We start from the raw sequence: 57,112 nt of genomic DNA, 5'->3' as shown, positions 1-57,112 counted from the left end.
GCAGCTGGTGATGGCGTTCCTCCCGACCTCGGTCACCTGCTTCCGCTGGCTGCCGACGGGCCCGGACACCCATGACGCGCTGGCCACCGTGCTCGTCCCGGCCGCCGCGAAGGAGTCGGCGGGGTTCGAGGAGTTCGTCGAGGTGTCGCGGGCGCAGCTGGAGCTGGTCCAGGAGGAGGACCTGTGCGCCATCCGCGGGGTGCAGCGCGGACTGGCCACCGACCCGGGCCCGTCGGGGGGCCGTTTCTCTCATCTGGAGCGCCCGCTCTGGCAGTTCCAGCGCTATCTGGCCGGGCGGTTGCTCGCGGAGCCCACCGAGCCCGCCGACGCCGCCGCCTGACCGCCGGTCCCGGCTCCCTCAGGACGAGGCCCGGCGCGAGGCAACATCCGTGATGCGACAGCCCTGAGCAACGGCACGGAGGCAACAGCCCGCCCGTGCACGGGAGTTCAGCGCTCCGTCACGCGTCCTCCCGCGACCTCCACCCGGCGAGTGACCTGCACCGCGCTCAGCATGCGGCGGTCGTGGGTGACGAGCAGCAGGGTGCCCTCGTACGAGGCGAGGGCCGATTCCAGCTGCTCGATCGCCGGGAGGTCGAGGTGGTTCGTGGGCTCGTCCAGCACCAGGAGGTTCACGCCGCGGCCCTGGAGCAACGCCAGGGCCGCGCGCGTGCGTTCGCCCGGGGAGAGGGTGGACGCGGGCCGCAGCACGTGCGCCGCCTTGAGGCCGAACTTGGCGAGCAGGGTGCGGACGTCCGCCGGGCTCGTGTCCGGGACGGCCGCGGCGAAAGCGTCCATCAGCGGTTCGTCGCCGAAGAACAGGCCGCGGGCCTGGTCGACCTCGCCCACGACCACGCCGGGCCCGAGCGTCGCCTGCCCCGTGTCCAGGGGCAGGCGGCCGAGCAGGGCCGCGAGCAGCGTGGACTTGCCGGAGCCGTTGGCGCCCGTGATGGCCACGCGGTCGGCCCAGTCGACCTGGAGATCCACCGGCCCGAAGGCGAACGAGCCGCGCTTGGCCTCCGCCCCGGTCAGCGTCGCCACGACGGCGCCGGACCGCGGTGCGGCCGCGATCTCCATCCGCAGCTCCCACTCCTCGCGCGGCTCCTCGACGACGTCGAGCCGTTCGATCAGCCGCTCCGTCTGACGGGCCTTGGACGCCTGCTTCTCGCTCGCGTCCGAACGGAACTTGCGGCCGAGCTTGTCGTTGTCCCCTGCCTTGCGGCGGGCGTTCTTCACGCCCTTGGCCATCCAGTTGCGCTGCATCCTGGCGCGCGACTCCAGGCCGGCGCGGGTGTCGGCGTACTCCTCGTACTCCTGGCGGGCGTGGCGCCGGGCCACGTCGCGCTCCTCCAGGTACGCCGCGTAGCCGCCGCCGTAAAGGTTCACCTGCTGCTGGTGCAGGTCGAGTTCGAGGACCTTGGTCACGGTCCGGGTGAGGAACTCGCGGTCGTGGCTGACGACGACCGTCCCGGCGCGCAGGCCCGTCACGAACGCCTCCAGGCGCTCAAGCCCGTCCAGGTCCAGGTCGTTGGTCGGCTCGTCGAGGAGGAACACGTCGTAGCGGCTGAGGAGGAGGGAGGCCAGGCCCGCGCGGGCGGCCTGGCCGCCGGATAGGGTCGTCATGGGCCGGTCCAGTCCCACGGCGAGGCCGAGGCTGCCGGCGGTCTCCTCGGCCCGCTCCTCCAGGTCGGCGCCGCCGAGGGCGAGCCAGCGCTCCAGACCGTCGGCGTACGCGTCGTCGGCGCCCGGCAGGCCGTCGGCCAGCGCCTGGGTGGCCTCGTCGAGGGCGTGCTGGGCCGCGGCCACGCCCGTACGGCGGGCCAGGAACTCCCGTACGCTCTCGCCCTGCCGGCGCTCGGGCTCCTGGGGCAGGTGCCCGACGACGGCCGTGGGCGGGCTGAGGTGGAGGGAGCCGTGCTCGGGCGCGTCGAGGCCGGCGAGCATGCGCAGCAGGGTGGATTTGCCCGCGCCGTTGACGCCGACGAGGCCGATCACGTCGCCGGGGGCGACGACCAGGTCGAGACCGGAGAACAGGGAGCGTTCGCCGTGGCCGGCGGCGAGATCCTTGGTGACGAGGGTGGCAGTCATCAGAGCGCCGATCCTAGTGCCACGTCAGTCACGGTTCGTCCGGTGGCGAGGCGTCCTGGTGCGTGCGATCGCAAGGCGGCCGGAAACCCTCGTAGTGGGCCTACTCGGGTTTTCGGCCAACGCGGCGGGCGTGTGCACCAGGGCGGCGAGCGGGTCGAACCGTGGCTGACCCGGCACTGGCGGCGTGGGGTGCGGATCAGGGACGTCCGGCGAGCGGGGTGGGTCACACGTCAGCCGCGGTGACGGGGTGCGGCGGCCCGACGCGAAGGTCCCCCGGGCCCCGCGCCCCACCGCCGGGCGGTGGAGGGGGGCCGGGGGACCTCGGCCGGTCTTCCGGCGGGCCGGCGTCAGCCGAGCGTCGCCAGCGCCTCGTTGAGGCTCTTCGACGGGCGCATCACGGCGTCCGCCTTGGACGTCGACGGCTGGTAGTAGCCGCCGATGTCGGCCGGCGAGCCCTGGACGGCGAGCAGTTCGCCGACGATGGCCTGCTCCTGCTGCGTCAGCGTCTCGGCCAGGGCCTTGAACGCCTCCGCGAGCTGCGCGTCGTCGGTCTGCTTGGCCAGCTCCTGCGCCCAGTACAGGGCGAGGTAGAAGTGGCTTCCGCGGTTGTCGATGCCGCCCAGCTTGCGGCTCGGCGACTTGTTCTCGTTGAGGAAGGTCGCCGTGGCCCGGTCGAGGGTGTCGGCCAGGATCTGGGCGCGCGCGTTGTCCGTCGTCTGCGCGAGGTGCTCGAAGCTGACGGCCAGGGCCAGGAACTCGCCCAGGCTGTCCCAGCGCAGGTAGTTCTCCTTGACGAGCTGCTGGACGTGCTTCGGGGCGGAGCCGCCGGCGCCCGTCTCGAACAGGCCGCCGCCGTTCATCAGCGGGACGACGGAGAGCATCTTGGCGCTGGTGCCCAGCTCCAGGATCGGGAACAGGTCGGTCAGGTAGTCACGCAGGACGTTGCCGGTGACCGAGATCGTGTTCTCGCCGCGGCGGATCCGCTCCAGCGAGAACGCGATGGCGTCGACGGGACGCATGATCTCGAGCCGCAGGCCCTCGGTGTCGTGCTCGGGGAGGTACTGCTTCACCTTGGCGATGAGGTTGGCGTCGTGCGCCCGGCCCTCGTCCAGCCAGAACACGGCCGGGTCGCCGGTGGCGCGGGCACGGGTCACGGCGAGCTTGACCCAGTCCTTGATCGGCGCGTCCTTGGTCTGGCACATGCGGAAGATGTCGCCCGCGCTGACCGTCTGCTCCAGGACGACGCCGCCCTTGCCGTCGAGGACGCGCACCGTGCCGGTGTGCTGGATCTCGAAGGTCTTGTCGTGGCTGCCGTACTCCTCGGCCTTCTGCGCCATCAGGCCGACGTTGGGCACCGAGCCCATCGTGGACGGGTCGAAGGCGCCGTTGGCGCGGCAGTCGTCGATGACGACCTGGTAGATGCCGGCGTAGCTGCTGTCGGGGATGACGGCGAGGGTGTCGGCCTCGTTGCCGTCCGGGCCCCACATGTGGCCGGAGGTACGGATCATGGCCGGCATGGAGGCGTCCACGATCACGTCGCTCGGCACGTGCAGGTTGGTGATGCCGCGGTCGGAGTCGACCATCGCCAGCTCGGGGCCCTCGGCCAGCTCGGCCTCGAAGGACTCCTTGATCTTCGCGCCGCCCTCCACGGACTCCAGGCCCTTGAGGATGCCGCCGAGACCGTCGTTCGGGGTGAGGCCCGCGGCGGCCAGCGTCTCGCCGTGCTCGGCGAAGGTCTTCGGGAAGAAGGCCCGGACGACGTGGCCGAAGATGATCGGGTCGGAGACCTTCATCATCGTGGCCTTCAGGTGCACGGAGAACAGCACACCCTCGGCCTTGGCGCGGGCGACCTGCTGGGTGAGGAACTCGCGCAGCACGGCCACGCGCATCACGGAGGCGTCCACGACCTCGCCCGCACGCACCGGCACCGACTCGCGCAGCACGGTCGTGGTGCCGTCGTCACCGGCCAGCTCGATACGGAACGAGCCGTCCTCGGACACGACCGCGGACTTCTCGGTGGAGCGGAAGTCGTCGCCGGTCATGTGCACGACGTTGGTCTTCGAGTCGGCCGTCCAGGCGCCCATGCGGTGCGGGTGGGCCTTGGCGTAGTTCTTGACCGAGGCGGGGGCGCGGCGGTCGGAGTTGCCCTCGCGCAGAACCGGGTTGACGGCGCTGCCCTTGACCTTGTCGTAGCGGGCGCGGATGTCGCGCTCCTCGTCGGTCTTCGGGTCGTCCGGGTAGTCCGGGAGCGCGTAGCCCTGCTCCTGCAGCTCGGCGACCGCGGCCTTCAGCTGCGGGATCGACGCCGAGATGTTCGGCAGCTTGATGATGTTGGCGCCCGGCGTCTTGGCGAGCTCGCCCAGCTCGGCGAGCGCGTCGTCGATGCGCTGGCCCTCTTCCAGGCGCTCGGGGAAGCTCGCGATGATCCGCCCCGCCAGGGAGATGTCGCGGCTCTCGACGCTGACGCCGGCGGTTGAGGCATACGCCCGGATCACAGGCAGGAACGAGTACGTGGCCAGGGCCGGGGCCTCGTCGGTGTGCGTGTAGATGATCGTCGAGTCAGTCACCGATACTCCGCTTCACGTTTCTCCATCGTCTCGATATCAAGATATCTCGTACTCACCCCTCCCCGACACCGCCCCCCGCCTCGCGCCGTGGTGAGCCGCGCCACCCCCGTCACCTGCGGATACGTGCCGGACGAGGAGCAGGCACATGCCGTTTCCGGTCAGGTTAACCGTCGTCGCGAAGCGTGCGAAGAGCTGAACGCGGGCCGTGAGCCTGGCGGCACGGGCTCGCGGGGCGGGTGCCGCCCTCGCGTGCCGCGGTGGGCAGCGGATAGCGTCCCGGCATGGACAGTGACGTGATCGTCGTCGGCGGCGGGGTGATCGGGCTGACCACCGCGGTCACGCTCGCCGAGAGCGGCCGGCGTGTGACGGTGTGGAGCCGGGACCCGTACACGGACACCACGTCCGCCGTGGCCGGCGGGCTGTGCTGGCCGTACCGCGTCGAGCCCGAGGAGCGCGCCGCCGCGTGGTCCCTGCGCTCCTTCCACGTGCTGAGCGCGCTGGCCGGGCGTCCCGGGGAGACCGGGGTGCGCCTGGTCGACGGGACGATGGCCGACACCCGCGCCGAGGACCTGGGCACGTGGGCCGACGGCGTGCCCGGTCTGCGCGCGGCGCACCGCGACGAACTGCCCGACGGCCACGAGGCGGGGGTCAGGGCCCGCGTGCCGCTGGTCGACATGCGGACCCATCTGGCGTATCTGGAACGGCGGTTGGCGTCCGCGGGCGCTGTGCTGGAGCGCCGCGCGGTGACCTCGCTCGACGAGGCGGGCCGGGCCGCGCCCGTCGTCGTCAACTGCACCGGGCTCGGCGCCCGCGAGCTGGTGCCGGACGCGGAGGTCCGGCCCGTGCAGGGCCGGATCGTGATCGTGGAGAACCCCGGGGTCGACACCTGGTTCGTGGCGACGAAGGGCAGCGCCGAGGAGACGACGTACCTCCTGCCGCACCCGTACGGGCTGGTGCTCGGCGGGACGGCCCGCGAGGACGTCTGGGACACGGGCCCCGACCCGGCGGCCGCCGAGGCGATCGTCCGCCGCTGCTCCCCCTTCCACCCCGGACTGGCGAAGGCCCGCGTGCTGGAACAGCGCGTGGGACTGAGGCCGTTCCGGTCGAGCGTCCGGATCGAGGCGGAGCGGCTGCCCGGCGGCGCGCTGTGCGTGCACAACTACGGCCACGGCGGCGGGGGCGTGACGGTGTCGTGGGGGTGCGCGGAGGAGGCGGCGCGCCTGGTGGCCACCGGCGATCAGGCGGCGCGGACAGACCGCTGACGGAGCGGACAGGCCACTGACGGATGGGTGGCGTACAGGCCGCGTACGGTGGGATCCCCGGCTCAGTGCCGCCAGGTGTAGCGGCGCTCGGGGCGGCCCGTCGTCCCGTACTTCAGGTGCACTTCGGCCCGCCCGGCCTCCGCGAAGTGCTCCAGATACCGCCGGGCGCTGACCCGCGACAGCCCGGTATCGGCCGCGCACTCACTCGCGGACAGATCCTCCGGGGCCCGTGCCCGCAGCGCCGTCTCCACCAGGGCCGCCGTGGGAGCGCTGAGCCCCTTGGGCAGCGGCGCGGCGCCCCGGCCGCGCTCGGGCGCGGGGAACAGACGGTCCACGTCCGACTGCGCGGTGTCCGGCGCCCCGGCCATGGCGACGTGGGCGGCGCGGTAGTGCCGGAGCCTGGCCCGCAGTTCCGCCTGTTCGAACGGCTTGATGAGGTAGTTCACCACGCCGGCGCGCTGCGCCTCGCGCACCGTCTCCGCGTCCGTGGCCGCGCTGATCACGAGGAAATCGGTCCGCGGACGGGCTTCCCGGATCCGGCGGAGCACGTCGAGTCCGGGGGCGTCGGGGAGATAGAGGTCCAGCAGGACGAGGTCGGGGTTCAGCTCCGCGGCCCTGGCCACCGCCTCGGCACCGGTGTGCGCCACTCCGGCCGTACGGAAGCCCGGCGCCCGGTCGACGCACACGCTGTGCAGCCTGGCGACCATGAAATCGTCGTCGACGACCAGAACTCTGAGCTCCATGGGGACCACAAGTTACTCAACGACCACTGTTTTGCGAATAGTGACCGGGAGCACATGCCCTGGGATCGTCTGGCCCATTCGGTAGGCACCCAGGAAATGAGAGCCGCATGGACAGACGCACGCTGTTGCGCGCCGCCGCCGCGGGCCTGCTCGTACCCGCCTCGTACGCCACCGCGTCCGGATGCGGGGTGACCCGGGACAGCGACAGCGGCGCGTCAGGGCCGCTCGGCCGGCTGCGCATGATCGTCGGCAACAGCCCGGGCAGCGGCTTCGACATCACGGCCCGCACGGCGGGCAAGGCCCTCACCTCCGCCGAGGCGGCCCGCGGCATGGAGGTCGTGAACATCTCCGGCGCGGGCGGCACCATCGGGCTCTCCCGGCTGGTCAACTCCCGCGGCAGCAACGAGACGCTGATGATGATGGGCCTCGGCGTCGTCGGCGCGGTCTTCACCAACAAGTCGCGGGCGGGCCTGGAGGACACGACCCCGCTGGCCCGCCTGATCGAGGACCCGAGCGCCGTCGTCGTCCCCAAGGACTCCGAACTGCGCAGTCTGGACGACTTCCTGGAAGCCTGGCGGAGCGACCCGGACCGCCTGTCGGTCGGCGGCGGCTCCTCCCCCGGCGGTCCGGACCACCTGCTGCCGATGCAGGTGGCGGAGGCCGCCGGGATCGACCCGACGAAGACCCGGTACATCGGTTACGACGGCGGCGGCGAACTGCTCACCGCGCTCCTCGGCAGCAAGATCGACGTGGCCGCCACGGGCATCGGCGAGATGGTCGACCAGATCGCCACAGGGGACGTACGGATCCTGGCGACGACCGGCAGGACGACGGTCGAGGGCGTGGACGCGCCGACCCTGGCGGAGAAGGGCATCGAGATCTCCGCCGTCAACTGGCGCGGTGTGGTCGCCGCCCCCGGCATCTCCCGGGCCCGGCGCGACCGGCTGGTCGACGCGCTGCGGACGATGCGCGACTCGGACGAGTGGAAGGAGGGCGTACGGCGCAACGGCTGGACCGACGCCTTCCAGGAGGGCGAGAAGTTCGAGGACTTTCTCGCGGACCAGAACACCAGGGTCGCGAAGACCCTCCGGCGGCTGGGGCTGACGCGATGAGCGAGACGACGGACACGACGGCGGATGCCGCGCGCGGCGCGGTGGGACCGGGCGAACGCCCAGCGAACCGGGCGGAGTTGCTGGTCTGCGGGCTCCTCGCGCTGCTCGGCGCGGTGGTCCTGGTCGACGCGGCGACGATGGCGGATCTGCCCGCAGCCGAGACCGGCCCCATCGGCCCCAAGGCCGTACCGTTCGCGATCGGCATCGGCCTGCTGGTGTGCGCGGCGGTCCTCACCGTCGACGTACTGCGCGGCGGGCGGGGCGAGGCCGAGAGCGGCGAGGACATCGACCTCGACGCACCGGTGGACTGGCGCGCCGTGCTGCTGGTGATCGCGTTCTTCCTGGCCAACGCGGTCCTCATCGAGCCGCTGGGCTGGGCGATCTCGGGCGCGATCCTCTTCTGGGGCACGGCGTTCGCCCTGGGCAGCCGGAGCTGGCTGCGCGACGCGGCCGTCTCCGCCGGCCTGTCGGTCGGCTCGTTCTACGCGTTCGCCTACGGGCTCGGGATCATCCTGCCGCCCGGCGTGCTGAAGGGAATCCTGTGATGGGCGCGCTCTCCGATCTGCTCGGCGGCTTCGCGACGGTCCTCTCGCCCGCCAACCTGCTGTACGCCTTCATCGGGGTGCTGATCGGCTCGGCCGTCGGGGTGCTGCCCGGCATCGGCCCGGCCATGACGGTGGCGCTGCTGCTGCCCGTCACCTTCGGCATGGAGCCGACGGCGGCCTTCGTGATGTTCGGCGGCATCTACTACGGCGGGATGTTCGGCGGCGCGATCACCTCGATCCTGCTCAACACCCCCGGCGAATCGGCCTCGGTGGTCACCGCCGTCGAGGGCAACCTCATGGCCAAACGCGGGCTCGCGGCCCAGGCGCTGGCCACCGCCGTGATCGGGTCGTTCATCGCGTCCACGATCGGTACGGCGATGCTCGCCTTCCTCGCCCCGCTCGTCGTGGACTTCGCGGTGACGCTCGGCGCGCCCGCGTACTTCGCGATCATGGTCGTCGCGCTGACCACGGTGACGGCGGTCATCGGCTCCTCGCGGGTGCGCGGCTTCTCCTCCCTGGCACTGGGGCTGACCATCGGCCTCATCGGGATCGACTCGATCTCGGGCCAGCAGCGGCTGACGTTCGACGTGCCCCAACTCGCCGACGGCATCGACATCGTGGTCGTCGCGGTCGCCGTCTTCGCGGTCGGCGAGGCGCTGTGGGTGGCCGCGCACCTGCGGCGCACCCCGCCCAAGCCGGTACCGGTCGGACGGCCGTGGATGGGCCGCGAGGACTTCCGGCGCTCGTGGAAGCCGTGGCTGCGCGGACTGTTCATCGGCTTCCCGATGGGCGCGCTACCCGCGGGCGGCGCCGAGATCCCGACCGTCATCTCGTACGCCACGGAGAAGCGGCTCGCGGGCCCGGACGGGGAGTTCGGGCGCGGCGCGATCGAGGGCGTGGCCGGCCCGGAGGCCACGAACAAAGGCGCGGCGGCGGGATCGTTCGTGCCGATGCTGTCCCTGGGCCTTCCGGCAAACGCGACGGGCGCGGTGATGCTGGCCGCGTTCACGCAGTACGGGATCCAGCCGGGACCGCTGCTCTTCGAGCGCGAGAGCGACCTGGTGTGGGCGTTGATCGCCAGCCTCTTCGTCGGAAATGTCCTGCTGCTCCTGCTGAACCTGCCGCTGGCGCCGGTGTGGGCGAAGCTGCTGCAGGTGCCGCGCGCGTACCTCTACGCGGGGATCCTGTTCTTCTCCGCGCTGGGCGCGTTCGCCGTCAACTTCCAGGCCGTCGACCTGGTGGTGCTGCTCGTACTCGGCCTGCTGGGCTTCATGATGCGGCGGTTCGGGCTGCCGGTGCTGCCGCTGATCCTGGGCGTGATCCTGGGCCCGCTGGCGGAGGAGCAGCTGCGCCGCACGTTCCAGCTCAGCAACGGCGCGGTGAGCGGGCTGTGGAGCGAGCCGGTGGCGGTGGTGCTGTACGCGGTGGCGGCGCTGGTGATCGTCTGGCCGCTGCTGGCGAAGTGGCGGGAGCGTTCGCGCCGCGGCGGCGAGAAGGAGAAGGCCGCCTGACCCTTCTCGCGCAGCTCACCTCGTAGCGCGTCGTCACCCGGGTCCGGGTTCTCTCCCGCAGCCGTCGGCCGAATCATCGGCAGGCGGCTGTCCCCTGCCCGCTCCGGCCCGGCCTCTGGACCCCGCTCGCTGCTCGTCGCTCGTCGCTCCGGTCCGGTCCGGGCTCCGGGCTCCGGGCTCCGGGCGGAAGCAACCCCGGGGGGCGCCAAGGCGTCCTGGTGGGAGGGGAACCTCGGTCCCACCGCGTGAATGAACAGGGTCCACGCCTTGAGGACATCAGGGGCGTAGCCCACCTGCACCACCTCGCCCCGGCGGCTGCCGACCAAGGCCGCCGGGCGAGTCACAGCACGGACTGCGGAGGAACTACGCCCATGGATGAGGAGGATGCGCCCCTGCCGGGCCCCCGCACCGCTCGATAGGATGATCGAACTGCGATGAGCCCTCTCATCGCCCGTCCTTCGGCGGAAAACCATGTTATCCGGCGCGAAAAGTGACCTATTCGGCTAGCACCTAACAAAACGACCAAAAAATTGATACCTATAGCAACGCGGGTGTTCTCGCGAATAACGGGACAAAACAACAACGAACCGACGTCCGCCGCGTGGCGTCGACCACGGGTGTGGTTGTGGGCCGCGGCCGGAGCGGTGGCCCTCGGGTTCCTCATAGCCCTGGAGATCGCCGCACGTCACTACGGGCAACCCGGACCGATCACCAACCAGGCGCGCGAGGTCTTCTTCCTCCCGAAGTCCGGGCCTCTGCTGTACGCCGGTATGGCGTTGATGATGGTGGTGCTCAGCTGGCGGGAGCGGTTCATCGCGGCCGGTGTCGCGATCGGCATCGACCTCGTCTTCCTGGCGGTGCGGTGGCCGGTCGACGCACCGGAGACCCACGGCCACCCGTTCGGCAACGGTGCGTTGTGGGTGCTTCTGGGGTACGCGGTCATCGCCGTCACGCGCCGCACGGGCAAGGAACGTGCCCTGCTGCTGAAGGGCGTCGGCCTGGGCCTGCTGCTGGTGGCCGGGCGTAAGACCGGCGACACCTGGCTGCTCATCACGTCGAAGACCCAGCCGACGGTGCTCGACCAGTACGTGGCGACCGCCGATCAGGCGCTGGGCAACCCGTCGTGGCTGGTGGGCCGGATCGTCCGCGCCACCGGGCCCGTCGGCGAGCATGTTCTCGACTACGTCTACATCCAGCTCGCGGTGGCCGCGGTCGTCATCGCGCTGTACCAGATGCGTCATGTGGCGGCCGAACGCGCCTTTCCGCGCCACCATCTGGTGCGCACGTTCCTGGTCATCGGCCTTCTCGGGCCAGGCATCTACATGCTCTTCCCGGTGGTCGGGCCGATCTTCGCCTACGGCGTCAACGGCGGGCAGTTCGCGGTGACCGACGTGTGGCCGGACACGCCGCCGCCGATCGACGTCCCGCACGGGATGCCCTTCAACGACTTCACCCCGCGCAACTGCATGCCCAGCCTGCACACGGCATGGGCCACGGCGATCTTCATCCATTCCCGTCAGGGCCCGCGCCTCATGCGCTTCGCGGGCACGTTCTGGCTCATCACCACGCTCGGGGCGACCCTGGGATTCGGCTACCACTACGGCGTGGATCTCGTGGCCGGCGTGGTGTTCACGCTGACGATCGAGGCGGCGATGCGCGCGTTCGCCCGCGGTTGGGACCGGTCGGCCATCCAGCTGGTCGCCTACGGCACTTCGGTCTTCGGGGCGCTCCTGTTGTCGTACCGCTTTCTGCCGCTGGAGATGAGCAAGCATCCGTGGGTGGCCGGCCCGCTGCTCATTCTGGCGATGTGCTCGGTGATCCTCGGTTACGTGCGGACCACCAAACAGTGGGAACCGAAGGCCGTACCCATGCTGAAGCCGGAACCGGAACCGCAGCCCCAACTGGTCTGATTCCGGCCGTACGCAACGGCGTCATACGCAGCAATACGGAGCAGGGCAATACCGAACGGCGGTGCCGAACCCACGCGTTGTGGGTTCGGCACCGCCGTTCTCCGTGTTCTCCCGGCTCGACCGACGCGGCGTGAGAGGGCCGCCGCGGACATTGCGCCGGGTGAGAGCGTCAGCTCTTGGGCGCGTCGCTCTCCACCGGCGCCTTGTCGCCGCCTTCTCCGTTCGTGGCAGGGCCGATGCGGAGTTCGAAGTCGCCTCCGAACTTCTCATGGCCCGCGATGACCGCCTCTTCGACAGCCACCTCGCCCTTCTCGCCGCGCACGATCAGCGGGTCACGGCGCAGGTCGCGCATGAGCGCCCAGCACAGGCCGACCATGACCAGGACGAACGGCGCCGCGACCAGGATCGTCAGATTCTGCAAGCCGGTGAGCGCATCGCCCGCACCGCCTCCGATCAACAGCATCACCGCGGCCACCGCTCCGGTGAGGACACCCCAGAAGATGACCACCGGCTTGCCCGGCTCGATGGAGCCGCGCTGGGAGAGGGTTCCCATGACGATGGAGGCCGCGTCCGCGCCGGAGACGAAGAAGATCGCGACGAGGATCATCACGAGCAGGCTCATCAGCGTGGCGACGGGGTACTGCTGGAGCACCGCGAAGAGCTGGCCCTCGGGCGTGGCCTCGTCGCCGAGGCGGCCCTGGTCCTGGAGCGTCATCGCCGAACCGCCGAAGATCGCGAACCACAGCAGGCTCACCGAGCTCGGGACGAGGATCACGCCGCCGACGAACTGACGGATCGTCCGGCCGCGGCTGATGCGGGCGATGAACATGCCGACGAAGGGCGTCCAGGAGATCCACCACGCCCAGTAGAAGACCGTCCAGCTCGAGAGCCAGTCGTCGACGCCCTTGCCGCTGGACGCCTCGGTACGGCCCGCGAGTTGCGGCAGGTCGCCCAGGTAGGCGCTGATGGAGGTGGGCAGCAGGTCGAGGATGACGATCGTGGGCCCGGCGACGAAGACGAAGAGCGCCAGGATCAGCGCCAGGACCATGTTGATGTTGGACAGCCACTGGATGCCCTTGGCGACACCCGACACCGCGGAGGCCACGAACGCGACGGTGAGGACCGCGATGATCGCGACCAGCAGCCCGGTGCCGACGCTGCCCATCCAGCCGAGCTCCTCGATGCCGCTGCGGATCTGGAGCGTGCCGAGACCCAGGGACGCGGCGGAGCCGAAGAGCGTCGCGAAGATCGCGAGGATGTCGATGACCCGGCCGCCCCAGCCGTTCGCGTGCCGCTTGCCGAGCAGCGGCTCGAAGACGGAGCTGATCAACTGCCGCCTGCCGCGCCGGAAGGTGCTGTACGCGATGGCGAGACCCACGACGGCGTAGATGGCCCAGGGGTGCAGTGTCCAGTGGAAGAGCGTGGTGGCCATGGCGGTCTCCATGGCCTGGGCCGCGTCGGCCGGATCGGTGCCGGGCGGCGGTTCCTTGAAGTGGGAGAGCGGCTCGCTCACGCCGTAGAACATCAGGCCGATGCCCATACCGGCGCTGAACATCATCGCGACCCACGAGACCGTCTTGAATTCCGGCTCCTCGCCCTCGCTGCCGAGGGTGATCTTCCCGTAGCGGCTGACCGCCAGCCACAGCGCGAAGACCACGAATCCGGAGGCGGCGAGGACGAAGGCCCAGCCGCCGTTGTGCATGAGGCCGCCCAGCATGGAGCTGGAGACGGATTCCAGTGCGTCCGTGAAGACGGAGCCCCAGACGACGAAGAGCAGCGTCGCCGCCGCGGTGACGCCGAATACGACTTTGTCGGTCTGCGGGTGACGCGTCCCGTGCGGACTTCCGGGTAGATGTCTGACCACTACCTCGTCTGCCCCGCTATGCGAGTCATGTTCTTTGTCCGGCACGTCACGACCCTTTCATGGCTGAATTCATATTGCCCGTACGCCTTACCACGAGGTCGTGTTCTCATTCCGGCGTCATGCAGGGCATTCAGCGGTCAGCAGTCGTTCACGGACCGTCCTGACGTGAGGTGATAGGCGGCCCGCTCGTCGAGAAGGAGCGGTACGAGGGCGCGCAGTGGCTGCCGGAGAGGCACCAGCACGCCGTTCCGGCCCGGTTTCGACCGGATTCCGTGCAGCGCCAGCTCGTCCGAGACGTCGCCGTACTGCTCCGGGGTGAGACGGTAACCACACGGAGGGTTCTCGATCACCTCGTCCGGTGTGGCCGGATCGTTATCCGCGCCACCGAGGTGAACGGGTCCGCGATCGGCGTATCCGGACAGCCGGGCCAGTGTCGTGGCGGCCTCGATCCGGGTGCGCCGCTCACCCACAAAATCCACCAAACCGCGCAAAGCGGACAGTTGTGAGCCGACGCGTCGCCGGTTGTTCAGGGCCGGGTCCGCCGCCTCCTCGTCGGTCAGGGGATCGGTCCGGGTCTCCACCAGCAGACCGACGGAGTGCTTGATCCCGGCCGTGTTCCGCAGGATGCGTTCCTGGCCGTCGCCGGCGACCTGCTTGACCGGCTCGCCGGTCTCCGGATCGGTCCAGATCCCGTAGATCCCGGTGCTGAAGCCCGCCGCCCCGGCCGCCGGGCGGACGTACGCCTCGGAGAGGGTGTGCGCCTCGTCGTGCACCCGTTCGTCGGTGTTGAGGTTGCGCGGCCAGAGCGACAGCAGGTCCTTGACGTAGTACGGCTCGGTGGGGCCGTACTCGTGCAGGTCGTACACGAGGTCGGGGCGGTAGTCGCGGAGGAGGGCCGCCACGGTTCTGCCCTCGGTGGTCTTCAACTCGATGTGGTCCCGGTTGATGTCGACGCCGTCGGCGTTGCCCCGGGTGTCGGCCGCCCGTCCGTCCGGATTGGCGGTCGGGACGACGAGAACGCTGGTCCGCTCCAGGAAGCGCCGGGTCCCGGCGTCCCGGGCGTAGGCGAGGTCGCGGACCGTGGACAGGCACGCGTCGCGTCCTGACGGTTCGTCACCGTGCTGGCTGCACAGGAGCAGCAGCGCGTTGCCCCGGGCGGTCTGCGCGGCGGTGGGCGGGGCGCTCCCACCGATCCGTACGAGCTGCAGGGGCCGCCCTTGCCGCGTGGTGCCGATCCGGTCGACGGCGACCCGGTCGTTGTCGCGGTCCAGCCGCGCCAGCAGGTCCTGTTCCTCGGGCTGCGTGGTCCAGCGGGCGCCGTTGCTGCGCTCGAAGCCGGTACGCGGGGGCGGGGCGGCGGTGGTGCCCGCGCCGGTGCGCGCGGTGGCCGCGTCCGCCAAGGCCGCCGGGCCGGCCGGGCCCGCCGCTCCGGACGCGTGCGCGGGCGCGACGAGCAGCGGGGCGGCGAACACGGCGCCCAGAGCGCCGAGGAGCAGTGCACGGGGTCTCACGGGGCGTTGCCTCCCTGGTGGTTCCGGCGGGGTCGGTGGTCTCCGGGGTTCGGTCAGCGGCCGGTCCCGGACGGGACCCGGGCGGCGCGAGGATCGCCGACGGCCGTCCGCGGGAGGTCCGTGGGCGCGGCCGCCCGGGGCGGGCTCCCGGCCGTGGCGCGGACGAAGGCCCCGGCGCCGCCGACGAGCGGAAGGCGCGCGGACGTCCGGGGCAGGTCGAGGGTGAGCCGGGGCGTGGAGGCGGGCGGTTCGATGAGCCCCGCGTCCGTGCCGGCGACGAGGAGCGCGAGCCGGTGCCCGGCCGGTACGACGTGGTCGCTCGCGTGCAGGTCGAGCGTGATCGTGTACTTCTTGCCCGGCGTCAGCGGCCGGCCGGTGTGCTCCGAGGCGTAGTTGCCGAGGTCGGCCCAGCCGCGGCTGAAGACGGTGTGCCCGACCGCGGCCGTCCTGGGCTCGGTCTCCTTGAAGCAGGCGCTGTCCCCGCCGGTACTGCTCCCCCAGCAGGTGCGCTCGGGCAGCGTGGTGATGCCTTCGCCCGCGTCGCCGTAGTCGCGGATCGTGGCGGGCCCGAGGTCGACGAGGACGGCGGACAGATGGGCGCCGGCGGTCGACGGTGTCGCGGTGACCGTCACCGATCCGGATCCGGACAGCCGCAGGTCCTTGCGCAGCACCGGGGTGAGGAAGGCCGCCTTGGCGGGTGACGGCGTGCCGGCCGCGGCGGCCCAGTCGGTCTCGCTCAGCTTCGGATCGTCGGTGAAGGTCTCCGCCGCTCCCGGCCGGGCGGGGAGCAGGCCGAGGCGTCCGACGCCGGGCTGCGCTCCCGTACGCGGCCGCAGGGTGGTGGCCCGTGTGCCGTCCGCGGGCCAGACGCGGTCGGTGGACCACCGGCCGGGGGCCCGCTCGATGTCGGCCATCGGCTCGCGGTCGATGCCGTTGTCATGGCCCAGCAGATAGTGGTCGAACCAGCGGTGCAGGGTCTTCACCCACTCCGCGCGGCGGAAGTCGAACGGGTCGACGTGCCCGGTCTGGGAGAGCCAGATCTTGCGCTCCACGCCCGCGTCGGCGAGCGCGTCCCACCACCGGCCGACGTGCCGGGTACGGACGTTGAGGTCCTGCATGCCGTGGACGGCGAAGACGCTGGCGCGTACGCGGCCGGCGTCGGGCACGTGGTCGCGCTCGCTCCACAGCGGCGTCCAGTCGCCGCTGCGCGGGGCGCCGTCGACGAGTTGCTGCTGCACGGCCTTGCAGCGGGCGCGCGCCTCGGGGCTCTCCACGTAGTCCGACAGCCAGTCCGGGCCGCTGTCGTAGAGCGGGGCGCCCTTGGCGAAGTAGTAGTCGTACCAGGAGCTGATGGCGCCGATCGGGACGACGGTCTTCAGCCCTCTGACGCCGGTGGCCGCCACACCGTTCGCGACCGTGCCGTCGTAGCTCTTCCCGATCATGCCGACGGCGCCGGTGGACCAGCGCGCGCTGACGGATGTTCCGCCGGTACGGGAGCCGTAGGCGCGGGCGCGGCCGTTCAGCCAGTCGACGACGGCCTTCGCGGACTGCACGTCGGAGCGGCCTCCGACGTCGACGCAGCCGTCTGAGCGGTTGGTGCCGGCGAGGTCGACGAGGACGGCCGCATAGCCGCGCGGCACGAAGTAGTTGTCGTAGAAGAGCGGGAACTGCACGGGCCGGCCGTCCGCGTCGTACGTCTTCTTCTGGCTCTCGTTGCCGCGCCCGCAGCACGAGTAGTACGGACTGGCGTCCATGATCACGGGGATGCGGCGGCCCTGCTGGGCCGGTTCGCGCGGCCGGACGATGTCGGCGGCGACCCGGTCGTTCCTGCCGTCCCCGTCGCCGTCGATTCCGGTGTCCACCCACACCGACTCGCGGATCGCGTCGGCGTAGTCGTACGTGGGCCGGCTCTCGGCGGGGGCGGCCGCGGCGGCGGTCGGCACCCCGGAGGGCTGGACGAGGACGGCCAGGAGGGCGGCCAGGACCGCCGGCACGAGCGTTCTCCACTGGATGCGGGTACCCCGCGCGCGTATCGCCACCGGCCGGAGGGTACACGGGTCAACTCCCGTGCGACAGAGGGCGGGTCGGGGGCGGACGGGGGTCGGTGCCGGAGCCGCGTTCGCTGCTTTCCGGGGCAGTCCCTGCCGCACACGCGGGCGCCGCGCGTGCCCCCGCGCGCCCCTCCGCGCACGTCCACTCCCGTCCCTCCGCGCATGCCCCCGCACACCTCCCCGCCACCCGTCCCTCCGGGCGATCAGGCATGTCGTCCGGATGCCGATCTTGTGACGCCACGGCCGGATCTCGTGACGGTGCGACAGATGTCCGAATAGGGTCGCGGCTGATCCTTCTCCCCGACCAGTTGGAGGACTGACCGTGCACCGCAGACTCCTCGCCCCGAGCGCGCTGACCGCGTGCGTCCTGCTGGCGATCCCCGTCGCCGCGGCAACAGCCGCACCCCAGGCGGGCACGCCCGGCGCCCCGGGTATCGGCGACCCGTACTACCCCGAGAACGGCAACGGCGGGTACGACGTCAAGCACTACGACCTGCGGCTGAAGTACCAGCCGAAGACCGACCGCCTCGAGGGCACCGCGACCCTCCTCGCCACCACGCAGCAGGACCTCTCCCGCTTCAATCTCGACTTCGCCCTCGACGTGAGCGAGGTGCGGGTGAACGGGAAGAAGGCCGAGTTCCGCAGGTCCGGCGCGCACGAACTGGAGATCACCCCGCAGGCGCCGCCGGCGAAGAACCGCGAGATCAGCGTCGTCGTCCGCTACTCCGGCACGCCGTCGGAGGTGAAGGTCGGCGGCTACTCCGCCTGGCTGCGGACGAAGGACGGCGGAGTGATCGCGAGCGAGCCCGAGGCCGCCTGGTGGTGGTTCCCGAGCAACGACCACCCGCTGGACAAGGCCACGTACGACATCTCCGTCTCCGTACCCGAGGGCACCCAGGCGATCAGCAACGGCGTGCTGCTGTCGGAGAGTTCACGGCTCGGCTGGACGCGCACCAACTGGCGCTCCGACAAGCCGCAGGCCACCTACCTCGCGACCCTGGCCGTGGGGAAGTTCGACGTCACGACGGACAAGACCGCCGACGGGCTGCCCGTGCTCAACGCGTACAGCAAGGACCTGGGCGGCAACGCGGGCGCGGCGCGGGCGAGCGTGGAGCGGAGCGTCGAGGTCGCCGAGTGGCTCACCGAGGTCTTCGGCCCGTACCCCTTCAACGCGCTGGGCGGCTACGTCCCGAACGTGACGACGGGGTACGCGCTGGAGACCCAGACCCGGCCGTTCTACAGCCCCCGGCAGTTCTCCGCCGGTGCCAACGTGTCGGTGGTCGTCCACGAGCTGGCCCACCAGTGGTACGGCGACAGCGTCTCGGTCAAGGGCTGGAACGACATCTGGGTCAACGAGGGCTTCGCGCGCTACTCGCAGTGGCTGTGGTCGGAGAAGGAGGGCGAGGGGACGGCGCAGGAGCTGGCCGACTACGCCTACGCCTCGTACAAGGCCGACGACGCGTTCTGGAAGGTGAAGCCGGGCGACCCGGGGCCGGACAACCAGTTCCACCAGGCGGTGTACGACCGGGGCGCGATGACGCTGCAGGCGCTGCGGAACGAGATCGGCGACGACGCGTTCTTCGCGATCCTCAAGGGCTGGACGCAGGAGAACGCCTACGGCAACGCATCGGTGCGGGACTTCGTCCGGTACGCCGAGAAGGTGTCGGGCAAGCCGCTCGCGGACCTCTTCGAGACATGGCTGTTCACGCCCTCGAAGCCTGACGCACCGGCGGCGGCGCGCGCGGAGATCGGCGCTCGGGCCGACGCGGGGACCGGCGGACGCGCCGAGGACGTGAAGGGGACACCGGCGCAGCCGAAGTCCTGGAAGAAGATCGCCGCCACGAACTCCGTCCACGCGCACGGCCACGACCACGAGGAGCGGCGCGGCGCGAAGTAGGCGACGCGCCGGGCGGGTCGGGGCGCTGCACGCGCCCGCACGCCTGTCCTTCCGTCCCCGGTCGGGGACGGAAGGACTTGGCGAACAGCCCTACCGGGGCGGGGCGTTGACGGAGCGAGGTGCTGACGGTGCGCGATCGGTCAGCCGATCGCGGCGCGGCGGCGGGCGTCACGCGCGTACGGGAGGTACCGCAGCCGTTCCGGCAGCATCGGCACCAGCACCCGTACGGCCCGCCCGAACCACCGCAGCCTGCGCTCGTCCGCCGCGCTCCACTCCAGGCCGATGGCGCGGCGCGCATCCGGCGGCATCAGCCCGACGGTGAGGAAGCGCCGCACCTTCAGCAGCGGGGGCAGCAGCACCGGCCAGGCCCACCCCAGGACCGGCCGAAGCCACCGGGGACCGCGCGCGGGCGGCGGCACGTACACCTCGGTGGAGACCAACTCCCGTACGACCACGGTCGGTTCGAGTTCGTGTTCCAGCACGCCGTGGTAGTACGGCCAGAAGTCCTCGAGCGTCTGCGGCATGTCGCGGTCGGCGATGCCCAGCACCCGGCCCACACGCAGCCACTCGCCGTAGAGCTGCCGCTCCTCGGCGGGGGTGAACGGGCGGCGGCCCATCACGCGCTGGGCGTGCCGGTGGACGGGGAAGCCGGTGGCGTGCACCCAGGCGTAGGTGGCGGGGGCGAGCGCGCGGTACGGGCGGCCGTGCGCGTCGGTGCCCCGGACCGGCTCGTGCAGCCTCCGCAGCCGGCGGCCCTCTGCGGCCGCGGCCTCGCCGCCGTACACCCAGAGCAGGGTGGAAGCGAGCGACCGTTCGGCGCGGCCCCAGGGGTCGGCGCGGAAGACGGAGTGATCGTCGACGCCCGCTCCGACGGCGGGGTGGGCGACCTGCATCGTCAGCGCGGCGGGGAGAGCCAGCACGGCCCGCACCTCCCCGGCGAGGCTCCACAGCATCCCGCCGACGGGAGGCGGCCGGGGTTCCCGGGCCCGGTGCTCCCGGGCCGCCGCCTCGTGCGCGGTCACGCCTCCATCATCCCTCGCCCGCGCGCGAGCCGCGCCCCCGTCGGCTCGGAGTGGTCCGCCCGGCGTGGTTCGGGAGCGTTTCCGTGAGTGGCACGCACGCCGCGGGACTCGTCATCCGATGAGGGCGCCGCAATGATCCCGCGGTCGCACGGGGGCATCCACGGGGGCGCTTTCCCGGCGTACTCCGGCGGCGGCCGAACGTTTTCCGCTCGCACGCCCGATCCTTTTCCCGGATGAATTCCGCGACAACTCGGCGCCGCGCTCCACCCGTTCGAGTGGTTTGACGCTGTCGACGCGCATGAAATACGGGTGATGCGTCTCGAACTGGCGCCCAGCCAGGGCGAATTGGTTACTTGACCTTCATACAGGGCGATATTCGACTGGCACGTGCCCGGCCAACCAACGGAGGTACGCCATGACATCACCCTGTCCCCCGCCCGTCGACGCCCGAAAGGCCCTGGACTTCCTGAGGACAAGCGGTCTCGTCGACCTCAACGTCCCCCTGGAGCGCGTCGTCACCCAGGTCAGTCAGCTCGACGACGTCGCCGGATACGTACTCGCCTGGGAGCGGTACGTCCTCGTCGTCGCGAATGAAGTGGCCGACAGCGCCGAGTCCGGCGCCGAAGGCTGAATCCCGTAGGTAACCGATGATCGCCGGGAGGCATTCCATGACAACCGTGCAACCCGGCCGCCGATCATCCCAAGGGCGCGCAGTGGAGGAACGGGCGGTGGCCTGGCTCGCTGCGCGCCGTGCCCTGATCGACCCGATCACCGCCGGCGAGGACGAAGTCCTGTTCGTCCGCAAGGCGTTGATCGAGACGGCCTTTCTCGTCGGGCTGCGCGCCCGTCTCGTGCCGGAGCCCCTGGAGGACGACTACGCCGCGCTTCTCCGCCGGGTCCGGGACATCACCGACCGCCCCTCCTACCGGGAACTCGTCGCCCGGGACGAGACCGCTCTTCTCCTCTACGCCGGGACGTACGCGGCGCTGCGACTGTGCGGCCACGACGCCCCGGAATTCCTGCGGATCGTCCGGCAAGCGGCATCCGGAGGGTATTCCACGGCATTCGAGCGGGTGCCGTATCGTCAGCTCGACCTGCTCCACACACTCGCGCTGTGCGGCATCGAGGACGAGCACGGAATGCCGTCCATGGACGATGTGCTGCCGTTCTCGCTCCTCTGCCGCCGCCCGAATGTCGTCAAGCTGACCGACCGCGACATCTACGCCGTCACGCACACCGTCTTCTACGTCACGGATTTCGGTCTGCGCGAACCCCGCTGGCCCGACGGATTCCATGCGGGAGAAGCGGTCGAACTCGTCGAAACGCTGCTGACCATCTCCCAGGCACGCGAAAACGCCGACCTCGTCGGAGAATTGCTGTGCTGTCTGCTGTGCTTCGGGATCAGGGATTCCGAACCGGCCGTCCGCGCACGGGAGTTCCTGGCGGCGGTTCAGGAACCGGACGGGCGGGTGGCCGGCCCGAGTGGCATCGTGCACCCGGCCTTCGCGGAGAAGGACGACGGCTACCGCGTCTGGGCCGAGGGCTACCACACCACCATCGTCGCGGCGCTGGCCGGACTGCTCGACCGGAGCCCGCGTACGCGCGTCGCGCCACGCCCGCCCCTCCCCGTACCGGCGGCGCCGGACGCGGAGGTGACCGGGCCGCTGCGGCAGGCCGTCGCATGGCTGGCCGAGCACGGCGTACGCCACCCCGTCCGTACGGGGCTGCCCGCCGTGGCGGCCGCGGCGTGCGGTGCCGCCGCCCTCGGCGAGCCGGAGCTCGCCGGTCCGGCGCTGCGGCACCTCTCGACCCTGCTGGCCGAGGCGGAGGACCGGGTCTGGCAGGGTCACGGCATGGAGGTCACCGGGGAGTTCGCCGTGGGGCTACGGGCGAACGGGATCTCCTGCCCGTCCCTGGAGCGGTTCCTCCGCGCCACCGCGGACGCCGTCCGCACCCTGGACTCGGTCCCGCCCGAAGCGGTGGGCAATGTGCACCGCCTCGCCGGTCTCGGGCTGATCGACGCCCGTAGCGCGGCAGACCTGACGGCGTGCGCGGACAGGGAGGGCACCACGGACCCGGCGAGCGCCGCGCCCGCCCTGCAGGAGGCGGTGAAGACGTACCACCTGGGCAGGGTCGCGGACATCCTCCGGGGGGCGGCCGGGGCCGGATGGGCGGATCACCGCATCGCGCGCGACGCCGTGCGGTTCCTCCTCGCCCAGCAGCACGGCGACGGGGCCTTCGGCTACCCGGCCTGCGACGATCCCGGGGAGCGCGAACAGGCCCGGCTGTCCTGGACGCGGAGCGTCGTGACGGCACTCGCCGCGGTACGGGTCCGGGTCCGGGAGGCGGACGCCTGACGGTGAAGCGGGCGCGTGAGGTCCGGCACGGTCGCGTGGGCGAGCGCGTGAGGTCCGGCGCCCTCAGGTTCCGGCCCCGCCCTCCGCATCTCCCCGCGCCGTCTCCGCCTTGAGCGCCGCCCGCAGCGTGGCGGCGCTGCCGTAGCCGACCATGGGCGCGATGCGGTCCAGGCTCAGACCGGTGGTCCGGCGCAGATGGTCCGCGCGCTCCGCACGCAGCCGCCGGATCAGGGCGTACGGGGAAAGGCCCAGACGGTCGCGGACCCGGCGTTCCAGCGTGCGCCGTGTCGTACCGATGGCCGCGGCCGCGTCGGCGACGCCGATGTCGCGCTCGACGTTGGCGCGGATCCACGCCTCGAACGCGGTCACCAGCTCGTCCGCCGTGGAGAGGTAGCCGGACACGGCGTTCACGCTGCGCGCCGGGCGCTCGTCGATGAGGAGCGTCGCAGCGGTGAACTCCGCGAGCTGCGGGCTGACACGGCCGACCAGGCTCATCGCGAGATCGATGTGGGCGAACGCGGCTCCGGCCGTGGCGATCGTCCCGTCGCGGACCACCATGCGCGACATGTCGAGCCCGACCTTCGGATAGCGCTGCCGGAAGACATCGCTCAGCCACCAGCTCGTGGTGGCCTGCCGGTGGTCCAGCAGCCCGGCCTCCGCCAGGACGAAGGTGCCGGTGCAGGCGGCGGCGAGGTCCCGCCCGCCGAGCGCCCACGCGCGCAGCGCCCCGCGCAGCCCCTGCACCTCCTCGCGCGCGAGCGCGGTGACGATGCCGGTGGGGGTGTTGGCCGCCATCGCGGGGATCACGAGCACGTCCAGCTCGCTCTCGTACGCCGCGTCGCCCAGCACGACGTCGGAGGGGACGAGCAGGCCGCCGGCCGTCGGTACGGGCGCCCCGTCCGCGGTGACCGTGACGACCGAGACATCGGGAATGTCCCGGTCCACCTGGCGACGGGCCGCGTCGGCGGTGCGCAGGACGTCCAGGACCGTGGTCAGTCCGGAGTCCCAGCAACCGGGCAGGGCGATCACTCCGACCTTCATGTCGCGAACGCTACGCCGGATGTCGCGATCGCCGACAGCCGGGTTCCTAGCGTTGCCGCCATGGTTCTCACCGAGACAGTCCCGTCACAGGCGGTGCCCGTATGAGCCCCACGGTCCAGGTCCACCAGGACGGCCCGCTGCTGATGATCGCCGTCGACCGGCAGGAGAAGGCGAACGCGTACGACGCCGAGGTCATCGAAGGGCTGGCGATGGCGTACGCACGGCTCTCCGACGACGACGCGCTGCGCGTGGGCGTCCTGTACGCCCACGGCCGCCACTTCACCGGCGGACTCGACCTCGCCTCGCTCGCCCCGCGGCTGGCCGCCGGCGACACGGGCATCGTCCCCGCGGAGGGCCGCGACCCGTGGGGCCTGTGGGGCGAGCCCGCCTCCAAGCCCGTGGTCGTGGCGGTCCAGGGCCGCTGCTTCACCGCGGGGCTGGAGCTCGTCCTCAACGCCGACCTCTGCGTCGCGGCGGACGACGCTGTCTTCGGCCAGCAGGAGGTCGGCCGCGGCATCATCGCCCTCGGCGGGGCGACGGCCCGCCTCCCGCAGCGCGCCGGCTGGGGGCGCGCGATGCGCTATCTGCTGACCGGCGACCTGTTCGACGCGGACGAGGCCCTGCGCATGGGCATCGTCCAGGAGGTCGTTCCCGCGGGGAACGAACGGGAGCGGGCCGTGGAGCTGGCACGACGTATCGCCGAGCAGGCCCCGCTGGCCGTGCGGGCCACCCTGGCGGAGGCCCGCGCCGCGGTCGCCCAGCCGGACGGGGACGCCGCGGCCCGACTGCGCGAGGCGGGCACGCGGCTGCTGGCGAGCGCCGACGCGCACGAGGGGATCTCCGCGCTGATCGAGAAGCGCGCGCCCGTCTTCACCGGCACCTGACCCCGGCCGCACGCAGGGCACCGGACGCACCGCAAGCGGCAGGGGCACCGGACGCACCGCACGCAGCAGGGGCACCGGACGCACCGGACCGAAAGACCACCGGACACACCGCAACGGGGACGACAACAGAAGGAGACGGCCCATGCACGCCGTGATCGGCACCCGGCCCGAGCACTACGAACGACTCGGCATCACTCCTGGGGTGATCCAGCCCTGGGAGGACGGCCTCCGCACGGACGCGGCGGACGGAACCTTCGAGTGGTGGTACTGCGACGCGCACCTCGAGGACGGATCGACCCTCACGGTCGAGTTCCACACCAAGCCGCCGTTCGTCTCCCCGAAGTCCCCCCTCACTCCGTTCGTGCTGGTGTCCCTGACGCTGCCCGACGGCACCAGGGTCGACGAGACGTGCACGGAGGCGCCCGAGGACTTCACCGCGTCGAAGGAGGGCTGCGACGTGACGATCGGCGCCAACACCTTCCGTGGGAGCATCGAGGACGGCTACACCGTCCACGTCGAACTCCCGGAATTCCAGGCGGACATCAGGCTCACCCCCGAGGTGCCGCCGTGGCGCCCCGAGACGGGGCACGTCTTCTTCGGCGAGGACGAGGACCTGTACATCGCCTGGCTGCCGGTGTGCGCGCGGGCCGCCGCCGAGGTGACCCTGGTCCGCGAGGGAGGGACCCAGCGGCTGACGGGCGTGGGCTACCACGACCACAACTGGGGCAATGTCGCGCCGCGCAAGGTCCTGGACCACTGGTACTGGGGCCGGGCGTGCGTCGGTGACTACACCGTGGTCACGCTGATGTTCGTCAGCGACGAGATCTACGGCAAGAAGCGGATGCCCGCCTTCCTGGTCGCCCGGTCGGAGAAGGTCCTGGCCTCGGCCGTGGGCGAGGAGAGCCTGACGTTCTCGGCCGAGGACGTCGTCGTCAACGCGGAGAGCGGAGTACCGGTCGCCAAACGGCTCCGGTACGGCACCGAGTCCGGCGGGGCGTCCTACGCGGTGACGTTCGAGCACCGCGAGGACTCCTTCATGCTCGACTTCGGCAACGCCGGCGCCTATCACCGCTTCCTCGGCGAGGTCACCGTGGAGGCCGCACGGGGCGACCGGACCGAGACCGTGCAGGACCGCACCCTCTGGGAGTTGCTGTACTTCGGGCCCCGCCCGGAGAAGAAGGGCTCGGACGACGGCGAGCAGGGGGACCCCATACCGCTGGTCGGCCACCAGGCCTGACCGGGGCCGGCCTCGGGTCGCCCACCCGCCCGGCCCTCCGCCCCTCCTGTCCGGTCCGCACCCGGCTGCCCGGCCACCGATACCGGATGCGGACCGTCCCAGGCGTTTCACAGGACTGGTGAGACAGCAATACTGTTGAACCGGAACGGCGCACGGACAGGAGGGGCGCAGCCGATGACCGAGCAGACGACTCCGGAGGCCGAGGCGTCCGCGGAGGACGAACTCGCCCTCACCGTCGACGAGCTGGCCGCACGGGCCGGGGTCACGGTCCGCACCGTCCGCTTCTACGGCACGCGCGGCCTGCTGCCCCCGCCCGCGATAGGCCCCCGCCGGGTCGGCCGCTACGGCGAGGAGCACCTGTCCCGGCTCGCACTCATCGAGGAGCTGCAGAGCCACGGTATGACCCTGGCGGCGATCGAGCGCTACCTCAGCCATCTCCCGCCGGACCTGACCGCGCAGGACCTCGCCATCCACCGCGCGCTGGTCGCCTCCTGGGTGCCGGACAGCGCCGAGGAGGCGACGCGCGATCAGCTCGAACGGCGGGTGGGGCGGGAGCTGGCGGAGACGGACCTCGACCGGCTCGCGGCGATGGGCGTCCTCGTGCGGACCGGGGATCCGGACGTCCTGCGGATCGACCCGGGTCTGCTGCACCTCGGGGCACGGCTGCTGGACGTACCGATCTCGCTGGAGGCGATCCTCGCGGCGCGCACCGTGGTGGTCGAGCACACCCGCTCGGCGGCGCGTGAGCTGAGCCGGCTCTTCCGCGAGGAGGTCTGGGACTCCTCCGGCGAGGACGAACCGGGGCCGGAGCGGCTGGCACGGACGAGGTCGCTGTCCGCCCATATGCAGCCGCTGGTGGTACAGGCCCTGGTCACGGCGTTCCAGCGGTCGATGAAGGAGGAGCTGGGGAGCTGGCTCGGCGAGGACGGCGAGCGGGACCGCCGGAACGGGCAGGGCGGCAAGGGAAACGCGTGACGGCCCCGGCGGCTGCGGGCGTGACGGCCTGACCGCACCGCCCCGTTCGCGCTCCGGGCTCCCGTAGCGCCTTGGGGCCGGACCCGCGCGGACGCGGATCCGGCCCGGAGGCAACGGCAGGGCCGGCCGGTGACCGGCCGTCAGGCGGCGGGCGTCACGCGTCCGTGAACGTCTCGCCCCGCTCCGCCTTCCCCAGCAGCAGCTCCGGCGGCGCGAACCGGTCCCCGTACGCGGCCTGCAGCTCACGGGCGCGCGCTACGAAGCCGGGCAGCCCGCCCGCGTAGCCGTTGATGTACTGCAGGACGCCGCCGGTCCAGCCGGGGAAGCCGATCCCGAGGATGGAGCCGATGTTGGCGTCCGCGACCGAGGTGAGCACGCCCTCCTCCAGGCAGCGGACGGTGTCCAGCGCCTCGGAGAACAGCATCCGCTCCTTCACGTCCTCGAACGGGATGACCGCGTCCGGCTTCGCGAAGTGCTCGCGCAGGCCCGGCCACAGGCCGGCCCGCTTGCCGTCCGGGTAGTAGTCGTAGAAGCCCGCTCCCCCGCTGCGGCCCGGGCGGCCGAACTCGTCGACCATGCGGTCGATGACCGTGTCGGCGGGGTGCGCGTCCCACGAGCGGCCCGCCGCCTCGGCAGCGCGCCGCGTCTCGTCGCGGATCTTGCGCGGCAGGGTGAGGGTCAGCTCGTCCATCAGCGAGAGGACCTTGGCCGGGTAGCCCGCCTGGGCGGCGGCCTGCTCGACGGAGGACGGGTCGACGCCCTCGCCGACCATGGCCACGCCCTCATTGATGAACTGGCCGATGACGCGGGAGGTGAAGAAGCCGCGCGAGTCGTTGACGACGATCGGCGTCTTCCTGATCTGGCGCACCAGGTCGAAGGCGCGGGCGAGCGCCTCCTCCCCCGTCTTCTCCCCCTTGATGATCTCGACCAGCGGCATCTTGTCGACCGGCGAGAAGAAGTGCAGCCCGATGAAGTCCTGGCTGCGCTGGACCCCTTCGGAGAGCAGCGTGATGGGGAGGGTGGAGGTGTTGGAGCACAGCAGCGCGTCGGGCGCCACGACCGACTCGATCTCCTGGAACACCTTGTGCTTGAGCGCCGGGTCCTCGAAGACCGCCTCGATCACGGCGTCGCAGCCGGCCAGGTCCTGCACGTCGCCGGTCGGGGTGATGCGGGCCAGCACCTCGTCCCGCTTCTCCGGGGTCGTACGGCCCTTGGCGAGCGCCTTGTCCAGCAGCGCCTCGGAGTACGCCTTGCCCTTGGCGGCCGCCTCCGTCGAGACGTCCTTGAGCACGACCTCGATCCCGGCCCGCGCACAGGAGTACGCGATCCCGGCGCCCATCATGCCCGCGCCGAGGACGGCCACCTTGCGGACGGTGCGCGGCTCGACGCCGGAGGGGCGGTTGGCCCCGGAGTTGACGGCCTGGATGTCGAAGAAGAACGCCTGGATCATGTTCTTCGCGATCGGGCCCGTGACCAGCTCGGTGAAGTAGCGGGACTCGATGACCTGGGCGGTCTCGAAGTCGACCTGGGCGCCCTCGACGGCCGCGGCGAGGATGTTCCGTGGGGCCGGGTAGGGCGCGCCGCCGGTCTGCTTGCGCAGATTGGCCGGGAAGGCGGGCAGGTTGGCCGCGAACTTGGGGTGGGACGGGGTCCCGCCGGGGATCTTGTAGCCCTTGACGTCCCACGGCTGCACCGACTCGGGGTGGCTGTCGATGAAGGCGCGCGCCTTGGCGAGCATGTCCTCGGGCGTCGTCGCGACCTCGTGGACCAGCCCCGCCTCCTGGGCGCGGCGCGGGTTGTACTGGTTGCCCTGCAGCAGGACCTTCAGCAGCGCGTCGGTGATGCCCAGCAGCCGTACGGTGCGGACGACACCGCCGCCGCCCGGCAGCAGGCCAAGGGTGACCTCGGGACAGCCGATCTTGGAGCCGGGGGCGTCGAGCGCGACGCGGTGGTGGCAGGCGAGCGCGATCTCGAAACCGCCGCCGAGAGCGGCGCCGTTGATGGCGGCGACGACGGGCTTGCCGAGCGTCTCGATGCGCCGCAGGTCGCGCTTGATGCCCATGCCCATCTCGAACGCCTGCTGGGCGTGCTCGGGGCCGAGCTTGCTCATGTCCTTCAGGTCGCCGCCCGCGAAGAAGGTCTTCTTGGCGGAGGTGACGATGATGCCGCGGACGGAGTCACGCTCCGCCTCCAGGCGGTCGGCGATCACGGTCAGGGAGGCCTTGAAGGCCCGGTTCATGGTGTTGGCGGACTGGTCGGGGTCGTCGAGGACGAGCGTGACGATGCCGTCCTCGCTCTGCTCCCAGCGGATGGTGGTGCTCTCGGTCATGGCGAAGTCTCCGTGGTGTTCCGGCGTGGGCGTGACGGGGGTGCGGCTGCGTGTCAGAGGCGTTCGACGACGGTGGCGATGCCCATACCGCCGCCCACGCAGAGCGTCACCAGCCCGTACCGCTGGTCGCGCCGCTCCAGTTCGTCGATGACCGTGCCGAGGATCATCGCCCCGGTGGCACCGAGCGGGTGGCCCATCGCGATGGCGCCGCCGTTGACGTTGACCTGGTCCATCGAGAAGCCCATCTCGCGGACGAAACGCAGCACGACGGCCGCGAACGCCTCGTTGATCTCGACCAGGTCGATGTCGCCGGCGGTCAGGCCCGCCTTGGCCAGCGCCTTGCGGGAGGCAGGGGCGGGGCCGGTCAGCATGATCGTGGGGTCGGCGCCGGAGACGGCGGCCGAGAGGATCCGGGCGCGCGGCGTCAGGCCGTAGCGCTCGCCGACCTCGCGGTTGCCGATCGCGACCAGGGCCGCGCCGTCGACGATCCCGGAGGAGTTGCCCGCGTGGTGGACGTGATCGATCTTCTCGACCCAGTGGTACTTCTGCAGCGCCACCGCGTCGAAGCCGCCCGCGTCGCCGATGGTGGCGAAGGACGGCTTGAGGGAGGCGAGGGTGTCCGCGGTGGTGCCGGGACGGATGTGCTCGTCGCGGTCGAGGACGACCAGTCCGTTGCGGTCGAGGACGGGGACGACGGACCGGTCGAAGCGGCCGTCCTTCCACGCCTCGGTGGCCCGCTCCTGCGACTGGGCGGCGAAGGTGTCCACGTCGTGGCGGGTGAAGCCCTCGACGGTGGCGATGAGGTCGGCGCCGATGCCCTGCGGGACGAAGCCGGTCTCGTAGCTGGTCATCGGGTCCATGGCCCAGGCGCCGCCGTCCGAGCCCATCGGGACGCGGGACATCGATTCGACGCCGCCCGCCAGGACCAGGTCCTCCCAGCCGGAACGGACCTTGGCCGCCGCCATGTTGACCGCTTCCAGGCCGGACGCACAGAAGCGGTTCTCCTGGACGCCCGCGACGGTGTCGGGGAGTCCGGCCGCAAGGGCCGCGGTCTTGGCGATGACGGAGCCCTGGTCGCCGAGGGGGCTGACGACGCCGAGCACGACGTCGTCCACGGCGGCCGGGTCCAGTCCGGGGAAGCGGCGGCGGATCTCGTGGATGAGCCCGACGACGAGGTCGATGGGCTTGGTGCCGTGCAGGGCGCCATTGGCCTTGCCGCGCCCGCGCGGGGTGCGGATGGCGTCGTACACGTACGCTTCGGTGCTCACGTCAGCAGCCTTTCGAGGGTGGGCCGGGTGGGGCTCGGGGTGCGGGTCAGGAGAGCAGGGAACGGCCGATGATCTCCTTCATGATCTCGGTCGTGCCGCCGTAGATCGTCTGGATACGGCCGTCGGTGTAGGCCCGGGCGACCGGGTATTCGGCCATGTAGCCGTATCCGCCGTGGAGTTGCAGGCACCGGTCGGCGACCCGCTTCTGGAGCTCGGTGGCCCACCACTTGGCCATCGAGGCGTGCACCGCGTCGAGCTCGCCGCCGGTGTGGTCCTCGATGCAGCGGTCGAGGAAGGTACGCGCGACCGCGCACTCGGTGGCGATCTCGGCGATCTCGAAGCGGATGTGCTGGAGCCTGGCGAGCGGACGGCCGAACGCCTCGCGCCCCTTGACGTAGTCGGTGGTGATCTCCAGGAGGTGCTCGGCGCTTGCGACCCCGGCGACGGCGATGGCCATCCGCTCCTGCGCGAGGTTGGTCATCAGGTGGACGAAGCCGCCGTTCAGCTCGCCGAGCAGATTCTCCTTGGGCACCTTCACGTCGTTGAAGAACAGCTCGGCGGTGTCCTGGGCCTTCTGCCCGATCTTGTCGAGGTTGCGGCCGCGCTCGAAGCCCTCGGCGCCGCGCTCGACGACGAGCAGGCTGAGCCCGTGCGCCCCGCCCTCGGGCGACGTCCTGGCGACGACGATCACCAGGTCGGCGAGGATGCCGTTGGAGATGAAGGTCTTGGAGCCGTTGAGCACCCAGTGGTCGCCGCGGTCGTCCGCCGTCGTCCTGATGCCCTGGAGGTCGGAGCCCGCGCCCGGCTCGGTCATGGCTATCGCGGTGATGATCTCGCCGGTGCAGAAGCCGGGCAGCCAGCGCCGCTTCTGCTCGTCGGTGGCGAGCGAGGTCAGATACGGGCCGATGATGTCGTTGTGCAGCCCGATCGCGAGGCCGGTGGCGCCCGCGCGGGCGAACTCCTCGTGCATGACGGCGGCGTAGCGGAAGTCGTCGTTCCCGCCGCCGCCGTACTCCTCGGGCACGGCGAGGCCGAGGAGCCCCTGGCGGCCCGCGGCGCGCCAGGCGGCGCGGTCGACGATGCCGTCCTTCTCCCACTGCGCGTGGTGCGGCAGCACCTCCTTGGCGAGGAAGGTGCGCACGGTCTCGCGGAACGCGTCGTGCTCTGGGGTGAAGATCCGGCGCTTCAACGGTCCTCCTGGAGGGGCTGGTCGGCGAGGTGCGGCACATCCCAGTCACGGGCCACCTCCGCGGTGTCCGCACCGGGTTGCGCGGGCGGCCGGGTCACGGCGCCGGGGGTGACGGAGAAACGCGGGGCGGGCGAGGGCTGGGTGATGCCGCCGTGGTCGGTGAAGGTGGCGCGGGCGGCGAGGTGCGGGTGGGTGGGGGCCTCGCGGAGCGAGAGGACGGGAGCGACGCAGGCGTCCGAGTCCTGGAAGACGGCCGTCCATGCGTCGCGGGTGCGCTCTTTGAAGCGGGCGGCCACGGTGGCGCGCAGCTCGCCCCAGCGCTCGAAGTCCTTGCGGGCGGGCGCGGCGTCGGCGATGCCGAGGAGGCGGACGAACTCGTCGTAGAACCGCTGCTCCAGGGGGCCCACGGCCATATGGCCGCCGTCGGCGGTCTCATAGGTGCCGTAGAAGGGGCAGCCGCCGTCGAGGAGGTTGGAGCCGCGGCGGTCCTGCCAGCCGCCGGCCGCCATCATTCCGTGGATCATGGCGGTCAGATGCGCGGTGCCGTCGACGATCGCCGCGTCCACGACCTGGCCGCGGCCCGCCGTACGAGCGTGCTGGAGGGCGGCGAGGACGCCGATGACGAGGTAGAGCGAGCCGCCGGCGTAGTCGCCGAGCAGGTTGGCGGGGATCGCGGGCGGCTCGTCGGGCCGGCCGATCATGCCGAGTGCGCCGGTGATGGCGATGTACGCGATGTCGTGTCCGGCGCGGTCGGCGAGCGGGCCTTCCTGGCCCCAGCCGGTCATGCGCCCGTAGACCAGCCGCGGGTTGCGCGCGAAGCAGTCGTCGGGGCCGATGCCGAGGCGCTCGGCGACACCGGGGCGGTAGCCCTCGATGAGGACGTCGGCGCGGCCGACGAGGTCGAGCACGGCGGCCGGGCCCGCGGGGGACTTGAGGTCCAGCAGGACGGAGCGCTTGTTGCGGTTGGTGACGTCGTACGCGGGGTCGATGTTGAGCCCGGCGCCGCCGGGACGGTCCACGCGGACGACGTCGGCGCCGAGGTCGGCGAGGAGCATGGCGGCGAACGGCCCGGGGCCGATTCCCGCCAGCTCGACGACCCGCACACCGGCGAGCGGGCCTTTCCCTGCGGCTGCCATCAAGCCCCCAAGAGCTTTGACACTATTGATGTAACATCAGTGATGCTAAGAACACGTTCCACTGCGCACAAGCCCCGGCGAATGTGAAACACACGGATGGCGCGCCCGGACGGCCCGAAGACCCCGAACTCCCGCGACGAGCAGGGAAGTCGGCGCGTGTGGCTCGCGTCACGCGCACGGTCGGCGGTACGGCGAAATCAGGACGGACCGGACCTCGGTGGCGGCACGCTCGCCTTACGGCCGCGGCGCTCGCACGGGGACATGACCGGTCCGCGCGTCCAGGTGGTCAGTCCGCGTCCACGTGCCCGGTCCGCGTGTCCCGGTGGTCAGTCCGCGTGTCCCGGTGGTCAGTCCGCGTGTCCCGGTGGTCAGTCCGCGTGTCCCGGTGGTCAGTCCGCGTGTCCCGGTGGTCAGTCCGCGCGTCCCGGTGGTCAGTCCGCGTCCAGCTCCGCGATCAGCCGCTTGGGAGCGATGACGCGGTAGCTCTCCTCCACCCAGTCGCAGAGGAGATCGGCCGCGGGCGCGCCCCGTTCGGCCAGCGGGATGCTCACCCACCCGGCCTTGCCCAGTCCGTAGCCCGCCGGCTCAGCGCCGGGGCAGGACATCGCGTGCTCGTGGACCGCCTCGTCCTTCAGCTTCAGCGTGACGCCCGGCGGGTAGCTGCCGTCGCTGACGCCGAGGAAGACGAACACCTTCTTGTTGACCTTGATGACGCTCTCGCCCCACGGGAACTCCTCGACCGCCCCGGGCAGCCCCAGGGCGAACGCGCGCACCGTGTCGCGCACCTTCAGCGGCCCCTTCAGAGCCTTCGCGGGGTCCTGGTCCTTCGCCGCCGCCATCGCTTCCCTCGCTTCACCCCGTACGCCCGCCCGGCTCGCCCCGGCCTGCGTGGTCCACGCTAGCCGGGGTGACCGACACCGGCCCGTGCACCAGCCGGTCGGCGTCCGCCGTACGGTCGAGTCGCCGGTGGAGGCGGTGCGGAACGTTGCCCCCGACGAGCAGGATCACCACGGCCGTGAGCCCGAAGGCCAGGACGGCCAGCGCCTGCCCGAGCGGCATACCCTCGGCCAGCCGCGCGCCGAGCACCGGCGCCACGGCCCCGCCCAGCGCGCCGACGTTGTAGACGAAGCCGAGCGAGGCGGCGCGCGTCGCGGTCGGGAAGTGCCCCGCGATGTACTTGGGCAGGATGCCGGAGATGCCCTGACTCAGCGCCAGCAGGCAGAAGAGCAGGACGCCGAGGCCCACCAGGCTGTCCTGGACGGCGAAGACCGGGAAGACGAACGCCAGCGACGCGGTGAGGGTGAGGGCGTACGCGCGGCGCGTGCCGAGGCGGTCCCCGGCGAAGCCCGCGAGCCAGCAGCCGAGCATCGTGCCGAACCCTGCGTAGTACATGACGTCCGCGACCTGCCCTGGCGCGTAGCCCAGTTCGGTCTTGAGATACGTCGGCAGCAGCGCCTGGATCGGCCAGCTGTACAGGAACGCGCAGAAGACGGTGACCATCAGCGCCACGTACAGCACCCAGCCGCGCCGCCCGCCGAGCTGCACCGCGAAGGCGATGAGGCAGGCCGCCGCGACCGCCGACAGGACCGGGACCCGTCCGGCACCGGCGGGCGTGAAGACGAAGAACAAGGCGGCGCTCGCGGCGGCGGTGAGCGCGGCGTTCACCACCGCACGCCCTCGCGTGGCGAACAGCGGCCGGAACGGATCCGGCCGGGCCTTCGCCCCGGCCACCTCGGCGCTCCAGTCGTCGGCCTCGGGGAGCGCCCGCCGCACCCACAGCGCGACCAGTACGGGCAGCACGCCGATCCAGAACATCCAGCGCCAGCCGAGGGCGGGCACCACCCACTGGTAGAGCTCGGCCGCCAGCACGGTACCGAAGGCGTAGCCGGAGATGAGGAAGCCGGAGGCGCGGTTGCGCAGCCGGACCGGCCAGCTCTCCAGGACGTACGTGGCACTGGCGCTGTACTCGCCCGCCATCCCCATGCCGATGGCCAGCCGCGCGACGAACAGGCTGGTCCAGTTCCACGCGAAGCCGCAGGCGAACGTACCCAGCGAATAGAGCAGGATACTGGCGATCATCGCGGCCTTGCGGCCGTGGCGGTCCCCCATCGCACCGAGCAGCGCGCCGCCCAGCCAGCGGGTGATGAAGGCCCCCGAGACCAGACTCGCGGCCTCCACCGTGGTGAGCCCGAAGTCGTCGGCGATCTCGGTGAGGACGAGGGTGATGAGCACGAAGTCGAAGCCGTCCAGGACGTAGCCGACCCAGGCGGCGAACATCGACGTCCACTGGCGGCGGGAGACCTCCCGGTACCAGCGGGTGGGTATGCCTCCCGGCGCGGCCCCGGGTGCGCTCACAGCAGCCCTCCCTCTTCCAGCAGACGGCGTACGGACTTCACCGCGGTGTCGCCCAGCGGGATCTGCGGGGCGGCGGTGGCCGGGCAGTCGATGACGCCCAGCAGGTGGAGCGCGGCCTTGAAGGCGCCGAGTGCGGAGGAGCTACGGCCCATGGCGGCCTCGTCACCGACATCGGTGAGGGCGAACAGCGCGGCGAGACGGTCCTGCTCGGCCGCCGCCTCCGCCCAGCGGCCGGCGCGGGCGTGCGCGTACAGCCGGACGTACCCGGCCGGATCGACGTTGCCAAGACCCGGTACGACACCGTGCGCCCCGGCCAGCAGGCCGCCGTCGACGGCGAGTTCGGAGCCGGTGAGGACGGAGAAGGTTCGGTCGAGGCCGCGCCGGCGCATCTCGACGAGGAGCCGGCGGAGTGCGCCGTCGTCACCGCTGCTGTCCTTCAGACCGGCCAGGGTGCCGTCGGCGGCGAGGTCCAGGATGACGGCGGCCGGGAGCTTGGTGTGCACGGCCACGGGGATGTCGTACGCCAGGAGCGGTACGTCCACGCCCCCGCGGATGCGCCGGAGATGGTCGGCGACCTCGGCGGGGTGCGTGCGGGTGTAGAAGGGCGCGGTGGCCACGAGGGCGTCGGCGCCGAGTTCTGCCGCGGCGCGGGCGTGGTCCAGGACGCGGGCCGTGGTCATGTCGATCACCCCGGCGAGGACGGGCACCCGGCCGCCCGCGGCGTCGACCGCCGTCTCCAGGACCGTACGGCGCTGGGCATCGCTCAGATAGGCGGTCTCACCGCTGGAGCCGAGCGCGAAGAGACCGTCCACGCCCGCACCGACGAGGCGTTCGACGAGGGCGCGCAGGGAGCGGGTGTCGATGTCGCCGCCGGGGGTGAGGGGGGTGCACAGCGGCGGCACGACACCGGTGAGGGGGGTGGGGAGGGGCATGGCGGCTCCACAATGTCGGGCCATCGGGCAGAAGTTCGGCCACACCGGACGTGGGACGTCCTATGTCCTGGAGCTGACAGTGCCTCAGCGGCAGGGCCGCGTCAAGGCTCGCCGGACCTGCATGACCCGGCAGGACGACACGGGACGACGACACGGGACGACGGCGGGTGCGGAGGCGCACGCGTCGGCAGGGCCGGCGGACGCGCGGCCGGTGAGGCTTTGTTGACCAGGGTGGCGACGCTCCCTACCGTGGCGTAACTCGGCCGGGAGCCGACGGGCCGACCGGCCCCCGAGGGGAGCGTGAGGGTGCAGCGGACCTACGACATCGTGCTGTTCGGCGCGACCGGATTCACCGGCCGCCTCACCGCCGCCTATCTGGCGCGGAACGCCCCCGACGACTGCCGCTGGGCACTCGCCGGGCGCAGCCCGGACAAGCTGGAGCGCACCCGCGAACGGCTGGCCGAGACCGACCCCCGCTGGGCCGCGCTGCCGCTCCTCACCGCGGACGCCGGCGACCCCGCGTCCCTGCGCCGCATCGCCGCCGACACGCGCGTGGTGGCGACGACCGTGGGTCCGTACACCCACCATGGCGAGGGGCTGGTCGCCGCGTGCGCGGAGGCCGGGACCGACTACGTGGATCTGTGCGGCGAGCCGGAGTTCGTCGACCGGATGTACCTGCGGTACGACACGCGTGCCCGGGAAACCGGTGCCCGGCTGGTGCACGCCTGCGGATTCGACTCCGTCCCGCACGACTTGGGTGTGCGTTTCACCGTCGAGCAGCTCCCGGAGGACGTACCGCTGCGCATCGACGGCTACGTCCGCACCAACGCCACCTTCTCCGGCGGCACGCTGGCGTCGGTTCTGACCGCGCTGTCCCGGCCGGTGGACATGCGGCGGACCGCGCGTGAACGCGAGCGCAGCGAACCGTGGCCGGGTGCGGCCGAGGGGCGCACCGTGCGGACGGGGCCGGCGATCCCGCGCGGAGCACGGGGGATGACGGTCCTTCCGCGGCGCAGCCGCGAGGCGGGTGTCTGGGCGCTGCCGCTGCCCGGCATCGACGCGCAGATCGTGGGCCGCTCGGCCGCCGCGCTCGACCGGTACGGGCCCGACTTCCGCTACCGCCACCAGGCGGCGGTGAAGCGGCTGCCGGTCGCGGTCGGCGGCATGGCCACGGTCGGTGCGGTGTTCGCGCTGGCCCAGGTCCCGTACGCGCGGCGGCGGTTGTCCGCGCGCCTGTCGCCGGGCGAGGGACCGGGCGCCGAGCGGAGGGCACGGAGCTGGTTCTCGGTCCGCTTCATCGGCGAGGGCGGCGGCCGGCGCGTGGTGACGGAGGTCGCGGGCGGGGACCCGGGGTACGACGAGACCGCGAAGATGCTCGCCGAGTCAGCTCTGTGCCTCGCCCATGACGACCTGCCGAAGAGGGCGGGACAGCTGACGACGGCGGTGGCGATGGGCCCGCAGCTGACGGGCCGTCTGACGGCGGCGGGCCTGAAGTTCCGCGTCCTGAGCGGCGGATAGGGCCCTCGGCGGGCGCCGCGCTCCGCCCGCGACGGTCCGACGGGCGCGGTCGGACGACCCCGAGGGGCGCATGGCGGAATTCCGCGTCGACGCGCCTGCCCCCGCGCCCGTCGTTCACAGGACGCGCGGGCACAGTCGCCCGCGCACGCCCCAACGGCGACGGCCGCGCGTCCCGCCCGGCGCGACGACCGCGCGTCACGCACGCGACCGCCGGGCAGCTCCGCCTCGCCGACGACGGCCGGTGGGCGGAGGAGCGCCGCCGCGAGCCGGCGCTCCTCCGCCTCCGGTGAGAAGGACGTCGGCGAGACCGGAACCGCCCGCGCCGGGGCCCGGCTGCTGCGGGCCCCGGACGCGGCGCGTGTCAGCCGCGGGTCAGGCGCGCTGCGCGGCCCTTCTCGCCCGAGGCCCAGCACGCCCCCTCGCGCGTGCAGTCCACCGTGTCGTACGAGCCGGAGTCGAACGTCCGCCACGTACGCCCCGCGTCCAGCGACAGGTCACTGCCCGCCGGGCCCACCGCGATCGCCGCGGGCCAGGGCGTCGGGAGCCACGCCACGCCCGAGCGGTAGGCCGGTGGCGGGGTCTGCGCCTGCCGCCATGTGCGGCCGCCGTTCCCACTGACCGCCGCCGCCTGCGGGGACGCCTGGTCGGGGCGGTAGTCGCCGCCGACCGCAACGCCGAGCCCGCGGCCGCGGAACGCCACCGCGAACACGCCCTTCGCCGGATCGCCCGCCGGGATCGTCGATTCCGCGGCCGTCCACGTACGGCCGCGGTCGCGGGAGTGGAGGATCCGCGCCGTGGCGGCGCCACCGGTCGCCATCCACACATCGCGCGGGCCAAAGGACACCAGGCACTGGCCGCTCGCCGCGAAGCCCGCCTCGCCGGTCTGCGCGGACGGCATGCCGTCCGAGGGCAGCACCTCCCAGTTCCGGCCGCCGTCGTCCGTGGCGAGGATGCGGAACTTCCCGTCCACCGGATCGCTCATCGCCAGGCCGTGGCGCCGGTCGAAGAAGGTCATGCAGTCGTAGAACGCCTTGGGGTCGGTGTTGCGGAAGCTCTCCTTCCAGGTTGCCCCGCCGTCCTCCGTGCGGAAGACGCGGGACGCCTCGCCCTCGCCGATGGCGAGGACGACCGCGCGCCGGGCGTCGAACGCCTCGACATCCCGGAACTCCGACTCCCCCGCGCCGGGCGGCGATACGTTCCGCCACGCCCGTCCGCCGTCCACGGTGCGCAGGACCGTACCCTTCGATCCCGCCAGCCAGGCCGTGCTGCCGCTGACCGCGGCGAGCCCGCGGAACCGCGCGTCACTGCCGGTGGGGGTGGATTGCCAGCCGATGCCGGACCGGTCGTGGTCCGCCGCACCCGCCGGGGTGGCGACGGTCGCAAGCGCCGCCGCGCACAGGCCGAATGAAACCGAACGCCTCAGGAGCCTCGTGAGCCTCATGGCGCGCGAAACTAGCCGACCTCGGGCACCAGGACCAGACCCTCGCCAGTGCCGCACGGTGGAGGCAGGGCGTACGGCAAGGCCGGGACAAGGGTTGCGGCACCGCGGCTGAACGAGAGAAGCGGAAGCCCGCCCGTCGCCGCGCGCCCTCGTACGGCGGGCGAGCGGGCCGGCGAGCGGGCGGGCGGACGGACGAGCGGACGAGCGGACGGGCGGACGGGCGGCGTCAGCCGACCGGCTGCTGGCGGAACTCCTCCAGCCCCGGCGCCGTCCGACTCATCCTGAACTGCGTGACCCGGTACCCGCAGACCTCCTCCTGCACGAACGGGTCGCTGGCCACCACGGCCTCGATGCGGTCGCGGTCGTCCCCCACCGCCAGGATCACCCCGCCGTCGGGAGGGGTCTTGCGCCCCGAGGCGACGAACACCCCGGCCTCGAACTGCTCGTCCACCCACTCCATGTGGGCTTCACGGAGGGCGTCGACCTCGTCGGCGGGCGCGGTGTAGGTCAGCTCAAGAACGAACATGATCCGAGCCTACGTGGCGGTGCCGCGCCGCCGCTCCCGGGCTCGCCCAGGACCGGCCCCCGGCACTCCCGCCGCCCCCGCGCCACCCCGTACGACCTGCGGCGTCACAGGCCCCGCCGCCCCCGGACGCGTACGCCCCCCGGAACCGGCCCGCTGAGCGCTCAGCCCTCCGCGAGCGCCAGGGCCAGCGCCCGGCGGCACTGGCTGTCGGCGTGGCGCGTGGTCTCCGGCAGCCTGTAGCGCGGGGTCAGCCGCAGCGTGTGCGCGCACGCCTCCTCCAGACCGACCGCGTGCCCGACGGAGACGAAGACCGGCTTGACCCCTTCACGCGTGCGCAGCGCCCGGCCCACCACGTCCCCGCCGTCGATCAGCGGGGTCCGGTCGCCGCGTTCCGGGCCCGGCGGCTCGTACGCGAACGTAAACGGCGTCTTGGCGACCCCGAACGCCGGGAGCCCGGTCAGCACCCCGAGGTGGCTGGCGAGTCCGAGGCGGCGCGGGTGCGCGATGCCGTAGCCGTCGCACACGACCAGATCGGGCGGGGCGACCAGCTGCTCCAGCGCCCGCAGCACGGACGGGAGTTCGCGGAAGGCCAGCAGACCGGGCACATAGGGGAACGTGGCCGTGGTGACCGCGGTCGACCGCTCCGTGACCTCCAGGCTCTCCATGTCCAGGACGACCGCGGCGGCCGCCACCCGGCCCGAGTCCTCGTCGTACGCCACGTCCACGCCGGCGATGCGGCCGGCCGCGCCCGGAGGCGGACCGGGGCTCTCCAGATCGACGAGCCCGCGCAGGCGTTCCTGTTCCGCCACGGCCTCGGCCTCGGTGTCCGGCCAGGACAATTCCGCCCATCCCATAATTCAGTCCTATCACTCACGAGCCGGGTGACAGACGTCACCCTGCTTCGCAGTGCACGGATCCGGCCACACGCTCGTCATAAGAAGTGGAACCCATGTCGCAGTCCATACCTCAGTACCGGTAACGGTCCCCGAGGATCCCTACGAGCGCGAGGAGGCAGGCGTGTCCCCTGTCATCGACCAAGCTGTCCGTGCCGGCCTCATCACGTCCGACGCCCAGGTGCAGGACATGACCGCCGTACTGAGCTACCGGCGGGACGACCCGCTGGCCATCCGTATCTGTTTCCCGCCGCGGGCCTCGCTCGCCGGCTCGGACGTGGCCTGGGTCTTCGGCCGCGATCTGCTGGCCGCGGGCCTCGACGGCCCGGCGGGCGAGGGCGACGTGCACGTGCGCCCGTTCGGCGACGACCTGACGGTGCTGGAGTTCCACGCCACGGTCGGTACGGCCATGGTGCGCATGGAGACCGCCGATCTGCGCCGGTTCCTCCAGCGTTCGTACCTGCTGGTGCCCGCGGGCAGCGAGGGCTCGCACTGGGACGTGGACGGCGAGCTCGCGGCGCTGCTGAGACAGGCCTGACCCGACCGTACGAAATCAGCCAGTTCGCACCCTGTGGATACACAACCCCCGGGACCGTCCCGGGGGTTCGGTCTTGTCCGGAGCGATGCACGGGCGCGCCGGGCTTTCCAGGACTCGTACGCGCCGGGCTTTCCAGGACTCGTAGGGCGGATCGGGCAGCTGAGCCCGGCTCAGCTGCCGCCGGACGTGATCGTCGGTACCAGCACCGCCGTGGTGACCGCGGCGATCAGCGCCGCCTGCACCTCGCCCATTACCTTCTTCAACGCGGGTGCCGCCAGGCCACCGCGCTCCCCCAGCGCCGCGATCCGCTCCTGGTAGGCCTCGGCGTCGCCCGCCGACACCACCGTGCGCAGTTCGCCCGCCGCCGCGAGGGCGATGAGCGCGGCGTCGCGGTCGGAGACCTCGGCGACGCCGCCGGGACCGTGCAGCACGCGCAGCGCACGCTCCCGCAACCCCTCGGCCTCGGCGGTGCTCTCCAGGACGTGGTCCTTGACCGGGAACACCCCGAGGACGCGCCGGTGCCGCGTCCCCACCCGGCCCGTGTCCCGGAGCTGGGCGCGGACCGCGCGCAGGGTCGGCCCGGTGTCGTGGCCGACCCAGGTCTTCCAGGTGCGCGGCCGCGACTCCTCGATGAGTTCGAGCAGCCCGTCCAGCACCGGGTCCCCGGTCTCGGCATCGGGGACGGGCGTGGCGGTCCCGTCGTCGTCGAGCAGCATCCCGCGCAGGGCGAGCTCCGTGAGGGCGCCCGCGCGGACGAGGTAGGGCAGGGACGCGGGGGCGGCGGGCTTGCCGGTCCGGGTGTCCCAGGTGAGAAGGCACAGCTCGGCGGGGAGGGTGAGCGGACCGTCAGGCACGGGCACCTCCGGTGGGGGCGGACGGGAGGCCGACGATACGTGGGGCGGGGCCAGCCGCCCATCCCCGACGTGTCGGTGGCGACGCCCCGCCGAACCGGCCCTCCGCGCGTCTCCCGGCCGGCGCCGGACATAAATGCGTTGCCGCCCGGCACCACCCCCCGTAGCTTCTTCCACGGCCCTGTTGTCGCCGATCGGAGAAAGCCGTTGCTCGTCTGAGGTCCTCAAGACACCGTGCTCCGCAGTGAGGCAGTCGACCTGCTCCTGCGTCGAGCCGTGTGCGACCTCGGCACCGAGCCGCTCTCCCGCGACCAGGGCCCTCCGCGTAGCCGAACGCGTCCGGCCCTTCGTCGACCTCCGCTCTCATCGCCGCTGCCGCACCCGTCCCCGGTGTCTCCACGTGGTGCCCCTCGCTCAGCGCAACCTCTGGAGGCCTGCATGACTCATTCCGCCACCCCGTCCGTCACCTGCTCCGGACTCGCTTTCGCCTGGCCCGACGGAACCCCCGTCTTCGAGGACTTCGACCTGTCGGTGGGGCCGGGCCGTACGGGACTCATCGGGCTGAACGGCTCCGGAAAGTCCACCCTGCTGCGGCTGATGGCCGGGGAACTGACCCCTGCGGCGGGCCGCATCCGTACGTCCGGCGACGTCGGACATCTGCCGCAGAACCTCGTCCTCGACACCGGACTCCGGGTCGACGACGCCCTCGGTATCGCGGCCACGCGGGTGGCGCTGCACGCCATCGAGGCGGGCGACGCGAGCGAGGAGAACTTCGCCGTGGTCGGCGACGACTGGGACGTCGAGGAACGCGCCCGCGCGACCCTGGACGGCCTGGGGCTCGGCCGGATCGGACTCGATCGCACCATCGGCGAGGTCTCGGGCGGCGAGTCCGTCCTGCTCCGCCTGGCCGCCCTGCTGCTGCGGCGGCCGGACGTCCTGCTGCTCGACGAGCCGACCAACAACCTGGACCTGGCGGCGCGGCGGCGGCTCTACGACGCGGTGGCGTCCTGGCCGGGCCTGATGATCGTGGTCAGCCACGACCGCGAACTGCTCGAACGGGTCGACCAGATCGCCGATCTGCGCGGCGGCGAGGTGACCTGGTACGGCGGGAACTTCGACGCGTACGAGGAGGCGCTCGCCGTCGAGCAGGAGGCGGCCGAACGCATGGTCCGGGTGGCCGAGGCCGATGTGAAGCGGCAGAAACGCGAACTGGCGGACGCCCACGTCAAGTTGGCCCGGCGCGTGCGCTACGGCCAGAAGATGTACGAGATCAAGCGCGAGCCGCGGTCCGTGATGAAGCTGCGCAAGCGGTCGGCCCAGGAGTCCGCGGGCAAGCACCGCATCATGCACACGGAGAAGCTGGAGGAGGCGAAGGAACGGCTCGACGAGGCGGCGGAAGCCGTACGCGACGACGACGAGATCCGTGTCGATCTCCCGCACACGGCGGTCCCCGCGGGCAGGACCGTGCTGACCGTGCGCGATCTGGAACTCCGTCACGGCGTCGCCCGCGTGCCCGCCTTCGAGATCCGCGGCCCCGAACGGATCGCCCTGGTGGGGCGGAACGGCGCCGGGAAGTCGACCCTGCTGCGGACGATCGCGGGCGAGATCGGACCGGTGCGCGGCGAGGCGGACGCGCAGGTGCCGGTGCGGTATCTGCCGCAGCGGCTGGACATCCTCGACGACACGCTGACGGTCGCCGAGAACGTGGCCCGCTTCGCGCCGGAGGCGACCAACAACCGCATCCGCGCGCGCCTCGCCCGCTTCCTCTTCCGCGGCGCGCGTGCTGACCGAACCGCGGGCACCCTGTCGGGCGGCGAGCGCTTCCGCGCGTCCCTCGCCTCCCTGATGCTCGCGGAGCCCGCCCCGCAGCTCCTCATGCTGGACGAGCCCACCAACAACCTCGACATGGCGTCGGTGCGCAAGCTGACGGCGGCTCTGGAGTCGTACGAGGGCGCGCTGCTCGTGGCGAGCCACGACGTGCCGTTCCTGGAGGAGATCGGGATCACGCGGTGGATGCGGATGGACGGGGAGTTGACCCAGGTGGAGGCGGACGAGGTGTGACGCGGCGTCATATGGCGTCCGCGGCGGGAGGGCGGACGGCGAGGGACCTCCGCCCCGAGTGCTCCCTGATCGCTCGCCCCCCGGCGCGTGACCACGCGCCGGGGGGCGACGTCGTAGGAATCTCCGGGCCCGTCGAGTAGCGTCCGCTCGCGAAGATCATCGTTGGCGACGGCAGTCAAGCCGCCCCTGTCACCTGCCGCGACGGAGCTCCGCACATGACGACCCTCACCTTCGACCTCTACATCCGCGCCACCCCCGAGCAGGTCTGGCAGGCCCTCACGGATCCGGAACTGGTGCCGCGCTGGCGCTTCGGGATGTCGTTCGACACCGACTGGCGCACAGGCTCCCCGCTCACCAGCCGCGCCCCGGACGGGTCCGGCACCGTGACGCAGTGCCTCCCCGGGCGCCGGCTCGCCTACGACTGGATCCAGACCGACCAGCCCGAGTCCAACGGCGGTCACTCGTCGACCGTGATGTACGAGCTGGGGGCGATGGGCGCCATCACGCAACTCAGCGTCGTGCACAGCAACTTGGACCCGGAGGGGCTGTTCCTCAAGGTCGTGCAGCCGGGCTGGCCGATGCTGCTGTCCAGCCTCAAGACCCTCCTGGAGACGGGCGAACCCCTGCCCTTCCGCACGGGCGGCGCCTGACCGCTGCCGTTCGACAACGCGGCCCTCCGCGCTCAGCGGTCGACGCCCCTGCTCCGGGCGGCGCGCAACCCGCAGGATAGGAAGGCCGTATGACACACCTTCCCGTCTGCGGCCCGGAGGGCCCGCTGCGCGCCACGTCCGGCAGCCCCTCCCCCGCACCCGTACGAGCCGTGCTGTTCGACTTCTCCGGCACGCTGTTCCAGATACGGTCCTACGCCGACCGCATCCGCGCGGCCCTGCCCCGGCCGCCCGGGGAGAGCGAGATGGACGCCCTCCTCGACGGTCTGGAGGCAGGACTGTCCGACCCCGGCGTGGTGGCCGCCCAGCGGGGGCGCGACGTCTCCTCCGAGGCGCACCGCCACGCGTTCACCACCTGGTACGCGTCCGTGCCCGCCCTGGCCCCCTACGCCGAGGCGCTGTACGGGCAGTTGCGTACGCCGGAGCACTGGCTCCCGTACTCCGACGCGGAGGAGACCCTCGAACGGCTCGCCCGTCTCGGCATCGCGATGGGGGTGGTGAGCGACGTCGGCTGGGACCTGCGGCCGACGTTCGCCCACCACGGCCTCGACCGCTTCATCGGGTCCTGGATCCACTCCTACGAACACGACACCGAGAAGCCGGACCCGCGGCTCTTCCACCGTGCCTGCGGGCAGCTCGGCGCCGAGCCGGCGGAGACCCTGATGGTCGGCGACCACCCGGCGAAGGACGGCGGCGCGGCCGGAGCCGGTCTCCGGTCCTACGTGCTACCCGCCGGAGCGGCACCGGGCAGCCGACGAGGGCTGGACGCGGTGCTCCGTCTTGTCGCCCGGGGCGCGTGACCGCGGGCGGACGAACGGGGTGCCTGAGGGCGGCCCATGAACGCGGACCGATGTGCGCGGCCGCGCGGGGCCGGTCACCTGACCTCGGGCACGGTACGCAGGCTGCGCAGCGGCGACAGGAAGTTCGGGAGGAAGCTCGCTGTCATGCCGGCGGTGCCGAGCCACAGGGTGGCCGTCGCGCCCAAGGCAGAGCCGGACAGGCCGCCCAGGACTCCCCCCAGAGGAAGGCAGCCCCAGGACACGAATCGGACGGTCGCACTCATCCGGCCCAGGAGCCGATGGGGCGTGAGCGCCTGCTGGAGGCTGGACTGAGCCACAACGCGGACAACTCCGCCCAGCGAAAGGGCCGCAAGTCCGGCCGTCGCCACGTACACGCTCCACCCGGTTCGCGCCAACGGCATCAGCGCGGTCAGCGGACAGGTGACCAGGGGCGCAAGCCAGATGACCGGCCCTTGTCCGACCTTTTCCGAGACCGTGGCGGCCAGCAGTGCGCCCACCAGCGCCCCGCATCCCATTACCGACAGAGTGAGGCCCATTCCCAAGGAACCGAGGCCCGTTTCCCTCTCCAGGTGGACCAGCAACATGGTCTGATACATGACCAGGAAGAGGTTGAAGAGCGCGTCCCCCAGCATGGTTGCGCGGAGGACGGGCTGCCGCAGAACGAACGTCAGCCCCTCACTGATCTCTCGGCGCAATCGAGGACCGGCAACACGCGGCTCCGCCTTCTGTTCGCGGGCACGGATCCTCATCGCGAGCACACCCGATACGGCCATCCCCGCCGAACTCACCAGGAGTGTCGCGGGAGCTCCGGCCCAGCCGACCAGCGGTCCCGCCACCGCCGGGCCACTGATACTCGTCACCGAACGGATGGCAGAGAGTCGTGAGTTTCCCTCGACCAGGCGTCCGCGTCCCACCAGGTGCGGCAGAAAGCTGACGTAGGCGACATCGAAGAAGACGGTCAGCACTCCATGAGCCAAAGCGACTGCGTAGAGCCACCAGATGGTCAGCAGGTCCGCCCACCACGTCATCGGTATCGCCAGGAGGACGAGCGCTCTCACAAGGTCGGTGCAGATCATCACCGATCGCTTCCGCATGCGGTCCACCCAGGCACCTGCTGGCAGTCCGATCAGGAGTGACCCCGCGGTGGTCATCGCCGTCAGCAGTCCGACGTGGAACTCGTCAGCGTTCAGCCCCACGATGGCGACCAGGGGCAAGGCCAGGAAAATGATGCGATCGCCCAACTGGCCGAGGGCGGTGGCGGCGAACAGATGCCGGAAATCCGGATCGCGGAGGAGTCCGGGCCGGGAAGGTGATGACATGCGAGGCAGCTCCACTCTTCGGCTGTGCTGTTTCGCGTGACGGATTCGACGGCTACGGCTGGTCGACGCCGAACTCGTAGGCCACTTCCCGGCGCACGTCCGGAATGACGATGTCGGCGGTTTCCACCGGACGCCCGCCGGTGTCGTGGATGGTCCGCTCGATGTGGAGCACCAGGTCCCCGACGCTGATTCCCAGCAGGTTGGCCTGTGCACGGGTGGCGCGGGCCGGGCGCGGCAGCTCCACGACGGTGCCGATGTCCACCCCGATGGAGCGCATGCGCACGACGACGCCCTTTCCCGCGAGGGGACCCATCTCGGGCAGGACGATCGGCGTTTCGTCCGTGACGGCCATCGGCTCCCATGATTCGGAGAGCTGGACGGGCTGGCCGTCGGCGAGGAACTCGTAGTGCGTGTTGACGCAGAGGTCTCCGGGACGGATTGCGAGCCGCTCTGCGATCCCCTCAGGGGCGGGGACACGCACCTGGCTATGGGTGTCCCAGGCGCCCGCCCTGCCCCGCTCCTTCACCCTGTCGAGGGAGGAGGGGCCGCCTCCGACGTCGCGGTGCCGCGAACGGATCATCCGCAGACGCTCGCGCGGCGCGCGGACGTAGGTGCCCGAGCCCGCCCGCCCTTCGAGGAGGCCCGCGATGATCAAGCCGTCCACGGCCCTCTGCATCACGTTGCGCCCGACCCCGTACTCCCCGGCGAGCTTCGCCCGGGACGGCAGGCGCTCCCCGATCTCCCATTCTCCGGCGAGAATCCGTGCGCGCAGCCGGTCGGCCACGGCACGGTACGGCGCCTCTCGGGGCATGGGAACTCTCCAATGGTGCTACTGCACGCAGCTCGTGATTCCAGGCGGTACGGGCAAGCTACGACACCGGGTGAAAGCTACTGGAGCAGGACTACGCCCCGTACTCGAGCGGCCGCGACGGTCCATGCGACATGCATCGGCGGGAACTGCGGGCCGTCGTAAATGGTTCGACGGCGAGAGTTCGGTTCGGCAGGGTTTCGTCATGGCAGCGCATATCTGGCCCCTCTACGGGCTTCGCATCACGACCCCGCGTCTCGAACTGCTCCTGCCGGATGTGGAACTGCTCGGCGCGCTCGCCGACGTGGCGGCCGAGGGTGTGCACGATCCGGCGGAGATGCCGTTCTCCGTGCCGTGGACGGACGGCGGGCCCGAGGCGCGCGCTCGCGGGACGTTTCAGCATGTGCTCAGGACGGTGGCGGAATGGCGGCCCGACGACTGGACGCTGAGCCTCGCGGTTCTGAGCGAGGGTCAGGTGGTCGGACGGCAGGACGTATCGGCACAGGACTTCGCCGTGACCAGGGAGGCCACGTCCGGCTCCTGGCTGGGGTCCGTCCACCAGGGCAACGGCATCGGCACCGAAATGCGGGCCGCCGTCACGCACTTCGCCTTCGCGGGGCTGGGCGCCCGCTGGATGACATCGGCCGCCATGACCGACAACCGGCGCTCACTCGGTGTCTCGCGGCGTATCGGCTACCGCGACGATGGACTGACGACCGCCTCCGTACGCGGACAGGCGCGGGTTCTGCAACGGCTGCGGCTGGACCGCGCCGACTGGGAGGCACGCCGCACCGTGCCGGTCGAGGTCCACGGACTGGAGCCGTGCCGCGCGCTGTTCGGCCTGTGACGACACGCCGTACCGGCGGAACCGCTCCGCGTACTCTGGCGTGGGGAGAGGCAGAGACCCTTGGGGTCGTTGCCAGGGGCGGGGCGGGGGGAGAACTGTGGCCGGATCGGACTGGGGATCGAGGTCGGGGCCAGGGTCGAGTTCGGAGTCCGGACGAGGGGCGGGACCAGGCTCGAGTTCGGAGTCCGGGCGAGGGGCGGGACCAGGCTCGAGTTCGGGGTCCGGGCGGGGGTCGCGACCGGGAGCGGAACCAGGGGTGCCGGATCGCGTCGCCGAATTCGCCGCGTTCCTCCGCTCGTTGAAGGAGCGGACGGGGCGCAGCTACGGTGCGCTCGCCGCCCGGCTCCATGTCAGCACCTCGACGCTGCACCGCTATTGCAACGGTGACGCGGTCCCCGCCGAGTACGCGCCGGTGGAGCGGTTCGCCCGGCTGTGCGCCGCGGACACGAATGAGCTGATGCACCTCCACCGCCTCTGGATCCTGGCGGAAGCGGCCCGTCGCGATCCGGGGAAGCCGGTCGCGGCGCGCGGCGCGGAGCCGTTGACCGCGACGTCGGGCGAGGCGGACGCGGCCGACGCGGAACCGCCGAGCACGCACCTGTCCGGCGTTGAGTCGCCGAGCACAAACCCGTCCGGCCCGGCAGCGGTCGGCGCGATCCCCTCGGGTGCCGACTCCGACGCCTCCCGTACGCGTCCGCCCACACCCACGCATCCGTCCAAGCCCACGCATCCGTCCGAGCCCGCACCCACGCCCGCGCCCGCGACGCCCTCCGCGCGCCCGCGCGAAAAGCTCAGGCTCCGGCTCGCGGCCAGCTCCTCCACCCCGCCCGCCTCCCCGCGCCCCCGCGTTCCCGGCGCGTCCACCCCGGCCGTCAAGACAGCCACCGGAGCCGACGGACGGCCGCAGCGCCACTGGCCCGGACTCGTGGGAGGGGCCGTCGCCCTCGCCGTGTTCGCGGCCCTCACCGCCACGCATCTGACAGGTTCCCGCGACGAGCGGTCGCCACGGGACGTCGCCGCCTCCGCGCACGCGCCTCAGGCGGTCACGAATCCCCGGGGTACCGCCCGCGCCGTCGCCGACGACGACACGACGAGCGGCACGTCCGCGTCCCCGTCCCGAACCGGCGGCGGCCGGGACGGCAAGGGCTCCGAGGGCACCGGGGAGTCCGGCCGCGAGGAGCACGCGAGTGGCGGCCGGGACGGGACGAGCCGGGCGGCGCCGCTGTCCATGACGACCCGGTCGCACGTATGGGAGAACGGCTGCGACCACCGCTATCTCGTCGACAGGTCGCCGTCCCGCGTACCGCCGCCGCCCGTCGAACAGGACGCGCCCACCTGGGCCTCCGCGCAGCGGGCCGTCCACGGCGCCACCACCAACGTGGAGGTGACCCTGCAGGGCACCTCATCCGAGGCCGTCGTGCTCCAGGAGCTCCACGTCCGCGTCGTGAGCCGCGACAGGCCCTTGGCCTGGTCGTCCTTCGCCATGGAGAACGGCTGCGGCGGGGCCCTCACCCCGGCCGCCTTCGCCGTGGACCTGGACGCCTCGCGCCCGCTGGCCCGTCCCACCGACGGCTACGACGGGGTGTCCGACAAGCCGCTGCCCGCCGTACGCCTCCCCTACCGCGTCTCGGCCACCGACCCGCTCGTGCTCCTCGTCAACGCCCGTACCGCGGGCTGCTCCTGCCGCTGGTTCCTCGAGCTCGACTGGACGAGCCGGGGCCGCAAGGGGACGGTGCGCATCGACGACGGCGGCCGGCCGTTCCGTACGAGCAGTGTCAAGGGCCGTCCGGAGTACGGCTATGCGCTCGACACGCGGACGTGGACTCGCGCCCCTTCATGACGCGGAACGGCCGGCGGACGGCTCAGGCCGACGGGCGCTGATCGCGCCACTCCTGGACGACCGTCTCGACGTCGAAGGGGACCAGATTCAGCGGAGGACCGGCCAGCGGCGTCCTGATCGCTTCACGGATGCGGTCGTTGATGTCCGCGACGATCCTCCGCACCTCGGGCTCGGAGGCCGCCTCGAGCGCCGCCGCGCGCGCCTCGTACGCCTCCTTGCGCACGGCGAGCGTCGGCGGCAGGGCCATGCCGCCCTCGTCGTGCATCTTCTTCTTGATCCACCACTCTTCGTCGTACGGGGCGTTCGCGTCGGCCAGGGGCTTGCCCGCGCCGGGCAGATTGTCGAAAGCGCCGCGCTCCGTCGCTTCCCTGATCTGCTTGTCGACCCACGACTCGAAGGGGACGCCAGGTGGCTTGCGCTCCGTCATGGGCCCATTGTCCCTCATACGCCCTTACGGGACACGAACGGGTGCCCCGCCCCCGGCGGGCGCTGTGACGGCGAGCCGCCGCCCGTGCGCCCAGCGCCGTTCCAGCCCCTCCAGCAGCGTGCCGAGTCGCCCTGCCGCGCCGACCGGCGTGCGCGCTCGGCCAGTTCACGCATGGGCCGCGGACCCGGAAGCGGGTCGAGAGCGGCGGGAGCAGTTCGTCCACGTGGTCGGGCGGGTCCCGCGGGATCCGTGTCACGCCGGGGATTCTCCGCGGCGTGCGGGCCGCGGCGGTGGAGGATGAGCCACGTCGCAGTTCAGGATGGGTGCACGGACCCGAGGGAGCCGCCCGAGGGTAGGAGCGGGTACTCCGGGTACGAGCCGATCGCGGTCCACGGCTCATGCCCGCCACCCGCCCGCCGAAGCACCCGCAACACCGGCAACACCCGCACCCCGCGTCGACCGTGAACCGCCGAACCGTCCGAGCCCGTCCACCCGCCGAACCGTCCGAGCCCGCCCCCCGTAGCACCCACACCCCCACACCCCCGTACCGCCCGCCCGCGTCCCCCACACACCCAAGGGAGCACCCGTGCCCAGCAAGAAGGCGCTGATCCGCCGTCCCAGTCCGCGTCTCGCCGAGGGCATCGTCACCCACATCGAACGCGCGCCGGTCGACTACAGCCGCGCGCTGAACCAGTGGGAGGCGTACGTGGGGGCGCTCCAGACCCACGGCTGGGAGCCGTTCGAGGTCGAGCCCGCGCACGACTGCCCGGACAGCGTGTTCATCGAGGACACGGTGGTCCTCTTCCGGAACGTCGCCCTGATCGCCCGCCCCGGCGCGGACACCCGCAAGCCCGAGACGGCGGAGGTCGAGGAGGCCGTCGCGCGGATGGGCTGCTCGATCAACTGGGTCTGGGATCCGGGCACGCTCGACGGCGGCGACGTCCTCAAGGTCGGCGACACGATCTACGTGGGGCGGGGCGGGCGGACGAACGCCGCCGGAGTCCAGCAGCTCCGTGCCGCCTTCGAGCCGCTGGGCGCCCGGGTGATCGCGGTGCCCGTCAGCAGGGTGCTGCATCTGAAGTCCGCGGTGACGGCGCTGCCGGACGGGACCGTGATCGGGCACGCGCCGCTGGTGGACGACCCGTCGGTCTTCCCGCACTTCCTGCCCGTCCCGGAGGAGAACGGGGCGCACGTGGTGCTGCTGGGCGGCGGCAAGCTGCTGATGTCGGCGAACGCGCCGAAGAGCGCGGAGCTGCTGGGCGGTCTCGGTTACGACGTCGTACCGGTGGACATCAGCGAGTTCGAGAAGCTGGAAGGCTGCGTGACCTGCCTGTCCGTGCGGATGCGGGACCTCTACCGGTAACGGCCGGGGCGCGGAACGTAGGGGACATCAATCCACGTACCGCATGGAGCAGATCCTCTGCACAGTTCACTCATAGCCGGACGAAGCGTACGCAGGCATGGCCTTGAACTTATCGGGGCTTTAACCTACGGCTTCGTAACCTACGCTGCCGTAGCTGTTTTGCATGCCCCGGCATGTCCGCGCACGTCCCCAGGAGTCGCCGTGACTTTCAGCCCCACCCCTCTCGTACCGTCGTCGGAGGCGTGGAGCGACGCCCGGTTGCTGTACGCCCTGGAAGAGGTCGTCGAGACCGAGCTGAACCGCCACCTCAAGGTGGCGAAGGAATGGATGCCGCACGAGTACGTGCCGTGGAGTGACGGCCGGAACTTCGACGGCCCGCTCGACGGCGACCCGTGGGCGCCGGAGCAGTCGAAGGTTACCGACATCGGGCGGATAGCCCTCGTGGTGAACCTGCTCACCGAGGACAACCTCCCCAGCTACCACCACGAGATCGCCACGCTCTTCGGCCGCGACGGCGCCTGGGGCCAGTGGGTCCACCGCTGGACGGCCGAGGAGGGCCGGCACGGCATCGTCATGCGCGACTACCTGCTCACGTCCCGGGCCGTGGACCCGGTGGAGCTGGAGCGGTTCCGCATGGCCCACATGTCGGAGGGGTTCGAGTCCGACAACCGGCACAGCATGCTGCACTCCGTCGCCTACGTGGCCTTCCAGGAGCTGGCGACCCGCATCTCGCACCGCAACACCGGCCACCATGCCGGCGACCCGGTGTGCGACCGGATGCTGGCGCGGATCGCCACCGACGAGAACCTGCACATGATCTTCTACCGGAACCTCCTGGGGAAGGCCTTCGAGCTGGCCCCCGACCAGACCATGTCCGCCGTCCGCGACGTCGTCGTGAACTTCCGCATGCCCGGCCACGGCATGCCCGGCTTCGAGCGCGCGGCCGCCCAGATGGCCATCGGAGGCATCTACAACCTCCGCATCCACCACGACGACGTCCTGCAGCCCGTCCTGCGCTTCCTGAAGGTGCTGGAGATCTCCGGCCTCGGGCCCGAGGGCTTGAAGGCGCAGGAGGAGCTGGGCCTGTTCATGGGCGGTCTGGACGACCAGGCGACGAAGTTCGACGAGCGCCGCGCGGCGCTGCTCGCGCGCCGCGCGGCCCGCACCAAGTCGGCCTGACCACAAGCCCGCAGCGGTACTGCGGTCGCGCTGTACGGCTGTACGGGCGTGCTGCCGATGCATCCGTCCGTCACGTGCCGGTGAGGGACAGCTCGGCCCACACCGTCTTGCCGACGGGCACCCGCGGCTCCACGCCCCAGCGGTCGGTGAGAGCGGCGACGAGCAGAAGTCCGCGCCCGGACTCGGCGTACGGATCCACGCAACCGGATCCGGCGCCCGGTCCGGGCGCTTTCTCGTCCCGCGCGTCGCACAGCTCGATCCGCAGGAGAGGCGGACAGTCGGGCCCGGCGGCGAGCGTGAGACCGAGCGCGAAGTCCCGCCCGGGGACGCGGCCGTGACGCACCGCGTTCGCGGCCAGCTCGGACACGACGAGCGCGACGGCCTCGGACGCCGCCCCGCCGTGCGCCCAGCCCCACGCGGCGAGCTGCCGTACTGCGGAGACGCGCGCGCGTCGCGCCCCGCGCGGGGTGGAGCTGAACCGCTGGCTGAACCTCGTTGCCGGGAGGGTGATTTCGGGCTTCATGTCACCGAGCGTGGTCGACCCGTCGTAGCCTGACCAGCACGGCAGCCGGTACACTGCGTGCGTGTACGGGCGCGGAGGGTTGCGTGTCCGTCCCGGCGGGCGCAACCGGGGGCGGGGCGCGGCATACGAGACGGTGAGCGGCATGGTGACGGACGACCGGGGTCGCGAGGAGCGCCCGGAACCCTCGGAGGGCGCGGACGACGCGGCGGATCTCTTCCGCGCCGTCGGCAAGCAGTTGAAGCTCCTGCGGGAGCGCAACGGGCTGACGCAGAAGGAGCTGGGCGACCGGCTGGGGTACAGCGAGGACACGATCTCCTCCCTGGAACGCGGCCGCCGCACGCCCCAGCCGGAGTTCCTGGACGCGGCGGACGAATTCCTGGGCGCGGGCGGCCTGTTGAAGACGGCGAAGGACGACGTCGCCCGAGCGGGAACGAAGGCCCGCGTCCGCCACCCGGCCTGGTTCCGCGACTACGCCCGCCTGGAGTCGGAGGCGGTCGAGTTGAACTTCTACAGCACGCTGACCGTCCCGGGATTGCTCCAGACCGAGGCATACGCGCGCACCATCTTCACCGCTCGGCAACCCCTCTTGGACGACGAGACCATTGAGCAACGAACGACTGCCCGATCGGTACGTCAGGAGCTTCTGACTCGATGGCCCTCGCCGATGGTCTCCGCAGTTGTTGAGGAATCCGTACTCAGGCGCCTTGTTGGCGGACGAGCAGTCCAACAAGAACAACGGGAACACCTGTTGCGACTGGGCGGACTCCGCAGCATTTCGATCCAGGTGCTGCCTCTCGACTGTGAGGGCCACGGCGGGCTGGAAGGTCCATTCATCCTGTTGACCCCCAAGAGGCGGCAGCAGGTTGCCTATGTAGAGGTACAGAGCATCAGCCGCCTTATTACCGACCCTGAGGAGGTCCGTATCATGGCGGCACGCTACGGCAGCATCAGGGCGCAGGCACTGGCACCCAGGGAGTCCCTGACCCTGATTCAGAAGATGCTGGGAGAACTATGAACGTCGAATCGACCGAGCTCACCTGGCGCAAGAGCAGCTACAGCGGCGGAGACGGCGGCGAGTGCGTCGAGGTCGCCGTCTCGTGGCGCAAGAGCAGCCACAGCAGTGGCGAAGGCGGAGCATGCGTCGAGGTCGCCACCTGCCCCGGCACCGTGCACGTACGGGACTCCAAGGATCCGCACGGCCCACAGCTCGCCTTCACCCCCGACTCCTGGGCCGCCTTCGTGGAGTTCGCCGCACGGCGCTGACCTCCCCCGCGCCCCCGGCGCGTACGGCCCGGCAGGCCGTACGCGCGGAGTATCGTCGCGGCGGTGAGGGCGGCGCAGTCCTCACCGCCATGCCGCGACGAGCCCGCGAGGTCCGCGATGAGAAAGATCGTCCTGTTCCTGGGGATGTCCCTCGACGGCTACTTCGAGGGGCCGAACCGCGAGATCGACTGGCATCAGGTCGACGACGAGCTGCATCGCCACATGAACGAGACGATCCGGGCCATGGGCGGCATCCTCGCCGGGCGCATCACCCACGAGCTCATGGCCGCGTACTGGCCGACCGTCGACGCCGATCCCTCCGTGAGCGAGACGGAGCTGGACTTCGCCGGGATCTGGCGGGAGATGCCGAAGATCGTGTACTCCCGGACCATGGAGGACACGACCGACTGGAACACCACGGTCAAGCGTGAGGTCGTCGTCGAGGAGATCGAGGAGCTGAAGGCCCAGCCGGGCGGCGACCTGGTGGTGGGCGGCCCGGACCTCGCGGAGACGTTCCGGCGGCACGATCTGATCGACGAGTACCAGATCTACGTCCACCCGGTGCTGCTGGGCCGGGGCAGGCCGCTGTTCCACGAGTCGGACGTCACGGTCGGCCTCCGGCTCATCGAGAGCCGTACGTTCGGCAACGGCGTGGTCATGCTCCGCTACGAGCGGCTCGGGCCGCTCGCGCGCTGATCATCGTCCGCCCGCGGATCACCGGGGTTCCGGGGCCTCAGGGCCGCCCGAAGCCGAAAACGGCACATCTTGCGCATACAACCCCCGCTCATCAGACTTGCAAGCAGGTGCGTCGCCGCTCGCCGCGCCGTGTGACCGATTCCCCGGGGATGATCCGATGGACCCAGCGGGCCCGGACAGTGCGCAGATCGCCGTGGGGATGCTGGACCAGCACGGGCACGTGGTCTCCTGGGGCCGCGACGCGCAGCAGCTGATGGGGTACCGCGCCGAGGACATGGAGGGGCGCCCGCTGGCGGGGCTGCTGGCGGACGGGTACGCGATCACCTCCGAGGACCTGGTCCGCGGCGGGTACGCGGGGAGCGTGGCGCTGCGGCATCGCGACGGGGGCACGGTGCAGGCGGAGTTCGTCGTCCGGCCGTGGGAGGACCACGACGGTCCGGTCCGCGCGGTGTGGCTGATCCGGCTGACGCCGTGGAGCCGCGACGGCGGGACCGATCTCGTCGAGTGGGGCTTCGAGCAGATCCCGTTCACCGGCGGCATCCACGATCTCGAACTGCGGCTGACGCAGGTCAACGAGCACGCCTGCCGCGCATGGAATCTGCCGCGCAGCGAGATGCTCGGCAAGGGACCGGACGATCTGCTGCCGCCCGATGTGGGACCCGAGGTCACGGCGCTCATGAGGCGGGCCGTACGTACCGGGGAATCGGTGTCGATGGAGACGTTCCTGCGGCTGCCGGGCGGGCCGGAGGGGCATGCCTGGGTCCAGCACTTCACTCCGCTCAAGGACCCCGACGGGCAGGTCCGCGCGCTGTATTCGCTGGGCATCGACATCACCGCCGAGTACCTGGCCCGCCGGCGGCTGGCTCTCCTCAGCCGGGCGGGCAGAACCGTCGGCAGCAGCCTGAACACGGAGCGCACGGCGCACGAACTGGCCGAGGCCCTCGTACCGGAGCTGGCCGACCTCGTCACCGTCGACCTGCTGACGTCCGTCCTGTCCGGGCAGGAGCCGGGGACGACGACGCTCCGCGCCGACTCGGTCACCCTGCGGCGCACCGCGCAGCTGTCCACGATCGACGGCTGTCCCGAGGCGACGCTGCAGCTGGGCGATGTGGAGCGGTACCCGGAGTTCGCGCCGCACGCGCGGGCGGTGAAGACCGGCCGCGCGGTGCTCAGCGACCCCCGGCACGACATCGGCTTCGAGTGGTGGGTCGCGCTCGAACCGCTGCGGGCCGAGCGGGCCGCCGAGTATCCGCTCCACTCCGCAATGACGGTCCCCCTGCGTGCCCGCGGCACGACCTTCGGTGTGGCGTTCATCGGCCGCCACCGGACCCGGGAGCCGTTCGACTCCGACGACCTGCTCCTGGCCGAGGAGATGGCGGCGCGGGCGGCGGTGTGCGTGGACAACGGCCTGCGCTACTCCCGGCAGCGCGCCACCGCCCTCGCCCTGCAGCACAGCCTGCTGCCGCGGCGGCTGCCCCGCCGCAGCGCCCTCGACGTGGCCTCACGCTATCTGCCCGGGGACACCAGCCTGGGCGTGGGCGGCGACTGGTTCGACGTGATCCCGCTCTCCGGTGCCCGGGTCGCCCTCGTGGTGGGCGACGTCGTGGGGCGCGGGGTGCACGCGTCGGCGACCATGGGGCGGCTGCGCACCGCCGTCCGCACGCTCTCCGACGTCGAGTTGCCGCCGGACGAACTGCTCACCCACCTCGACGACCAGGTGGCCCACCCGGTCGACCCCGACGAGACGCACGCCCTGCCCGAGGCGGAC

At 71.9% G+C, this 57,112-nt stretch carries 48 protein-coding genes (2 of these 48 only partly in view); 25 read left to right on the top strand and 23 right to left on the bottom strand.

What is annotated here, in order from left to right; translation table 11 throughout:
- A protein-coding gene (locus ABZ822_RS27225; RefSeq protein WP_360859682.1) for an aromatic ring-hydroxylating dioxygenase subunit alpha crosses the window boundary here: on the top strand, positions 1 to 340 show its 3' end. It extends 893 nt beyond the left edge of the window; only the last 340 of its 1,233 coding nucleotides appear in the window; its start codon lies beyond the left edge, outside the window; the stop codon is at positions 338 to 340.
- Positions 341 to 447: 107 nt separating this feature from the next.
- Here ABZ822_RS27225 and ABZ822_RS27220 read toward each other — a convergent pair whose 3' ends face one another.
- Together ABZ822_RS27220 and ABZ822_RS27215 are read right to left on the bottom strand one after the other, a co-directional pair.
- The gene (locus ABZ822_RS27220; protein WP_360859679.1) at positions 448 to 2,085 is read right to left on the bottom strand and encodes an ABC-F family ATP-binding cassette domain-containing protein; all 1,638 of its coding nucleotides are present in this window, start codon (positions 2,083 to 2,085) and stop codon (positions 448 to 450) included.
- A 347-nt stretch (positions 2,086 to 2,432) separates the two neighbouring features.
- Positions 2,433 to 4,652 carry an NADP-dependent isocitrate dehydrogenase gene (locus ABZ822_RS27215; protein WP_360859677.1) on the bottom strand — a complete coding sequence of 740 codons (2,220 nt, stop codon included), beginning with the start codon at positions 4,650 to 4,652 and terminating at the stop codon, positions 2,433 to 2,435.
- A gap of 281 nt (positions 4,653 to 4,933) precedes the next feature.
- Between ABZ822_RS27215 and ABZ822_RS27210 the strand changes: the two genes are divergently transcribed.
- Positions 4,934 to 5,914: an FAD-dependent oxidoreductase gene (locus ABZ822_RS27210; protein WP_360859674.1), complete on the top strand. Its 981-nt coding sequence runs from the start codon at positions 4,934 to 4,936 to the stop codon at positions 5,912 to 5,914.
- A gap of 62 nt (positions 5,915 to 5,976) precedes the next feature.
- Here ABZ822_RS27210 and ABZ822_RS27205 read toward each other — a convergent pair whose 3' ends face one another.
- Positions 5,977 to 6,657 carry a response regulator gene (locus tag ABZ822_RS27205; protein ID WP_360859671.1) on the bottom strand — a complete coding sequence of 227 codons (681 nt, stop codon included), beginning with the start codon at positions 6,655 to 6,657 and terminating at the stop codon, positions 5,977 to 5,979.
- A gap of 107 nt (positions 6,658 to 6,764) precedes the next feature.
- On the opposite strand from ABZ822_RS27205, the gene ABZ822_RS27200 reads away from it, so the two are divergent.
- The 4 genes from ABZ822_RS27200 (at position 6,765) to ABZ822_RS27185 (ending at position 11,735) form a co-directional block, all read left to right on the top strand.
- A complete protein-coding gene (locus ABZ822_RS27200) occupies positions 6,765 to 7,769 on the top strand; it encodes a tripartite tricarboxylate transporter substrate binding protein (RefSeq protein WP_360859668.1) in 1,005 nt (334 codons plus the stop codon).
- Entirely contained in the window at positions 7,766 to 8,314 is a 549-nt protein-coding gene (locus tag ABZ822_RS27195; RefSeq protein ID WP_360859665.1) for a tripartite tricarboxylate transporter TctB family protein, read from the top strand. The genes ABZ822_RS27200 and ABZ822_RS27195 overlap by 4 nt, the downstream gene beginning before the upstream one ends.
- A complete protein-coding gene (locus ABZ822_RS27190) occupies positions 8,314 to 9,825 on the top strand; it encodes a tripartite tricarboxylate transporter permease (protein ID WP_360859662.1) in 1,512 nt (503 codons plus the stop codon). Before ABZ822_RS27195 ends, ABZ822_RS27190 begins: the two co-directional genes overlap by 1 nt.
- Before the next feature lie 644 nt (positions 9,826 to 10,469).
- Positions 10,470 to 11,735, top strand: a complete 1,266-nt coding sequence (locus ABZ822_RS27185; RefSeq protein ID WP_360859659.1) for a phosphatase PAP2 family protein — start codon at positions 10,470 to 10,472, stop codon at positions 11,733 to 11,735.
- Between the two features lie 169 nt (positions 11,736 to 11,904).
- On the opposite strand, the gene ABZ822_RS27180 is transcribed toward ABZ822_RS27185, so the two are convergent.
- The 3 genes from ABZ822_RS27180 to ABZ822_RS27170 form a co-directional block, all read right to left on the bottom strand.
- On the bottom strand, positions 11,905 to 13,599 hold the full coding sequence (locus tag ABZ822_RS27180; protein ID WP_360859656.1) for a BCCT family transporter: 1,695 nt from the start codon (positions 13,597 to 13,599) through the stop codon (positions 11,905 to 11,907).
- A gap of 137 nt (positions 13,600 to 13,736) precedes the next feature.
- Positions 13,737 to 15,110 carry a M14 family metallocarboxypeptidase gene (locus ABZ822_RS27175; RefSeq protein ID WP_360859653.1) on the bottom strand — a complete coding sequence of 458 codons (1,374 nt, stop codon included), beginning with the start codon at positions 15,108 to 15,110 and terminating at the stop codon, positions 13,737 to 13,739.
- 53 nt (positions 15,111 to 15,163) lie between these two features.
- Entirely contained in the window at positions 15,164 to 17,149 is a 1,986-nt protein-coding gene (locus ABZ822_RS27170) for a Xaa-Pro dipeptidyl-peptidase (RefSeq protein ID WP_360859650.1), read from the bottom strand.
- Between the two features lie 334 nt (positions 17,150 to 17,483).
- On the opposite strand from ABZ822_RS27170, the gene ABZ822_RS27165 reads away from it, so the two are divergent.
- Complete coding sequence (locus ABZ822_RS27165) at positions 17,484 to 19,058, top strand: M1 family metallopeptidase (RefSeq protein ID WP_360859647.1); 1,575 nt, start codon at positions 17,484 to 17,486, stop codon at positions 19,056 to 19,058.
- Positions 19,059 to 19,198: 140 nt separating this feature from the next.
- On the opposite strand, the gene ABZ822_RS27160 is transcribed toward ABZ822_RS27165, so the two are convergent.
- On the bottom strand, positions 19,199 to 20,011 hold the full coding sequence (locus ABZ822_RS27160; RefSeq protein WP_360859734.1) for an oxygenase MpaB family protein: 813 nt from the start codon (positions 20,009 to 20,011) through the stop codon (positions 19,199 to 19,201).
- 484 nt (positions 20,012 to 20,495) lie between these two features.
- On the opposite strand from ABZ822_RS27160, the gene ABZ822_RS27155 reads away from it, so the two are divergent.
- Entirely contained in the window at positions 20,496 to 20,711 is a 216-nt protein-coding gene (locus tag ABZ822_RS27155; RefSeq protein ID WP_360859644.1) for a hypothetical protein, read from the top strand.
- Between the two features lie 97 nt (positions 20,712 to 20,808).
- A complete protein-coding gene (locus tag ABZ822_RS27150) occupies positions 20,809 to 22,437 on the top strand; it encodes a hypothetical protein (RefSeq protein WP_360859641.1) in 1,629 nt (542 codons plus the stop codon).
- Between the two features lie 63 nt (positions 22,438 to 22,500).
- On the opposite strand, the gene ABZ822_RS27145 is transcribed toward ABZ822_RS27150, so the two are convergent.
- Positions 22,501 to 23,478: a helix-turn-helix domain-containing protein gene (locus ABZ822_RS27145; RefSeq protein WP_360859638.1), complete on the bottom strand. Its 978-nt coding sequence runs from the start codon at positions 23,476 to 23,478 to the stop codon at positions 22,501 to 22,503.
- A gap of 101 nt (positions 23,479 to 23,579) precedes the next feature.
- Here ABZ822_RS27145 and ABZ822_RS27140 point away from each other — a divergent pair, with 101 nt between their 5' ends.
- The 3 genes from ABZ822_RS27140 (at position 23,580) to ABZ822_RS27130 (ending at position 26,574) form a co-directional block, all read left to right on the top strand.
- On the top strand, positions 23,580 to 24,362 hold the full coding sequence (locus ABZ822_RS27140; RefSeq protein WP_360859635.1) for a crotonase/enoyl-CoA hydratase family protein: 783 nt from the start codon (positions 23,580 to 23,582) through the stop codon (positions 24,360 to 24,362).
- 142 nt (positions 24,363 to 24,504) lie between these two features.
- Positions 24,505 to 25,599: a hydroxyneurosporene dehydrogenase gene (locus ABZ822_RS27135; protein WP_360859632.1), complete on the top strand. Its 1,095-nt coding sequence runs from the start codon at positions 24,505 to 24,507 to the stop codon at positions 25,597 to 25,599.
- 174 nt (positions 25,600 to 25,773) lie between these two features.
- Positions 25,774 to 26,574 (top strand): MerR family transcriptional regulator, encoded by an 801-nt coding sequence (locus tag ABZ822_RS27130; protein WP_360859629.1) that lies wholly within the window; start codon positions 25,774 to 25,776, stop codon positions 26,572 to 26,574.
- Between the two features lie 154 nt (positions 26,575 to 26,728).
- Here ABZ822_RS27130 and ABZ822_RS27125 read toward each other — a convergent pair whose 3' ends face one another.
- From ABZ822_RS27125 to ABZ822_RS27095, 7 genes are all read right to left on the bottom strand, one after another.
- On the bottom strand, positions 26,729 to 28,903 hold the full coding sequence (locus ABZ822_RS27125) for a 3-hydroxyacyl-CoA dehydrogenase NAD-binding domain-containing protein (protein WP_360859626.1): 2,175 nt from the start codon (positions 28,901 to 28,903) through the stop codon (positions 26,729 to 26,731).
- A gap of 53 nt (positions 28,904 to 28,956) precedes the next feature.
- Positions 28,957 to 30,171: an acetyl-CoA C-acetyltransferase gene (locus tag ABZ822_RS27120; RefSeq protein ID WP_360859624.1), complete on the bottom strand. Its 1,215-nt coding sequence runs from the start codon at positions 30,169 to 30,171 to the stop codon at positions 28,957 to 28,959.
- Positions 30,172 to 30,217: 46 nt separating this feature from the next.
- The gene (locus tag ABZ822_RS27115) at positions 30,218 to 31,360 is read right to left on the bottom strand and encodes an acyl-CoA dehydrogenase family protein (protein WP_360859621.1); all 1,143 of its coding nucleotides are present in this window, start codon (positions 31,358 to 31,360) and stop codon (positions 30,218 to 30,220) included.
- Positions 31,357 to 32,496 (bottom strand): CaiB/BaiF CoA-transferase family protein, encoded by a 1,140-nt coding sequence (locus ABZ822_RS27110; RefSeq protein WP_360859618.1) that lies wholly within the window; start codon positions 32,494 to 32,496, stop codon positions 31,357 to 31,359. Before ABZ822_RS27110 ends, ABZ822_RS27115 begins: the two co-directional genes overlap by 4 nt.
- 431 nt (positions 32,497 to 32,927) lie before the next feature.
- A complete protein-coding gene (locus ABZ822_RS27105; RefSeq protein ID WP_360859615.1) occupies positions 32,928 to 33,335 on the bottom strand; it encodes an MmcQ/YjbR family DNA-binding protein in 408 nt (135 codons plus the stop codon).
- A gap of 13 nt (positions 33,336 to 33,348) precedes the next feature.
- Complete coding sequence (locus ABZ822_RS27100) at positions 33,349 to 34,851, bottom strand: sialate:H+ symport family MFS transporter (RefSeq protein ID WP_360859612.1); 1,503 nt, start codon at positions 34,849 to 34,851, stop codon at positions 33,349 to 33,351.
- The gene (locus ABZ822_RS27095; protein WP_360859609.1) at positions 34,848 to 35,783 is read right to left on the bottom strand and encodes a dihydrodipicolinate synthase family protein; all 936 of its coding nucleotides are present in this window, start codon (positions 35,781 to 35,783) and stop codon (positions 34,848 to 34,850) included. The genes ABZ822_RS27100 and ABZ822_RS27095 overlap by 4 nt, the downstream gene beginning before the upstream one ends.
- Positions 35,784 to 36,083: 300 nt before the next feature.
- Between ABZ822_RS27095 and ABZ822_RS27090 the strand changes: the two genes are divergently transcribed.
- Positions 36,084 to 37,301: a saccharopine dehydrogenase NADP-binding domain-containing protein gene (locus ABZ822_RS27090; RefSeq protein WP_360859606.1), complete on the top strand. Its 1,218-nt coding sequence runs from the start codon at positions 36,084 to 36,086 to the stop codon at positions 37,299 to 37,301.
- 361 nt (positions 37,302 to 37,662) lie between these two features.
- On the opposite strand, the gene ABZ822_RS27085 is transcribed toward ABZ822_RS27090, so the two are convergent.
- From ABZ822_RS27085 to ABZ822_RS27075, 3 genes are all read right to left on the bottom strand, one after another.
- Positions 37,663 to 38,742 carry an oxidoreductase gene (locus ABZ822_RS27085; RefSeq protein ID WP_360859603.1) on the bottom strand — a complete coding sequence of 360 codons (1,080 nt, stop codon included), beginning with the start codon at positions 38,740 to 38,742 and terminating at the stop codon, positions 37,663 to 37,665.
- Positions 38,743 to 38,968: 226 nt separating this feature from the next.
- Complete coding sequence (locus tag ABZ822_RS27080) at positions 38,969 to 39,268, bottom strand: YciI family protein (RefSeq protein WP_360859600.1); 300 nt, start codon at positions 39,266 to 39,268, stop codon at positions 38,969 to 38,971.
- A 161-nt stretch (positions 39,269 to 39,429) separates the two neighbouring features.
- Positions 39,430 to 40,122 carry an endonuclease V gene (locus ABZ822_RS27075; RefSeq protein ID WP_360859597.1) on the bottom strand — a complete coding sequence of 231 codons (693 nt, stop codon included), beginning with the start codon at positions 40,120 to 40,122 and terminating at the stop codon, positions 39,430 to 39,432.
- A 163-nt stretch (positions 40,123 to 40,285) separates the two neighbouring features.
- On the opposite strand from ABZ822_RS27075, the gene ABZ822_RS27070 reads away from it, so the two are divergent.
- Positions 40,286 to 40,699: an SsgA family sporulation/cell division regulator gene (locus tag ABZ822_RS27070; RefSeq protein ID WP_360859594.1), complete on the top strand. Its 414-nt coding sequence runs from the start codon at positions 40,286 to 40,288 to the stop codon at positions 40,697 to 40,699.
- Between the two features lie 170 nt (positions 40,700 to 40,869).
- Here ABZ822_RS27070 and ABZ822_RS27065 read toward each other — a convergent pair whose 3' ends face one another.
- Positions 40,870 to 41,553 (bottom strand): GPP34 family phosphoprotein, encoded by a 684-nt coding sequence (locus ABZ822_RS27065; protein WP_360859591.1) that lies wholly within the window; start codon positions 41,551 to 41,553, stop codon positions 40,870 to 40,872.
- Positions 41,554 to 41,988: 435 nt separating this feature from the next.
- Between ABZ822_RS27065 and ABZ822_RS27060 the strand changes: the two genes are divergently transcribed.
- The 3 genes from ABZ822_RS27060 to ABZ822_RS27050 all read left to right on the top strand — a co-directional run bounded on the left by ABZ822_RS27060 (position 41,989) and on the right by ABZ822_RS27050 (position 45,079).
- Entirely contained in the window at positions 41,989 to 43,611 is a 1,623-nt protein-coding gene (locus ABZ822_RS27060) for an ABC-F family ATP-binding cassette domain-containing protein (protein ID WP_360859588.1), read from the top strand.
- Positions 43,612 to 43,826: 215 nt separating this feature from the next.
- Positions 43,827 to 44,261 (top strand): SRPBCC domain-containing protein, encoded by a 435-nt coding sequence (locus ABZ822_RS27055; protein ID WP_360859584.1) that lies wholly within the window; start codon positions 43,827 to 43,829, stop codon positions 44,259 to 44,261.
- Between the two features lie 89 nt (positions 44,262 to 44,350).
- Positions 44,351 to 45,079 (top strand): HAD-IA family hydrolase, encoded by a 729-nt coding sequence (locus ABZ822_RS27050; protein ID WP_360859581.1) that lies wholly within the window; start codon positions 44,351 to 44,353, stop codon positions 45,077 to 45,079.
- A 74-nt stretch (positions 45,080 to 45,153) separates the two neighbouring features.
- Here ABZ822_RS27050 and ABZ822_RS27045 read toward each other — a convergent pair whose 3' ends face one another.
- On the bottom strand, positions 45,154 to 46,398 hold the full coding sequence (locus tag ABZ822_RS27045) for an MFS transporter (RefSeq protein WP_360859578.1): 1,245 nt from the start codon (positions 46,396 to 46,398) through the stop codon (positions 45,154 to 45,156).
- A gap of 52 nt (positions 46,399 to 46,450) precedes the next feature.
- A complete protein-coding gene (locus tag ABZ822_RS27040) occupies positions 46,451 to 47,209 on the bottom strand; it encodes a GntR family transcriptional regulator (protein ID WP_360859575.1) in 759 nt (252 codons plus the stop codon).
- 202 nt (positions 47,210 to 47,411) lie between these two features.
- Here ABZ822_RS27040 and ABZ822_RS27035 point away from each other — a divergent pair, with 202 nt between their 5' ends.
- Together ABZ822_RS27035 and ABZ822_RS27030 are read left to right on the top strand one after the other, a co-directional pair.
- Positions 47,412 to 48,053: a GNAT family protein gene (locus ABZ822_RS27035; protein ID WP_360859572.1), complete on the top strand. Its 642-nt coding sequence runs from the start codon at positions 47,412 to 47,414 to the stop codon at positions 48,051 to 48,053.
- 256 nt (positions 48,054 to 48,309) lie between these two features.
- Positions 48,310 to 49,893, top strand: coding sequence for a helix-turn-helix domain-containing protein (locus ABZ822_RS27030; protein ID WP_360859569.1), 1,584 nt, complete (start codon positions 48,310 to 48,312; stop codon positions 49,891 to 49,893).
- A gap of 22 nt (positions 49,894 to 49,915) precedes the next feature.
- Here ABZ822_RS27030 and ABZ822_RS27025 read toward each other — a convergent pair whose 3' ends face one another.
- Positions 49,916 to 50,320, bottom strand: coding sequence for a DUF1992 domain-containing protein (locus ABZ822_RS27025; RefSeq protein WP_360859566.1), 405 nt, complete (start codon positions 50,318 to 50,320; stop codon positions 49,916 to 49,918).
- 586 nt (positions 50,321 to 50,906) lie between these two features.
- On the opposite strand from ABZ822_RS27025, the gene ddaH reads away from it, so the two are divergent.
- Together ddaH and ABZ822_RS27015 are read left to right on the top strand one after the other, a co-directional pair.
- Positions 50,907 to 51,683, top strand: a complete 777-nt coding sequence (gene ddaH, locus ABZ822_RS27020; RefSeq protein ID WP_360859563.1) for a dimethylargininase — start codon at positions 50,907 to 50,909, stop codon at positions 51,681 to 51,683.
- Positions 51,684 to 51,884: 201 nt separating this feature from the next.
- Positions 51,885 to 52,862 carry an acyl-ACP desaturase gene (locus ABZ822_RS27015; protein WP_360859560.1) on the top strand — a complete coding sequence of 326 codons (978 nt, stop codon included), beginning with the start codon at positions 51,885 to 51,887 and terminating at the stop codon, positions 52,860 to 52,862.
- 70 nt (positions 52,863 to 52,932) lie between these two features.
- Here the strand turns inward: ABZ822_RS27015 and ABZ822_RS27010 are convergent, their stop codons facing one another.
- A complete protein-coding gene (locus ABZ822_RS27010) occupies positions 52,933 to 53,385 on the bottom strand; it encodes an ATP-binding protein (RefSeq protein ID WP_360859557.1) in 453 nt (150 codons plus the stop codon).
- A 142-nt stretch (positions 53,386 to 53,527) separates the two neighbouring features.
- Here ABZ822_RS27010 and ABZ822_RS27005 point away from each other — a divergent pair, with 142 nt between their 5' ends.
- The 4 genes from ABZ822_RS27005 to ABZ822_RS26990 form a co-directional block, all read left to right on the top strand.
- Positions 53,528 to 54,400: a helix-turn-helix transcriptional regulator gene (locus tag ABZ822_RS27005; protein WP_360859554.1), complete on the top strand. Its 873-nt coding sequence runs from the start codon at positions 53,528 to 53,530 to the stop codon at positions 54,398 to 54,400.
- Complete coding sequence (locus ABZ822_RS27000; protein WP_360859551.1) at positions 54,397 to 54,648, top strand: DUF397 domain-containing protein; 252 nt, start codon at positions 54,397 to 54,399, stop codon at positions 54,646 to 54,648. The genes ABZ822_RS27005 and ABZ822_RS27000 overlap by 4 nt, the downstream gene beginning before the upstream one ends.
- A gap of 117 nt (positions 54,649 to 54,765) precedes the next feature.
- The gene (locus ABZ822_RS26995; protein WP_360859548.1) at positions 54,766 to 55,344 is read left to right on the top strand and encodes a dihydrofolate reductase family protein; all 579 of its coding nucleotides are present in this window, start codon (positions 54,766 to 54,768) and stop codon (positions 55,342 to 55,344) included.
- A gap of 157 nt (positions 55,345 to 55,501) precedes the next feature.
- Positions 55,502 to 57,112 carry the 5' portion of a SpoIIE family protein phosphatase gene (locus tag ABZ822_RS26990; RefSeq protein WP_360859545.1) on the top strand. The gene runs 792 nt beyond the window's last position, so the window shows 1,611 of its 2,403 coding nt (coding positions 1-1,611); it begins with the start codon at positions 55,502 to 55,504; its stop codon lies beyond the right edge, outside the window.

Origin of the sequence: Streptomyces sp. NPDC047108, assembly GCF_040643575.1 — a bacterium.
Lineage (GTDB): Bacteria > Actinomycetota > Actinomycetes > Streptomycetales > Streptomycetaceae > Streptomyces.
This window is presented reverse-complemented; position numbering and strand designations above follow the sequence as displayed.

Bases quoted from the DNA above. Each gene is read 5' to 3' on its own strand.
- ABZ822_RS27140 (WP_360859635.1), top strand. From the start codon at position 23,580: ATGAGCCCCACGGTCCAGGTCCACCAGGACGGCCCGCTGCTGATGATC.
- ABZ822_RS27130 (WP_360859629.1), top strand. From the start codon at position 25,774: ATGACCGAGCAGACGACTCCGGAGGCCGAGGCGTCCGCGGAGGACGAA.
- ABZ822_RS27010 (WP_360859557.1), bottom strand. From the start codon at position 53,385: ATGAAGCCCGAAATCACCCTCCCGGCAACGAGGTTCAGCCAGCGGTTC.
- ABZ822_RS27035 (WP_360859572.1), top strand. From the start codon at position 47,412: ATGGCAGCGCATATCTGGCCCCTCTACGGGCTTCGCATCACGACCCCG.
- ABZ822_RS27040 (WP_360859575.1), bottom strand. From the start codon at position 47,209: ATGCCCCGAGAGGCGCCGTACCGTGCCGTGGCCGACCGGCTGCGCGCA.
- ABZ822_RS27005 (WP_360859554.1), top strand. From the start codon at position 53,528: ATGGTGACGGACGACCGGGGTCGCGAGGAGCGCCCGGAACCCTCGGAG.
- ABZ822_RS27210 (WP_360859674.1), top strand. From the start codon at position 4,934: ATGGACAGTGACGTGATCGTCGTCGGCGGCGGGGTGATCGGGCTGACC.
- ABZ822_RS27055 (WP_360859584.1), top strand. From the start codon at position 43,827: ATGACGACCCTCACCTTCGACCTCTACATCCGCGCCACCCCCGAGCAG.
- ABZ822_RS27080 (WP_360859600.1), bottom strand. From the start codon at position 39,268: ATGTTCGTTCTTGAGCTGACCTACACCGCGCCCGCCGACGAGGTCGAC.
- ABZ822_RS27095 (WP_360859609.1), bottom strand. From the start codon at position 35,783: ATGCCCCTCCCCACCCCCCTCACCGGTGTCGTGCCGCCGCTGTGCACC.
- ABZ822_RS27000 (WP_360859551.1), top strand. From the start codon at position 54,397: ATGAACGTCGAATCGACCGAGCTCACCTGGCGCAAGAGCAGCTACAGC.
- ABZ822_RS27220 (WP_360859679.1), bottom strand. From the start codon at position 2,085: ATGACTGCCACCCTCGTCACCAAGGATCTCGCCGCCGGCCACGGCGAA.
- ABZ822_RS27135 (WP_360859632.1), top strand. From the start codon at position 24,505: ATGCACGCCGTGATCGGCACCCGGCCCGAGCACTACGAACGACTCGGC.
- ABZ822_RS27205 (WP_360859671.1), bottom strand. From the start codon at position 6,657: ATGGAGCTCAGAGTTCTGGTCGTCGACGACGATTTCATGGTCGCCAGG.
- ABZ822_RS27125 (WP_360859626.1), bottom strand. From the start codon at position 28,903: ATGACCGAGAGCACCACCATCCGCTGGGAGCAGAGCGAGGACGGCATC.
- ABZ822_RS27110 (WP_360859618.1), bottom strand. From the start codon at position 32,496: ATGGCAGCCGCAGGGAAAGGCCCGCTCGCCGGTGTGCGGGTCGTCGAG.
- ABZ822_RS27060 (WP_360859588.1), top strand. From the start codon at position 41,989: ATGACTCATTCCGCCACCCCGTCCGTCACCTGCTCCGGACTCGCTTTC.
- ABZ822_RS27105 (WP_360859615.1), bottom strand. From the start codon at position 33,335: ATGGCGGCGGCGAAGGACCAGGACCCCGCGAAGGCTCTGAAGGGGCCG.
- ABZ822_RS27075 (WP_360859597.1), bottom strand. From the start codon at position 40,122: ATGGGATGGGCGGAATTGTCCTGGCCGGACACCGAGGCCGAGGCCGTG.
- ABZ822_RS27195 (WP_360859665.1), top strand. From the start codon at position 7,766: ATGAGCGAGACGACGGACACGACGGCGGATGCCGCGCGCGGCGCGGTG.
- ABZ822_RS26995 (WP_360859548.1), top strand. From the start codon at position 54,766: ATGAGAAAGATCGTCCTGTTCCTGGGGATGTCCCTCGACGGCTACTTC.
- ABZ822_RS27085 (WP_360859603.1), bottom strand. From the start codon at position 38,742: ATGAGGCTCACGAGGCTCCTGAGGCGTTCGGTTTCATTCGGCCTGTGC.
- ABZ822_RS27155 (WP_360859644.1), top strand. From the start codon at position 20,496: ATGACATCACCCTGTCCCCCGCCCGTCGACGCCCGAAAGGCCCTGGAC.
- ABZ822_RS27025 (WP_360859566.1), bottom strand. From the start codon at position 50,320: ATGACGGAGCGCAAGCCACCTGGCGTCCCCTTCGAGTCGTGGGTCGAC.
- ABZ822_RS27190 (WP_360859662.1), top strand. From the start codon at position 8,314: ATGGGCGCGCTCTCCGATCTGCTCGGCGGCTTCGCGACGGTCCTCTCG.
- ABZ822_RS27200 (WP_360859668.1), top strand. From the start codon at position 6,765: ATGGACAGACGCACGCTGTTGCGCGCCGCCGCCGCGGGCCTGCTCGTA.
- ABZ822_RS27145 (WP_360859638.1), bottom strand. From the start codon at position 23,478: ATGAAGGTCGGAGTGATCGCCCTGCCCGGTTGCTGGGACTCCGGACTG.
- ABZ822_RS27045 (WP_360859578.1), bottom strand. From the start codon at position 46,398: ATGTCATCACCTTCCCGGCCCGGACTCCTCCGCGATCCGGATTTCCGG.
- ABZ822_RS27160 (WP_360859734.1), bottom strand. From the start codon at position 20,011: ATGCTGTGGAGCCTCGCCGGGGAGGTGCGGGCCGTGCTGGCTCTCCCC.
- ABZ822_RS27050 (WP_360859581.1), top strand. From the start codon at position 44,351: ATGACACACCTTCCCGTCTGCGGCCCGGAGGGCCCGCTGCGCGCCACG.